Source organism: Acuticoccus sp. I52.16.1 (genome assembly GCF_022865125.1).
Classification (GTDB): Bacteria; Pseudomonadota; Alphaproteobacteria; order Rhizobiales; family Amorphaceae; genus Acuticoccus.
The window spans coordinates 2902585-2959818 of the sequence record NZ_CP094828.1 but is presented as its reverse complement, the minus strand read 5'-3'; the positions used below and the strand labels follow the sequence as shown (position 1 = coordinate 2959818).

General features: G+C 69.8%; 51 protein-coding genes and 1 tRNA gene (2 of these 52 cut by a window edge). 30 read left to right on the top strand and 22 right to left on the bottom strand.

Going from position 1 to position 57234, the window contains the following annotated elements; all coding sequences use genetic code 11:
• Nucleotides 1-1084, bottom strand: partial view of a hypothetical protein gene (locus MRB58_RS13385; protein ID WP_244777628.1) — the 5' portion only. It extends 29 nt beyond the left edge of the window; only the first 1084 of its 1113 coding nucleotides appear in the window; its start codon is at nucleotides 1082-1084; its stop codon lies off the left edge, out of view.
• Between the two features lie 141 nt (nucleotides 1085-1225).
• Nucleotides 1226-2737 carry a UxaA family hydrolase gene (locus tag MRB58_RS13380; protein ID WP_244777627.1) on the bottom strand — a complete coding sequence of 504 codons (1512 nt, stop codon included), beginning with the start codon at nucleotides 2735-2737 and terminating at the stop codon, nucleotides 1226-1228.
• A 323-nt stretch (nucleotides 2738-3060) separates the two neighbouring features.
• Here MRB58_RS13380 and MRB58_RS13375 point away from each other — a divergent pair, with 323 nt between their 5' ends.
• The 10 genes from MRB58_RS13375 to MRB58_RS13330 all read left to right on the top strand — a co-directional run bounded on the left by MRB58_RS13375 (nucleotide 3061) and on the right by MRB58_RS13330 (nucleotide 15262).
• Nucleotides 3061-4035, top strand: coding sequence for an NAD-dependent epimerase/dehydratase family protein (locus MRB58_RS13375; protein ID WP_244777626.1), 975 nt, complete (start codon nucleotides 3061-3063; stop codon nucleotides 4033-4035).
• Between the two features lie 164 nt (nucleotides 4036-4199).
• On the top strand, nucleotides 4200-4754 hold the full coding sequence (gene ppa / locus MRB58_RS13370) for an inorganic diphosphatase (RefSeq protein ID WP_244777625.1): 555 nt from the start codon (nucleotides 4200-4202) through the stop codon (nucleotides 4752-4754).
• Between the two features lie 175 nt (nucleotides 4755-4929).
• On the top strand, nucleotides 4930-6090 hold the full coding sequence (locus MRB58_RS13365; RefSeq protein ID WP_244777624.1) for a hypothetical protein: 1161 nt from the start codon (nucleotides 4930-4932) through the stop codon (nucleotides 6088-6090).
• 87 nt (nucleotides 6091-6177) lie between these two features.
• Complete coding sequence (gene ggt, locus MRB58_RS13360; RefSeq protein WP_244781985.1) at nucleotides 6178-7896, top strand: gamma-glutamyltransferase; 1719 nt, start codon at nucleotides 6178-6180, stop codon at nucleotides 7894-7896.
• Nucleotides 7893-8861, top strand: a complete 969-nt coding sequence (locus MRB58_RS13355; RefSeq protein ID WP_244777623.1) for an NAD(P)-dependent oxidoreductase — start codon at nucleotides 7893-7895, stop codon at nucleotides 8859-8861. Before ggt ends, MRB58_RS13355 begins: the two co-directional genes overlap by 4 nt.
• Nucleotides 8862-9399: 538 nt before the next feature.
• On the top strand, nucleotides 9400-9942 hold the full coding sequence (locus tag MRB58_RS13350; RefSeq protein WP_244777622.1) for a hypothetical protein: 543 nt from the start codon (nucleotides 9400-9402) through the stop codon (nucleotides 9940-9942).
• Between the two features lie 103 nt (nucleotides 9943-10045).
• Entirely contained in the window at nucleotides 10046-10705 is a 660-nt protein-coding gene (locus MRB58_RS13345; RefSeq protein ID WP_244781984.1) for a sugar transferase, read from the top strand.
• Between the two features lie 142 nt (nucleotides 10706-10847).
• Nucleotides 10848-13121: a Wzz/FepE/Etk N-terminal domain-containing protein gene (locus MRB58_RS13340; RefSeq protein ID WP_244777621.1), complete on the top strand. Its 2274-nt coding sequence runs from the start codon at nucleotides 10848-10850 to the stop codon at nucleotides 13119-13121.
• A 181-nt stretch (nucleotides 13122-13302) separates the two neighbouring features.
• Nucleotides 13303-13509 (top strand): hypothetical protein, encoded by a 207-nt coding sequence (locus MRB58_RS13335; RefSeq protein ID WP_244777620.1) that lies wholly within the window; start codon nucleotides 13303-13305, stop codon nucleotides 13507-13509.
• Nucleotides 13510-13582: 73 nt separating this feature from the next.
• Nucleotides 13583-15262 (top strand): cisplatin damage response ATP-dependent DNA ligase, encoded by a 1680-nt coding sequence (locus MRB58_RS13330; RefSeq protein ID WP_244777619.1) that lies wholly within the window; start codon nucleotides 13583-13585, stop codon nucleotides 15260-15262.
• Between the two features lie 14 nt (nucleotides 15263-15276).
• On the opposite strand, the gene MRB58_RS13325 is transcribed toward MRB58_RS13330, so the two are convergent.
• Nucleotides 15277-15678: a hypothetical protein gene (locus tag MRB58_RS13325; protein WP_244777618.1), complete on the bottom strand. Its 402-nt coding sequence runs from the start codon at nucleotides 15676-15678 to the stop codon at nucleotides 15277-15279.
• 491 nt (nucleotides 15679-16169) lie between these two features.
• Here MRB58_RS13325 and MRB58_RS13320 point away from each other — a divergent pair, with 491 nt between their 5' ends.
• The 8 genes from MRB58_RS13320 to MRB58_RS13285 all read left to right on the top strand — a co-directional run bounded on the left by MRB58_RS13320 (nucleotide 16170) and on the right by MRB58_RS13285 (nucleotide 29675).
• The gene (locus MRB58_RS13320) at nucleotides 16170-17753 is read left to right on the top strand and encodes an alkaline phosphatase family protein (protein ID WP_244777617.1); all 1584 of its coding nucleotides are present in this window, start codon (nucleotides 16170-16172) and stop codon (nucleotides 17751-17753) included.
• A 93-nt stretch (nucleotides 17754-17846) separates the two neighbouring features.
• The gene (locus MRB58_RS13315; RefSeq protein WP_244777616.1) at nucleotides 17847-18803 is read left to right on the top strand and encodes an alpha/beta fold hydrolase; all 957 of its coding nucleotides are present in this window, start codon (nucleotides 17847-17849) and stop codon (nucleotides 18801-18803) included.
• On the top strand, nucleotides 18800-19612 hold the full coding sequence (locus MRB58_RS13310) for an SDR family oxidoreductase (RefSeq protein WP_244777615.1): 813 nt from the start codon (nucleotides 18800-18802) through the stop codon (nucleotides 19610-19612). The genes MRB58_RS13315 and MRB58_RS13310 overlap by 4 nt, the downstream gene beginning before the upstream one ends.
• A 7-nt stretch (nucleotides 19613-19619) precedes the next feature.
• Complete coding sequence (locus MRB58_RS13305) at nucleotides 19620-20396, top strand: SDR family oxidoreductase (RefSeq protein ID WP_244777614.1); 777 nt, start codon at nucleotides 19620-19622, stop codon at nucleotides 20394-20396.
• Nucleotides 20397-20399: 3 nt separating this feature from the next.
• Complete coding sequence (locus MRB58_RS13300) at nucleotides 20400-21932, top strand: hypothetical protein (RefSeq protein WP_244777613.1); 1533 nt, start codon at nucleotides 20400-20402, stop codon at nucleotides 21930-21932.
• 239 nt (nucleotides 21933-22171) lie between these two features.
• Nucleotides 22172-22459 (top strand): acyl carrier protein, encoded by a 288-nt coding sequence (locus MRB58_RS13295; protein WP_244777612.1) that lies wholly within the window; start codon nucleotides 22172-22174, stop codon nucleotides 22457-22459.
• Nucleotides 22460-22766: 307 nt separating this feature from the next.
• Entirely contained in the window at nucleotides 22767-27857 is a 5091-nt protein-coding gene (locus MRB58_RS13290; protein WP_244777611.1) for an HlyD family efflux transporter periplasmic adaptor subunit, read from the top strand.
• Nucleotides 27858-28016: 159 nt separating this feature from the next.
• A complete protein-coding gene (locus MRB58_RS13285; protein ID WP_244777610.1) occupies nucleotides 28017-29675 on the top strand; it encodes a calcium-binding protein in 1659 nt (552 codons plus the stop codon).
• A 101-nt stretch (nucleotides 29676-29776) separates the two neighbouring features.
• On the opposite strand, the gene MRB58_RS13280 is transcribed toward MRB58_RS13285, so the two are convergent.
• From MRB58_RS13280 to MRB58_RS13265, 4 genes are all read right to left on the bottom strand, one after another.
• On the bottom strand, nucleotides 29777-29932 hold the full coding sequence (locus tag MRB58_RS13280; protein ID WP_244777609.1) for a hypothetical protein: 156 nt from the start codon (nucleotides 29930-29932) through the stop codon (nucleotides 29777-29779).
• Nucleotides 29933-30017: 85 nt separating this feature from the next.
• Nucleotides 30018-30248, bottom strand: coding sequence for a hypothetical protein (locus MRB58_RS13275; RefSeq protein ID WP_244777608.1), 231 nt, complete (start codon nucleotides 30246-30248; stop codon nucleotides 30018-30020).
• Between the two features lie 5 nt (nucleotides 30249-30253).
• The gene (locus MRB58_RS13270; protein WP_244777607.1) at nucleotides 30254-30517 is read right to left on the bottom strand and encodes a hypothetical protein; all 264 of its coding nucleotides are present in this window, start codon (nucleotides 30515-30517) and stop codon (nucleotides 30254-30256) included.
• A 187-nt stretch (nucleotides 30518-30704) separates the two neighbouring features.
• Nucleotides 30705-31739 (bottom strand): aldo/keto reductase, encoded by a 1035-nt coding sequence (locus MRB58_RS13265; RefSeq protein WP_244777606.1) that lies wholly within the window; start codon nucleotides 31737-31739, stop codon nucleotides 30705-30707.
• A 162-nt stretch (nucleotides 31740-31901) separates the two neighbouring features.
• Between MRB58_RS13265 and MRB58_RS13260 the strand changes: the two genes are divergently transcribed.
• The gene (locus MRB58_RS13260) at nucleotides 31902-32813 is read left to right on the top strand and encodes a LysR family transcriptional regulator (RefSeq protein WP_244777605.1); all 912 of its coding nucleotides are present in this window, start codon (nucleotides 31902-31904) and stop codon (nucleotides 32811-32813) included.
• 102 nt (nucleotides 32814-32915) lie between these two features.
• Here MRB58_RS13260 and MRB58_RS13255 read toward each other — a convergent pair.
• Nucleotides 32916-33000 (bottom strand) — tRNA-Tyr (locus tag MRB58_RS13255).
• Nucleotides 33001-33062: 62 nt separating this feature from the next.
• On the opposite strand from MRB58_RS13255, the gene rlmB reads away from it, so the two are divergent.
• On the top strand, nucleotides 33063-33782 hold the full coding sequence (gene rlmB, locus MRB58_RS13250) for a 23S rRNA (guanosine(2251)-2'-O)-methyltransferase RlmB (RefSeq protein ID WP_244777604.1): 720 nt from the start codon (nucleotides 33063-33065) through the stop codon (nucleotides 33780-33782).
• 323 nt (nucleotides 33783-34105) lie between these two features.
• Entirely contained in the window at nucleotides 34106-34594 is a 489-nt protein-coding gene (locus tag MRB58_RS13245; protein ID WP_244777603.1) for a MarR family winged helix-turn-helix transcriptional regulator, read from the top strand.
• Between the two features lie 214 nt (nucleotides 34595-34808).
• Here the strand turns inward: MRB58_RS13245 and MRB58_RS24975 are convergent, their stop codons facing one another.
• Nucleotides 34809-35894, bottom strand: coding sequence for an invasion associated locus B family protein (locus tag MRB58_RS24975; RefSeq protein ID WP_371747178.1), 1086 nt, complete (start codon nucleotides 35892-35894; stop codon nucleotides 34809-34811).
• 116 nt (nucleotides 35895-36010) lie between these two features.
• The gene (locus MRB58_RS13235) at nucleotides 36011-36601 is read right to left on the bottom strand and encodes an invasion associated locus B family protein (RefSeq protein ID WP_244777602.1); all 591 of its coding nucleotides are present in this window, start codon (nucleotides 36599-36601) and stop codon (nucleotides 36011-36013) included.
• A gap of 363 nt (nucleotides 36602-36964) precedes the next feature.
• Between MRB58_RS13235 and coxB the strand changes: the two genes are divergently transcribed.
• From coxB to MRB58_RS13200, 7 genes are all read left to right on the top strand, one after another.
• On the top strand, nucleotides 36965-37831 hold the full coding sequence (coxB, locus tag MRB58_RS13230) for a cytochrome c oxidase subunit II (RefSeq protein ID WP_244777601.1): 867 nt from the start codon (nucleotides 36965-36967) through the stop codon (nucleotides 37829-37831).
• A gap of 132 nt (nucleotides 37832-37963) precedes the next feature.
• The gene (gene ctaD / locus MRB58_RS13225) at nucleotides 37964-39559 is read left to right on the top strand and encodes a cytochrome c oxidase subunit I (RefSeq protein ID WP_244777600.1); all 1596 of its coding nucleotides are present in this window, start codon (nucleotides 37964-37966) and stop codon (nucleotides 39557-39559) included.
• A 293-nt stretch (nucleotides 39560-39852) separates the two neighbouring features.
• Nucleotides 39853-40773 carry a heme o synthase gene (locus MRB58_RS13220; RefSeq protein WP_244777599.1) on the top strand — a complete coding sequence of 307 codons (921 nt, stop codon included), beginning with the start codon at nucleotides 39853-39855 and terminating at the stop codon, nucleotides 40771-40773.
• Nucleotides 40770-40949, top strand: coding sequence for a hypothetical protein (locus MRB58_RS13215; RefSeq protein WP_244777598.1), 180 nt, complete (start codon nucleotides 40770-40772; stop codon nucleotides 40947-40949). The genes MRB58_RS13220 and MRB58_RS13215 overlap by 4 nt, the downstream gene beginning before the upstream one ends.
• Nucleotides 40946-41491, top strand: a complete 546-nt coding sequence (locus MRB58_RS13210; protein ID WP_244777597.1) for a cytochrome c oxidase assembly protein — start codon at nucleotides 40946-40948, stop codon at nucleotides 41489-41491. The genes MRB58_RS13215 and MRB58_RS13210 overlap by 4 nt, the downstream gene beginning before the upstream one ends.
• A 301-nt stretch (nucleotides 41492-41792) precedes the next feature.
• Entirely contained in the window at nucleotides 41793-42659 is an 867-nt protein-coding gene (locus MRB58_RS13205) for a cytochrome c oxidase subunit 3 (protein WP_244777596.1), read from the top strand.
• 12 nt (nucleotides 42660-42671) lie between these two features.
• Nucleotides 42672-43412 carry an SURF1 family protein gene (locus MRB58_RS13200; protein ID WP_244777595.1) on the top strand — a complete coding sequence of 247 codons (741 nt, stop codon included), beginning with the start codon at nucleotides 42672-42674 and terminating at the stop codon, nucleotides 43410-43412.
• Nucleotides 43413-43549: 137 nt separating this feature from the next.
• Here MRB58_RS13200 and tolB read toward each other — a convergent pair whose 3' ends face one another.
• The 6 genes from tolB to mutL form a co-directional block, all read right to left on the bottom strand.
• Entirely contained in the window at nucleotides 43550-44869 is a 1320-nt protein-coding gene (tolB, locus tag MRB58_RS13195; RefSeq protein WP_244777594.1) for a Tol-Pal system beta propeller repeat protein TolB, read from the bottom strand.
• A 112-nt stretch (nucleotides 44870-44981) separates the two neighbouring features.
• Entirely contained in the window at nucleotides 44982-46031 is a 1050-nt protein-coding gene (locus MRB58_RS13190) for a hypothetical protein (RefSeq protein ID WP_244777593.1), read from the bottom strand.
• 1 nt (nucleotide 46032) lies between these two features.
• Entirely contained in the window at nucleotides 46033-46473 is a 441-nt protein-coding gene (locus MRB58_RS13185; RefSeq protein ID WP_371747177.1) for an ExbD/TolR family protein, read from the bottom strand.
• Nucleotides 46474-46491: 18 nt separating this feature from the next.
• On the bottom strand, nucleotides 46492-47166 hold the full coding sequence (gene tolQ, locus MRB58_RS13180; RefSeq protein ID WP_244777591.1) for a protein TolQ: 675 nt from the start codon (nucleotides 47164-47166) through the stop codon (nucleotides 46492-46494).
• A 359-nt stretch (nucleotides 47167-47525) separates the two neighbouring features.
• Nucleotides 47526-47933 carry a YbgC/FadM family acyl-CoA thioesterase gene (locus MRB58_RS13175; RefSeq protein WP_244777590.1) on the bottom strand — a complete coding sequence of 136 codons (408 nt, stop codon included), beginning with the start codon at nucleotides 47931-47933 and terminating at the stop codon, nucleotides 47526-47528.
• Nucleotides 47934-47935: 2 nt separating this feature from the next.
• Nucleotides 47936-49807, bottom strand: coding sequence for a DNA mismatch repair endonuclease MutL (gene mutL, locus MRB58_RS13170; RefSeq protein ID WP_244777589.1), 1872 nt, complete (start codon nucleotides 49805-49807; stop codon nucleotides 47936-47938).
• 187 nt (nucleotides 49808-49994) lie between these two features.
• Between mutL and MRB58_RS13165 the strand changes: the two genes are divergently transcribed.
• Together MRB58_RS13165 and MRB58_RS13160 are read left to right on the top strand one after the other, a co-directional pair.
• Complete coding sequence (locus tag MRB58_RS13165) at nucleotides 49995-50840, top strand: TIGR01459 family HAD-type hydrolase (RefSeq protein WP_244777588.1); 846 nt, start codon at nucleotides 49995-49997, stop codon at nucleotides 50838-50840.
• Between the two features lie 20 nt (nucleotides 50841-50860).
• Nucleotides 50861-51805 carry a bifunctional riboflavin kinase/FAD synthetase gene (locus tag MRB58_RS13160; protein ID WP_371747295.1) on the top strand — a complete coding sequence of 315 codons (945 nt, stop codon included), beginning with the start codon at nucleotides 50861-50863 and terminating at the stop codon, nucleotides 51803-51805.
• 18 nt (nucleotides 51806-51823) lie between these two features.
• On the opposite strand, the gene MRB58_RS13155 is transcribed toward MRB58_RS13160, so the two are convergent.
• The 6 genes from MRB58_RS13155 to MRB58_RS13130 form a co-directional block, all read right to left on the bottom strand.
• Nucleotides 51824-52597, bottom strand: a complete 774-nt coding sequence (locus MRB58_RS13155) for a M48 family metallopeptidase (protein WP_244777586.1) — start codon at nucleotides 52595-52597, stop codon at nucleotides 51824-51826.
• A gap of 236 nt (nucleotides 52598-52833) precedes the next feature.
• Nucleotides 52834-54459, bottom strand: coding sequence for an ABC transporter ATP-binding protein (locus MRB58_RS13150; protein ID WP_244777585.1), 1626 nt, complete (start codon nucleotides 54457-54459; stop codon nucleotides 52834-52836).
• 73 nt (nucleotides 54460-54532) lie between these two features.
• Nucleotides 54533-54862 carry a hypothetical protein gene (locus tag MRB58_RS13145; protein WP_244777584.1) on the bottom strand — a complete coding sequence of 110 codons (330 nt, stop codon included), beginning with the start codon at nucleotides 54860-54862 and terminating at the stop codon, nucleotides 54533-54535.
• Entirely contained in the window at nucleotides 54859-56058 is a 1200-nt protein-coding gene (locus MRB58_RS13140) for an ABC transporter permease (RefSeq protein ID WP_244777583.1), read from the bottom strand. Before MRB58_RS13140 ends, MRB58_RS13145 begins: the two co-directional genes overlap by 4 nt.
• Nucleotides 56059-56060: 2 nt before the next feature.
• Nucleotides 56061-57158: a microcin C ABC transporter permease YejB gene (locus tag MRB58_RS13135; RefSeq protein ID WP_244777582.1), complete on the bottom strand. Its 1098-nt coding sequence runs from the start codon at nucleotides 57156-57158 to the stop codon at nucleotides 56061-56063.
• A 28-nt stretch (nucleotides 57159-57186) separates the two neighbouring features.
• Nucleotides 57187-57234, bottom strand: the end of a protein-coding gene (locus tag MRB58_RS13130) for an extracellular solute-binding protein (protein ID WP_244777581.1). The gene runs 1839 nt beyond the window's last position; the window shows 48 of its 1887 coding nt (coding positions 1840-1887); its start codon lies off the right edge, out of view; it ends in the stop codon at nucleotides 57187-57189.

Here is a 57234-nt window from a genome sequence, read left to right as displayed (position 1 = left end):
GGCGGGCCAGCGTCCCCTTGGCGGCCGGCGGCGTGGGAGTTGCGGCGCGGCGGCGCGGGCGTCGGCCGGCCTTGCGCGGGCGCCGCGCGCTGCGCCCCTCGACGATGGCGAGAAGCGCCCCCAGCACGCGCTCGGCCTCCGCCTCAACCTCGGCGGGGGGCATCAGCGCGCCGGCGATCTCCTCGCGCGTGACCGTTCCGGGCGCGATCAGCTCGATCCCGTAGGCGTTCGAGAACCAGGCGGCCTCGGGGGCGGAGGCGGCGACCACGCGCGCCAGCGCCTCGGCCGAGAAGGCAAAGCGGGGGCCGCCGATCTCGCTCAGGAGCTGCTTCTTGGCCCGGCGCAGGTCGGTGTCGACGCGGATGCCGCGGGCGGCGAGCGCCGGGTTGACGATGTCGCACACCAGCGCGGCGTTCATCGAGATCGACTCGTTGGAGCGCTCCACGACGAGGCCTTCGGCGGCGGCCGGGTGGCCGATCGCCGCCAGCATGTCCTCCTGCACCGAGCGGCCGGCGGCGACGACCGCATCGTAGGAGCGCACGATCATCGCCTCACGGCCGAACACGCCGGCGTAGGTCTCGATGCCGGCCTTCAGCTCACCGTCGTAGCCCCGCGCCTCGGCGCCGGCGGTCGTCTCGGTGCCGAGCTTGATCTCGTTTTGTCCGCGAGAGATCGTGTAGCCGACGGGATGGCGGATATAAGCCAGGATCCTGACCGAATAGCCGGGGAAGAGCCGCGCGACGATCTCCTTCAGCAGCTCCACGTTGCGGCGCGAGTGGGTCAGCAGCGCCTCGCTGGAGAAGAGGTAGGTGCCGTCGGTGATGGCCGCGGCCTCGGCGGCGGCCTTGCGCATCAGCTTGAAGTCGGACGCCTCCTGGGCACGCGCGGGCATGATCGCCGGGTCGTCCGGCATGCCGTTGCGGCGCACGGCGCGAATGATCCGGCTGACCGCGCCGTGGTTGCGGCTGATCGAGGCGTAGTGGACGCCGTGGGCGGCGAGGGCCGGGCGCGAGGCGGCGAAGGTCGTCTGCGCCGAGGTCGACCCGGTCTTGATCGAGCCGACATGTAGGACGAGCTGACGCATGTCTTCCCTTGTTCGCCGCGCCGGGTGACGGCGCGGCGGCGCGTTGAGTTGGTCCGCCGCTCTAGAGCAGTTCGCCGGCGGTGGGGTCAACCGCGCGGGCGTGTCGCGGGCGTCCGCTCCAGGCCGTCCGCCGCATGCCGGCTACATCGTCGCGCCGATCTGCCACGGCACGAACTCGTGGTCGCCGAGCCCCTGCGCCTCGGACTTCGTCGCCTCACCCGAGGCGACCGCCAGGATACGCTCGTAGATATGCCGGCCGATGTCCTCGACCGAGGCCTCGCCGGACAGGATCACCCCGGCGTCGACGTCCATGTCCTCGTCCATCTTGCGGGCGAGTTCGGAGGTGGTGGCGACCTTGATCGTCGGCGCCGGCTTGGACCCGAAGGCCGAGCCGCGCCCCGTGGTGAAGACCACCACGTTGCTGCCCGAGGCGATCTGCCCGGTGACGGAGGCCGGGTCGTAGCCGGGCGAATCCATGAAGGCGAAGCCCGGCTCGGTGACGGGCTCGGCATACTCGTAGACGCCGGTCAGCGGCGTGGTGCCGCCCTTGGCCGCGGCGCCGAGCGACTTCTCGAGGATCGTCGTCAGTCCGCCGCGCTTGTTGCCGGGCGAGGGGTTGTTGTCCATCGACCCCTTGTTGCGGGCGACGTAGTCCTCCCACCAGCGGATCCGCTCGATCAGCTTGTCGCCGACCTTCTGCGAGGCGGCGCGCTCGGCGAGCAGGTGCTCGGCGCCGTAGATCTCCGGCGTCTCGGCCAGCACGCCGGTCCCGCCCTGGCCGACGAGCAGGTCGCAGGCGTAGCCCAGCGCCGGATTGGCGGTGATGCCGGACCACGCGTCCGATCCTCCACACTGCAACGCCACCATCAGCTCCGAGGCCGGGCACGGCTCGCGCTTGGCGCCATCGACCAGCGGCAGCATCGCCTCGACCTTGGCGATCCCCAGGTCCACCGTACGGCGCAGGCCGGCGACGTCCTGGATGTTCATCGTCGCGAAGGTCGGCCCCTGCTTCAGGCCGTACGCCTCCAGCAGCCAGTCGATCTGGTTCATCTCGCAGCCGAGGCCGACCATGACGACACCGCCGAGGTTGGGGTGGCGCGCATAGCCCCACATCACCCGCTGCAATGCGGCGAACCCCTCGCCGGAGCCGGCCATGCCGCATCCCGTGCCGTGCGCGAAGGCGACGACGCCGTCGACGTTCGGATAGGCGGCCAGCTTCTCGGGGGTGAAATGGGCGGCGATCTTGTGCGCGGCCGTCGCCGAGCAGTTCACGCTGGTGAGGAGGCCGATGTAGTTGCGGGTGCCGACACGGCCGGTGTCCCGCCGGTAGCCCATGAAGGTGTCTTTCACCGCCGGGATCGCCCCCGGGCGCAGGTTGGTGCCGAAGCGGTACTCGACGTCGGTGGCCCGGAACTCGACGTTATGGTCATGCACGTGGTCGCCGGCCTCGATGTCCGCCTTGGCGTAGCCGATCACCTGCGCGTACTTGCGCACCGGCTCGCCCGCCGTGATCGCCCGCGTCGCGATCTTGTGGCCGCGCGGGATCATGACGCGGGTCGTGATCGCCTCGATCGGCTGGCCGGCCTCGAGGGGGCGCGTGGCCGTGACCACGTCGTCGGACGCGTCGAGGCGGACGGCAATCTCTGCGGACATAGGGGACGCCACCATCTTAAAATTGGAATGGTTGAACTACTCTTCGCCCACAACCGCGTCAAACGGCACCTTATGGAGGCACGAGCGCCTGCCGATGGCATCGCCCCTCCCCCGGCTTCTCGAACCGGCCTCTCGAACCGGCACGGGTAGCGCACGAGGCCGGCTTTGCTGTAGTCCCTCGCCTTGATGTCGCCCCTGGCGTTGAAAGAATGAGGGTCGCGCCCTGCGCCTCCACCCTTTCACCCGCCGCCGAGATGGTGCAGTGAAACGCGGATGTGCCGCGTGCACTCGCCGAGATCCATGGAAGCCGAACCGCCGAACCGATGACTGATCGCCCTATCCTCCTCACCGGCAGCGCGGGGTTCGTCGGCAAAGTGATCGCGCCGATGCTGCGCGAGGCGTTCCCCGGCACCCCGGTCGTCGAAGTGGTGCGCGGACCGAACGCGCCGTCCGGCAAGGTCGCCTGCGACCTCAGCGTCAAGGACCAGACCTACGCCCTGGTGCGCGACACGCGGCCCGGCATGGTCGTCCATTTGGCCGCCTACTCGTCGGTGGGCCTGTCGCGCCAGAACGCCGAGGCGGTGTGGCGCGACAATGTGACGGCCTCGGTCTGGCTGGCGCGGGCGATCTGCGAATATGCGCCGGACGCGGTGGTGCTGGCGGCAAGCTCGGCCGAGGTCTACGGCCGCGCCCTCAACGACGGCATGGTCGACGAGACGACGCGCCCGCGGCCGAACGGCCCCTATGCGACGTCCAAGGTCGCGGCCGAGCACACCTTCATGGAGCTCCTGCCGCAGACCGCCAAGCTCATCGTCGCCCGGCCCTTCAACCATACCGGCGCCGGACAAACCGAGACGTTCGCCATCGCCTCCTTCGCAGCGCAGTTGGCGCGCATGGAGGCCGGCATCACGCCGCCGGTGATGAAGGTCGGCAACCTCAGTGCCGCGCGCGACATCATGGACGTGCGCGACGTCGCGGCGACCTATGTGGCGCTCCTGAAGATCGCCGACCGGCTGCCGCCGCGCTCGATCCTCAACATCGCCCGCGGCGAGGCGACCCGCATGGAGACGCTGCTCGGCATGCTCCGCTCGATGGTCGACGTCGACGTGAAGGTGGAAGTCGACCCGGCGCGGCTGCGGCCGAACGAGATCGCCGTCGCCACCGCGGCGACCGGCCGGCTCGAGGCGCTGATGCCCTGGCCGCCGGCCCGCACCGTCGAGGAGACGCTGCGCGACGTCCTGGAGGACAAGCGCCAGCAGATCCGCCAGAGCGCGCCCCGCCTCGCCACGTCGTCCTGACGCGGGTCCGCCCGCCCCTGCAAGTCGGTGCAAGGCGCTCTAATTTCACCATGAAAGAAGGCGATGCGCGGGGCATCTAACGCTTTCCCGCGCGTTGTCTCGCATGCTATCGCGTGGCCGCCGCGAAGGATGCGGCTGACGGCTTGCCGCCAAGGAGAAGACCCATGCGTATCGACGCCATCCCCATCGGGAAGAACCCGCCCGACGACATCAATGTCATCATCGAGGTGCCCGTTGGCGGCGAGCCGATCAAATACGAGCTCGACAAGGCGTCCGGTACCCTGTGGGTGGACCGCTTCCTCTATACGCCGATGCGCTACCCGGTGAACTACGGCTTCGTCCCGCACACCCTGTCCGAGGACGGCGACCCGATCGACGTGATGATCGCCTCCACGCGTCCGATCATTCCGGGCGCGGTGATGCAGGCCCGCCCCATCGGCGTCCTCAAGATGGAGGACGACGGCGGCATGGACGAGAAGATCATCGCCGTCCCCGTCACCAAGCTCACCCGCCGCTACGAGAAGGTGACGTCCTACACGGACATCCCGTCCATCACGCTGGAGCAGATTCAGCACTTCTTCGAGCACTACAAGGACCTCGAGCCAGGCAAGTGGGTGAAGATCCACGGCTGGGGCGACGTCGACGAGGCCAAGCAGCTCATCCTCGAGGCGATCGAGCGGGCCAAGGCGGCCGGCGACACCTACGTGGCGGCCGAGTAGGCCCGTTGCGGCGCCGGTCCCGGCCGGCCCCCTCGGAGGCCCCCACCTCCGACCAGCGGCGGAAAAGCCGCCCACCATCACACGCGAGGGTTGCGGTTACGCGCCCCTCGCCGCACCCTGCCGGCCACACCGTGCGCCGGCAGCGGCCGCCAGGGGGAGCGTCGGCGTCAGCGATATGATCAAGGTCCAGCAAGTCGGCGCGTTGACACCGCCGCTCCTGAAGATGATCCAGTCCGGCGGTGCCGAGCCGTTCATGGAGGGTGACGGGCGGGTCTTCGCCTACCACATCGGCGCGTCCTCGGTCGGTGACGTGATCGACATCGTGCGCAATCACACGCGCGGCGGCATCATCGTCCTCGACCGGTCGACCGAGGCCTTCAGTCCCGAGCCGCGCTCCACGGTCGGACTGCTGGAGGCGGTCCCCGATGGGTGCCGCGTCGTCGTCCTGTGCCAGAATCACGACTATGTCCGCGCCGCCCGCGCGCTGGGCGACGACCGCCTCACGGCCGTCTTCATGCACAGCTTCCTGCGCACCATGTGGTGGACCTTCCGCCGCGCCGACCTCGACGCGCTGATCGCGCGGCGCCGGCCGGAGGCCACGCCGGACAAGCTCTACACCTGCCTCCTCAACCGTCCGCGCACGGCCAAGATCGTCGTCTTCGGCTGGCTGAAGGCGCGGGGCTATCTCGAGGCCGGCAACGTCAGCTTCCGCGGCGACCCCGCCGCCCGCGACGCCGGCAAGTACGACGAGCTGGTCGCCAAGGCGCGCACCCATTTCCCCAGCTTCAACCGCGAAATCGACACCGCGCTCGCCGCCGAGTGGCCCTACGCCAACTTCGCGGAGGAGGAGCGCGAGAGCTTCATCTACTCGGTCGGCGTCCCGGCCTACGACGCGCCCGTATCGCTCGTGGTGGAAACCGAGATGGTGCAGAACTTCGAGCGTTTCACCGAAAAGTCGCTGAAGATGTTCGCGGCCGGGCACCGGGGCGTGATCGCCGGCAACTCGGGCGTGCTGCGGCTCCTGAAGGAGGTCGGCTTCACCACGCCGGGCTTCCCGGGCGACTATGACCGCATCCGCAACCAGGACGCACGTCTGCGCACCGTGCTCGCCGAGTTCGACCGCTACATGGTGATGACCCCGGCCGAACGGCGCGACTTCATCGACGACACCTGGCCGGAGTGCCTCGCCAACATGCGGGCCTTCACCGAGCGGACGGAGGCGGTGATGGCCCGCTCCTTCCGCGAGCTGGAGATCGCCTGCGAACGCAGCCGCTGGTCGGCCCGGCCGGAGCCCGATCCGGTCCCATGGCGACGCGCCGCCCGCTCCGCCGCCTGACATCGCCGGCTCGACGGCATTCAACCCGGCGCGTCGATGCGCTAGCCTCGCGCCCGGAATGCCTCACGAGACGAGTGGAACATGACGATGGCGGACGGCTGGCGGCAGAGGTCGCCGGTGGACTTCGTGTGCGAAAAGGCGCCCGCCGTCGGCAGCACCGGAATGGTGGTCACCAACCACCCGCTCGGCTCGGCCGCGGGGGCGGAGATGCTGGCCGCCGGCGGCAACGCCGTCGATGCCGCGGTCGCCTCGCTGCTGGCGCTCACGGTGGTCGAGCCGATGATGGTGGGGATCGCCGGTGGCGGCCTGTCGCACCTGCGCCTCGCCGACGGCCGCCACATCGTGGTCGACGCGCTCGCCGCCGCCCCGGCGGCCACCCATGCCGAGACCTTTCAGCCCGTCTCCGACGAGCCGGCGCGGCGGATGGACACCGTCGGAGACCGCAGCGCCCGCGGACCGGCCGCCGTCGCGGTGCCGGCCAACCTCCTGGGCTGGCATTCCATGCACACGCGCTTCGGCAAGCTGCCCTTCGCCGACGTGGTGGAGCCGGCGATCCGCCTCGCCGCCGGCGGCTTCCGCCTGACGCACTACCTCGCGGGTGCCATCGCCGAGCACGCGGGCGAACTCTCCGGCGACCCGGAGATCGCCGCGCTGTTCGTGCCGGACGGGCGTCCCCGCGCCGCCGGCGAGCGCCTCGTCCAGGGCGCCTATGCCGACAGTCTGCGCCTCGTCGCGCGAGACGGCGCGGCGGCGCTGCACGGGGGGCCGCTCGGCGCCGCGCTGGCGGCCCGCATCCATCGCGGCGCGGCGGACGACGGCTACCTCACCGAGGCCGACCTCGCCGGCGCGCGCGCGATCGACCGGCCGCCCATCGTCGGCACCTACCGCGGCTACGAGATCGTCGGGCCGCCGCCGCCCGCCTCCTCCGGCGTCCACGTGGTGGAGATGCTGAATATCCTCGAGGGGTTCGATGTCGCCGGCCTCGGCTTCGGCACGCCGGACGCGCTGCACCTCCTCGCCGAGGTGCTGACCATCGGCTTCGCCGACCGCCGCCTCTCCAGCGGCGACCCCGATTTCGTCGACGTCCCGGTCGACCGGCTGATATCCAAGGCGTATGCGGCGGCGCGCCGGGCCGAGATCGGCGGCGTGCGCGCGGCCGAGCCGGCGGTGCCAGGCTCGGCCGACACCACCCATGTCACCGTTGCCGACCGCGACGGCAACATCGTGTCGGCGACGCACACCATCAACGGCCTCTTCGGGGCGAAGTTCGTGGTGCCGGGCGCGGGGTTCATCCCCAACAACTACATGATGAACTTCGACCCGCATCCGGGCCGCGCGCTCTCCGTCGCGCCCGGCAAGCGGGTGCCGACATCGATGGCACCGATGATCGTCACCAAGGGGGGCCGGCCCGCCTTCGCGCTCGGCCTGCCGGGGGCGCTGCGGATCTTTCCCTCCGCCTTCCAGGCGATCGTCAATCTGATCGACCACGGCATGAGCCTGCAGGAAGCGGTCGAGGCGCCGCGGCTCTTCACCGAAGGTCACGTCCTCGAGCTGGAGGCCGGCTATGCGGGCGCGCGGTCGGCGCTCGAGGCGATGGGCTACGAGATCGCCATCGTCCCCCATGTCGCCGGCGGCATGAACGCGGTCGGCTTCGAGGCCGGCGGGACGATGACCGGCGCCGCCTGCTGGCGCGCCGACGGCACGGCGCTGGCGATGGGCGGCGGGCTGGCGCGGCCGGGCGTGCGCTTCTACACCGGCACCGCGCCCGATACCCCCGATGCGCCAACCGAGGCCGCCCCGCAATGAGCGACACGATCGTCTTCCTCGACCCGATGGACGAAGCGCGGCTCGCCCGCATCGCCCCGCTGGTGCCGGCCGGCTTCGCGCTGGACAGCGCCACCAGCCGCGCTCCGGACGACCAGCTGGAGGCGATCCGCGGCGCCCGGTTCGCCGTCACCGGGGACGTGGCGGTGACCGCCGAGATGATGCGCGAGGGCGCCGCCAACCGCCTGCTCGCGGTCCACAAATGGGGCGTCGGCTACGACAACATCGACCTCGAGGCCGCGCGCGCGTGCGGCGTTCGGGTGATGCGCACCACCGGCGGCAACGCCGTGCCCGTCGCAGAGGCCGCGCTGGCGCTGATGCTGGCGGTCAACCGGCAGACGGTGGCCGGGCACCTCGCGGTGCTGGACGGCCGGTGGGCGAAGGGCGAGCTGGGGCCGAAGATGTTCCGCCTTTCGGGTCAGACCGTGGGTCTGGTGGGGCTCGGCTATATCGGCAAGGCGCTGGCGCGGCTGCTGGCCGGGTTCGGGTGCCGGGTCCTCTACGCCAAGCCGCGCCGCGAGCCCGACGCGGAGGCCGACCTCGGCGTCGTCCACGTACCGCTTCGCGAACTCCTCGAGGCCTCGGACGTGGTGTCGCTGCACTGCGCCCTGACCGCACAGACACGCGGGCTCATCGGCCGTCGGGAATTGGCGCTGATGAAAAAGGGGGCCATCCTCGTCAACACGGCGCGGGGCGGCATCGTCGACGAGGCTGCGCTGGCCGAAGCGCTCACCGCCGGGCACCTGCGGGGGGCGGGGGTCGACGTCTACGAGACCGAGCCGGTGCCGCGGGACAACCCGCTCGTCGGGCATCCGGGCGTGATCTCGACGCCCCACATCGCCGCTCTCGCCGCCGACAACTTTGAACCGACGATCCGCCGCATCATGGCGAACCTCGTCAGCGTGGCGTCCGGCGAGGTCCTTCCCGAGCAGGATGTGCTGGTCTGACCGCGCCCGAACCTGGCGCGGGAACAGAATATTCTACCAAAGTGGTAAACAGCTCCGCCGGCACGTCAGGCTGTGATGGATCGAAACGCTCGCCACACCGTTATCCAGCAGTACCGGAGGGTTTCATGCGCCGCGCGCCTAGCAGTTTGACAAATATGCGACATGGCGCCGGGGCAATCAGGCACCCGCTTCAGTTGCATACCTGACCCTCATGTTATGCATGGCGCGACACCTAACAAAATTGAATAGCAGAATATCAACGTTGGCGTATCCTTCGGATATCGCTCATCAACCCAAGGATACTGGGCATTCAGCCGCGCCATCCCTGATGTCCAGTGCAATTAACGGTCGATTTCATCACATTTTTGCCCGTCTAACCGTCGGGTTTCGCACCTTGATCGGGATCGGCTTCCTTTATAGGGTGCTTTTCTCAGCGACGCGGATCATTCGTGAACCGAGAAGAGTGGCGGAAGTCCCTGTCCGCTCACTGAGATCGACACCTGCAACGCGGCTCGTTCCCCCGGGCCAGAGACCAGAGGTGAAAATGCGTAGCTTTGGAATTTTGCTGGGCGCCGCGGCCTTCGCGTTCAGCGTGCAGTTCGCCCCGGCTCAGGCTCAAGATCTGACCGGCGAAGAAATCAGCTTCGAGGTGGCGAGCCTCAAGCAGGATCTCGAAGTCCTGCCGACCTCGTTCACACCCAAATCGATCCTGAACGACATCCGTGACCAGGTCGGCTCGATCGTCACGGCGTCGTTCGAGAGTTACATGACGTATCTGCGTCGCTCGTTTAACCCCACTCGCAACGTGTTCGAGAACGAGACGAACATCTTCGACTACGCCCGAAACCTGGGGTACACGCCACGCGGCAATTCGCTGCTCGGTGCCCTGTTCCGGCCAGACTTCGAGGATCCCGCGTTGACGCGCGACGAGCGCGGCCGGGTCCGCGGGTTCGTGCGGCAGCGTCTGATCGAGATCGGTGCCAATCAGTACCGGATCAACTTCGTGCTGCGGAAGATCTACAATCTTCGCAACCCGAACGACGGGCCTCTCAACCCGGCGCCTCCGGTCAGCCCCAGCTAATCACCTCAGTCAAGGGACGCCGGCAACTAGGCTCGCCGGCGTCGCGCCCTCCGTTGCGGCGCGCTCTCCTTCTGGAATCGTCAGCCTCGGATTTTCATTGCGGGTGATTTTCGTCGTGCAAAATTCCATTGCCCTCCCTGCGAGTGCCGACGCCCCAGTGGATTGTAGCGGCAGCAAGTTGTTTCTCCGCGTGAAGCGTGCCTGCGACATCGGTTTGGCCGTCGTGGCACTCCTGCCGTTCAGTGTCCTCATCCTGGCCGTCTGGCTGATCAACTTCCGTTTCAATCCCGGCTCGTTGTTTTTCCTGCAGCAGCGCATGGGACGTGACTGCAAGCCGTTCACGATCGTGAAGTTCCGCACCATGTTGCCGATCGAAACGGTGCAGCGCGGGTTCGAGGACCCTGTCGAGACCGATCGGATCACGCCGTTCGGCGCGCTGATGCGGCGCACGCGGATCGACGAGCTGCCGCAGATCCTCAACATCCTGCTGGGCCACATGAGCTTCGTCGGCCCGCGGCCGGACAGCTACGAGCACGCCGTCAAGTTCGCTGATCTCGTCCCGGGCTACCGCGATCGCCATCAGGTGCGCCCCGGCATCACCGGCCTCGCTCAGGTCAACGTCGGCTACGCCGTCGGCCTCGACGCGACCACGCAGAAGGTCGCCGCCGACCTCGTCTACATCCGCGACATGTCGGCGCTGCTCGATATGCGGATCATCTTCGGGACGGCTTGGGTCATGGTGTCTGGCTGGGGTTCACGCTAACCCGGCCAAGCGGCTAAACCCAAGGCTGTTGCGGGCGCCGGTCGGTTGCAGTTTGTGGACGCGGCCGGCAGAATTTCGGCTATGATGTGTCGGCCTCGCGTATCGACACCTCGCCCGTACCGCTCATCGGACCCAGCACCTCATGAATCTTCAAGGCCAGGCCAACACCTACGGCGACCAAGATGCCAACGACTATTTCGGCGACGAGGGATCCGACGGTGGCCTGAACCTCAGGGCGATCCTGGCGACCGTGTGGCGGGGGCGCTGGATCATCGCGGTCAGCATGGCCGTGGCGCTGATCTTCGCCTTCATCACGATCTCGCAAATGGTCCCGGTCTACCGGGCGTCCGCGCACATGCTCTTCACGGGCAACAACCAGAACATCACCGACATCCGCGAGGTCGTCCTCACAGACAGTTCGCCGAACCAGCTCAACAACGAGATTCAGATCCTCAACTCGACGAGCTTGCTGGGTAATGTCGCCGACCGCCTCAACCTGCCGGAGCGATACGCGAACGCACCGGTGGACGATTCCTTTGGTATCGCCGACCTGCTCAACTGGCGGACCTACGTCTCGCGCGAGACTCTCGTGACCTTCGGCATCCTCGAGCCGCGCCCAGAGACCGCGCCGGCCAGTCCGGAGGAAGTCGAACAGCGGTACCGGCAGCGAGCGATCGCGTCTCTTCGAGGGTCTCTTTCGTTCCAACCCGTGCCGAACTCACGGGTCATCGTGATTTCCGCGACTAGTCCCAATCCGCGCTACGCCGCCCAGGTGGTGAACGCGGTGACGCAGGCGTTCATCGAGAGCCAGCTCAACGCCGAGGTCGACGCGACGCGGCAAGCGTCCGAGTGGCTGGGCGATCGGATCAACGACCTGCGCATCCGGGTCGAGAATGCCGAGCTGAAGGTCGAAACGGCGCGAGCGAAGCAGGCCGCTGCCGCAGGGCAGACCGCGGAGATTACCGACCAGCAGCTCACCGCGACCAACGGCGCATTGGCCCAGGCGCGAGCCGATCGTTCACAGCTCGAGGTGCGGTATCGCTCGGTGTCGTCGGCGCTGCGGAACTCGGCGATCGACCTCGGCGCTGTCAGCGTGTTCCGGGACGCGCCCGTCATCCAGCAGCTTCGCGCCAAGGAGAGCGACCTGTTGGACCGGGACGCCGCGCTGGAGGAGTTCGCTCGCGACAACCCCAACCGGCGCCGCATCCGCGCGGAAATCGACCGGATCCGGTCGGCGATCCGGTCCGAGGCCGAGCGGATCGTCGCCGCGCTCGCGGCCGACCTCGAGGTGGCCCGCCAGCGCGTTCAGGTTCTGGAGGAGCAGGTGTCGGACCTGGAGGCGGTCAACCAGGAGCAACGCCGAGGCGATGTCGAGCTGCGCCAGCTGGAGCGTGAGGCACAGGCGAGCCGGGTGCTCTACGAAAACTTCCTCGCGCGGCTGGAAGAAACGCAACAGCAGGAGACGCTGATCTCTCCGGACGCGCGCGTGCTGTCGCCGGCGGAAGTGCCGACCATTCCGCAGGGAGGCGGCAAAAAGCGCGTCTTGCTCCTGTGCTTGATCCTCGGCGCGGGCGCGGGCGTCGGCATCGTCTTCCTGCTCGACAAGCTGAACAACACCTTCCGCGGGGTGAAGCAGCTCGAGGACGCGACCGGGCTGCCGGTGCTCGCGGTCCTGCCGTCCGTCGGCAATGCCGTCGACCGCAGCGACGTCATTCGCCAGCTCTACGAGAAGCCGAACGGACGGCTCGCGGAGGCGGTCCGGAACCTGCGCACATCGCTGCTCTTCGCCTCGGCGAAGGCGGCACCGAAAGTCATCGTCTTCACCTCGTCGGTCCCCGGCGAGGGCAAGTCGACGAGCGCGCTGCTGATGGCGCTCACGAGCCAGCAAATGGGCCGGTCCGCCATCATCGTCGACTGCGACATGCGCCTCCGTGCGCTCTCCTCTCTCGTCGAGCACGAGGAGGACCGGCCGGGGCTCCTGTCGGTCCTGAAGGGAACGGCGACGGTCGACGAGGCGGTCGACGTCGACCCCAACACCGGGCTGATGATCCTCGCGGTGCGGCCGGGCGAGGCGGACGGGACGCTGAGCGCTGCCGACATCGTCGCCTCGCGCTACTTCGCCGACCTCGTGGAGCACCTGAGCAAGGTGTTCGACCTCGTCGTGCTGGATACGCCGCCGGTGCTCGCCGTGTCGGACGCGCGCATCGCCTCCAGTCTCGCCGACGCGATCGTCTACGCCGTGCTGTGGGACGGCACGCCACGCGGCGCGGTCGCCGAGGGCCTGCGCGAGCTGCGCTCGGTGGAGGCCCCGATCGCCGGGCTCATGCTGACGATGGTGGACAGCGAGAAAGTGGCCTCTTACGCCTACGAAGGCTACGGGCACTATCGCGCCCGCTATGGCGAGTATTATTCCTGAGAAGACGTGACGCGGCCGGGGTGCTTCGCCGGCCCGCGTCACGCGGCGCCCCCCACCTCACAGGGCTGTGATCCGCAGCACTCCGCGCTGCCGTTATCTTACCCACCTGTTTCTCAATACTCCGCAGGAGCGCATTGAGAAACCTATGCCAACCGTCAGATCCATCACAGCATGTGTCGTGTTGCTGGCGTCCACTGCCGCCATCGCGAACGTGACACCGCGGCATCTCGTGCGCGAGAACGCCGTCGCCGACGGTACCGAAGCCCCGGTGGCCGACGCGCGGCATCGGCGCCGCGAGCATTGCTCCTACCAGACCCTGCGCGTTTGGGACGACTACCCGAAGACCTTCGTCACGCGCCGCGTGCGAGTGTGCTGGCCGCATCTGTGACGTCGCCGGGCGCGGCGCCGCGGATGCTGCGAGGCGCTGTCCCCGGGCCCGATCGGCCCCTAGATTGAGGGCGATGCAGGCCTTCGCTCACCTCCTCGATCGGCTCAGCTACGAGCCGCGCCGCAACGGCAAGATCGCCTTGATGGAGGCATACTTCCGCGCCACGCCCGATCCGGAGCGCGGCTACGCCCTCGCCGCGCTGACCGACGCGCTCAGCTTCCAGAACGCCAAGCCGGGTCTGATCCGCGCGCTGATCGCCGAGCGCACCGATCCGGTCCTCTTCGCCCTCTCGCGCGACTATGTCGGCGATCTGTCCGAGACGGTCGCGCTGATGTGGCCGCGGCGCCCGCCCGCCGGGTCGAGCGTGCTGATCGGCCACGACAATCCGCCGGAGAGCCCGCGATTGTCCGCGGTGGTCGAAACGTTGACCACCGGGGGAAAGGCCGCGCTGCCCGGGCAGCTGGCGCAGTGGCTGGACCATCTCGACGAGAAAGGCCGCTGGGCGCTCTTGAAGCTCATCACCGGGTCGCTGCGCGTGGGAGTCTCGGCCCGCCTCGCCAAGACCGCGGTGGCGCGGCTCGGCGCGGTGGAGGTCAACGCCGTGGAGGAGGTCTGGCACGGCCTTTCCCTCCCCTACCGGCCGCTGTTCGACTGGTTGGAGGGGCGTGCCCCGGCCCCATCGAACGTCGACCCGGCGCCGTTCCGTCCGCCGATGCTCGCCAACCCCACCGATCTCGACGAGCTGACCCGCACGCTCGACCCGGCCGAGTTCCGGGCCGAGTGGAAGTGGGACGGTATCCGCATCCAGGTCGCGGCGGGGCGCGACGACAGCGGGCGGCGCGTCGCCCGGCTCTATTCGCGCTCCGGCGAGGACCTGTCCGCGACCTTTCCCGACGTGATCGACGCGGTGGACTTCGAGGGCGCGCTCGACGGCGAACTGCTGATCGCGCGGGACGGCGCGGTGCAGTCCTTCAACGTGTTGCAGCAGCGGCTCAACCGGAAGACCGTCAGCGCCAAGATGCTGCGCGAATTCCCGCCGCTGGTGCGCTGCTACGACATTCTGGCCGAGGGCACCGAGGACCTGCGCGCCCTCCCCTTCGACGAACGGCGCGCACGGCTGGAGGCGTTCGTCGCCGGCCTCGGGCCCACCTTCGACCTCTCGCCTCAGGTGCGCTTCGTCACTTGGCAGGACGTGGCGGCGGCGCGGGCCGACCCGGCGTCGGCGGGTGCCGGCGAAGCGGCCGCCGCCGTGGAGGGCGTAATGCTGAAGCGGGGCGACAGCCCCTACGTACCCGGCCGCCCCAAGGGGCCGTGGTTCAAGTGGAAGCGCGACCCGCACGTCGTCGACGCGGTGCTGATGTATGCCCAACGCGGGTCCGGCAAGCGCTCGTCCTTTTATTCGGACTATACGTTCGGGGTGTGGGTCGACGGGGACGAGGGCGCGGCGCTGGTCCCCGTCGGCAAAGCCTACTTCGGCTTTACCGACGAGGAGCTGAAGGAGATCGACAAGTTCGTTCGCAACAACACCATCAACCGCTTCGGACCGGTGCGGGAGGTGGTGCACACGCCGGACAGCGGGCTGGTGCTGGAGGTCGCGTTCGAGGGCCTCAACCGCTCGACGCGCCACAAGTCCGGCGTCGCGATGCGGTTCCCGCGTATTTCGCGCCTCAGGTGGGACAAGCCGCCGGCGGAGGCCGACCGGATCGAGACGCTGACCCGGCTCCTGGCGCAGGACGAGGCCGCGGGCGGTTAGCCCCCGCGCCGGCGTCAGGCCTTGTCGTACTTGTCCAGCATGTCGAGTTCGTCGTGGATGACCTCGATGATCGATTCCAGGACGTGCGCCTGATAGTTCAGCTCGCGGCGGCGCTCGGCGATTTCCTCGGGCGTGCTGCTGGCCTCCAGCGGCTGGACCTTCAGGTCGAACGGGATCGGGTTGTGCAGGTAGTCCTGGATGCCCTGCAGGCGCTCCAGCTTCTCCGCCATCCGCTCCTGCAACGCGATCTCGGCCTCGTCCTCCTCCTCCGGGAGCGGGGCGACGGGTGGCGGCGCGGTGCGCGCACGGGCGAAGGGGCGCCCCGGCGGCGGCGCGGCCGGCTCGCTCGTTACGGTGGACGCCGCTGTCTGACGGTCCTCGACGTTCGCGCCTGCGTCTTCGCCGTTCTGTCCCATGCCGATCCTTGATTCCCTCGCGTCACACCTGCCGCGCGTATCACACAAATGTCGGGCGCTCACAGGGCCGGCGGGGCGCCGGGCCTGCGGTTTCGCCCACTTTTGGCCACGATGGCGATGCTTATAGGCACCGAAAGTTTCGACCGCGGCCGCGATTTCAACCTTGTTTTGGAGCAACGATTTCGTCAACGCAAAGCTCTGCTGCGCACGGCTGTTCACATATCGGCGATAATGCCTTTCCAGCGCTAGCTCTTTCCTGCACTTCAGCTTTACCGATGTTGCAAGGAACAATGTCACACGCTATCAGGCACCGGTCGAGCCAGACGGCAGGCGAGCGGCCCCGCGGCACGACCATTTCCTGTGAGGCGGGTCGCGCGCAACGGCAATATCTGGTGCGAACACGGCATGATACTTGTTTGTCGGCATGAAGTTTCGCACGCGCGATGTCAGTGGGTCGGTCGCAGCATCGACGACGGTTTGAACGAGGTAGTATGATGCCGAAACGAGCGCTCATGATCGGTCTGGACGGGGCGACGTTCACCCTGCTCGATCATTTCATCGAGAAGGGCGAGATGCCGTTCCTGGCGTCCATGATGGAGAGCGGCGTTCGGGCGATCCTCAAGTCCACCCGCAACCCGCTGACGCCGCCGGCCTGGACCTCGATGGTCACCGGCCGCAGCCCCGAAGCGCACGGCATCTACGACTTCATGCGCCCCGCCTTCACCGAGGACGGCGGCGTCTTCCTCAAGATCAACGACAATCGCGACAATCACTGCGAGTCGATCTGGTCGGTCGCCAACCGGGCGGGCCTGCGCGCCACGACGCTCAACTTCTTCGGCCATGCGCCGGCGCCGGAAGTCGACGGCTACCTCATCTCCGGGTTCGTTCCCTGGCGGCACCTGCGCCACGGCATGTACCCCAAGTCCCTGCTGGACGACATCAAGGCGATGGACGCCTTCGACTACAAGATGCTCGGCATGGACATCGGCGAGGAGAAGAAGTGCATCCAGGGCCTCAACCAGGGCGAGCAGGAGCCCTGGATCGACCTGCAGAACGACCGTGACAAGGCCTGGGCCGACCTCACCTGCCACATGATGAAGACCGACCGGACCGAGCTGACCGCCGTGGTGCTCGACGGGCCGGACAAGATGCAGCACATCTTCTGGCGCTACCTCGACCCGGCCTACCTCGACCCCGAGGCGAGCGAGTACGACCAGCAGCTCGCCGACCGCTGCCTCGACTTCTACCGCCGGCTCGACGTGAACCTGAAGAACATGGTCGACGCCGCCGGGCCGGACACCGACATCGTCATCACCTCCGATCACGGCTTCGGGCCGACGACCGAGGTGGTCTACCTCAACGAGTGGCTGGCGCGGAACGGCTACCTCTTCTGGCGCGACTCGGCCGAGGCGGACTCCAACAACCAGCTCACGACCGAGAAGTTCAAGGACCACCTGTCGATGGTGGACTGGAAGAAGACGGTGGCCTTCGCGCCGACGCCGTCGTCCAACGCGATCTTCGTCAAGAAGGACAACGGGTCGGGCTACGGCATCAAGGACGACGAGTATCTCGACTTCATCCTGAAGCTGAAGGCCGAGCTGCTGGCGGCGACCGATCCGGCCGACGGCAAGCCGATCTTCCACGGCGCCGAGACCAACAAGCTGCGCGGCACCACCTTCGTGGAGCCCTGCCCCGACATCACCGTGCGCCTGCGCGACGGCGGGTTCGTGTCGATCCTGAAGTCGAACGAGGTCGTCTCGCAGCGGCCGAAGGCGGAGGGCACGCACCGGCCGGACGGCATCTTCATCGGCTACGGGCCGAGCTTCAAGAAGGGCGAGACGCTCGGCGACCTCAACCTCCTCGACGTCGCCCCGCTGCTGCTGACGCTGATCGACGTTCCGGTCCCGCGCGACATGGAGGGCAAGGTGCCGACCGCCGCGCTCGCCGAGGCGACCGAGGTGAAGACCGGCGAGGCCACCCAGGCGACCGCCGAGCGCAAGGACGACGACGGCCCCAGCGAAGAAGAGCGCGAGGCGCTGATGAATCAGCTGAAGATCCTCGGCTATATGGACTGAAGACGGAGGGTGATCCTCCGTCCTCCCAGGGTTATCCGGAGGCTGGTGTCGGCATGAGGCGCTCCGTCCTGCCGACTGGAGTGCGGCAGATCTATGCCTGAGCTTGTTGCGGCGGACGACGTCAAGCTGAACTACATGCAGGTGGGGACGGGCGACGACCTGGTCCTCCTGCATGGGCTCGGCGCGAACCTGTCGTTCTGGTACTTCGGTGCCGCGCGCTCGCTCGCCGAGGGCCGCAACGTCCTCATGTTCGACATGCGCGGCCACGGCCGCAGCTCGATGCCCGACGCCGGCTACGACCTGCGCACGCTCGCCGGCGACCTCGCCGCGCTGCTCGACCATCACGGGATCGAGCGGGCCGACATCGCCGGGCACAGCTTCGGCGGCATCGTCGGGCTGGCGTTCGCGAGCCTCTACCCGGAGCGGGTCCGCACGCTCATCATCGCCGACAGCCACGTGCGCGGAGTGCAGCCGCCGACGCGTCTCGCCGACTGGCCGCACTGGGAGCAGTGGAAGGCGCACCTGTGCGCCAACGGGCTGGAGGATCCGCCGAGCGACCAGTCGCTGATCGACTACAAGCTCCTCGCCTCGCTGAGCCAGTACACCGGCGGCCCCGGCGCGGGGGCGGCTCCGGCGCGTCCGGTGGCGCCGCGCAAGCGGATCGGACGGGCGCGGGAGATGGGCGAGAAGGGGTTGCAGCGCTGGCAACAGCTCCTGGCGAACACCACCGCCGGCCGCGACTTCGAGGACGAATCGCTGATCGACCCGGACCGCATCAGCGAGGTGGAGGTGCCGACGCTTCTGATGTTCGGCCGACTGTCCCACTGCCTGCCGAGCGCGGACGGGCTCCTGACGCTGCTGCCCGATGCGCGGCTCGTCGTCGTCCCGGGCGCGGGGCACTTCTTTCCGCTGGTGAAGCACCAGTTCTTCGCGCGCGCGGTCGACCTCTTCCTGGCGCGCCAGGCCGGCGCGGTGACGCCGCTGCGCCGCGGCCGCCGGCGCCTGCGCGAAGCCCGCCGCCTGCGCGCGATGACGAGCCTCCATCCATGACCGATCCCGCGCCCGAAACCGACGCCACCGATCCCAACGCCGCCCGCGTCGTCGGCCCGGACTTCGTCGCCGTCGTCATCGGCGGCACCAGCGGCATCGGGCGCGCCGTCGCGATGGCGGTCGCGGCGCGCGGCGGGACCGTCGCCGTCGTCGGCCGCAACGCCGAGCGGCTCGCCGCCACCGAGGCCGCCCTTACCGGCGCAGGCGCCGCCCGCGCGGCGTCTTTCCGCGCCGACGCCAGCCGCCCCGAGGACATGGACGCCCTCGCCGCCTGGTGCCGGACCGAACTCGGCCGGGTGGACCTCCTCACCGTGTCGATCGTCGCCACCACCGGCGGGGCGGGCCTGCCGCCGCAGGTGAAGGACCTCACGCTGGCCGACTGGCAGAACACGCTCGACGTGAACCTCCACGGCGTCTTCCTTTCCAACCGCGCGATCGTGCCGATGATGGTGGAGCGCGGCGCGGGTCAGGTGATCAACATCGGCTCGGCGCTGTCGCCCGCGGGGATGAAGGGGCAGCCGCATTCGGCGGCCTACTCGGCCTCCAAGTTCGCCGTGGCCGCCTTCTCGCAGCAGGTGGCGCGCGAGGTCGAGGAGGACGGCGTGCGCGTGACCGCGATTCTGCCGGGCGCGGTGAAGACCCCCCTCATCGAAGGCAGCGCCATCGACGCGGCGTTCGGCGGCGCGATGACGCCCGAGAGCGTCGCCACCGGCATTCTGGAGCTGGTCGGCTTCATGGGCGACGCGAAGGTTTTGGACCCCTACTTCATGCCGATGCGCGTGCGCGGCGGCGGAAAAGCGGGACGTTAGGAAGACTATGACCGATCTACTCAAGGGCCGCACGATCATCATCACCGGGGCGACCGGCGGGATCGGGAGCGCGTGTGCCCGCACCTTCACCCGCGAGGGCGCCGAGCTGATGCTGGTCGACCGCGACACCGCCAAGCTGGCCGCGCTCGCCGAAGAACTGGGCACCGACCCGCTGACGATGGCCGCGGACGTCACGTCCGAAGACGACATGACCGCGATGGCGGCGGCCACGGTCGAGCGCTACGGCAAGATCGACACGCTGATCGCCTCCGCCGGCATCCTGCGCACCTCCGGCCAGCCGACGCAGATGGTGGACACCACCTTCGAGGAGTTCCGCACCATCGTCGACGTGAACCTCACCGGCGTGTTCCTCTCCAACAAGGCCGTGCTGCCGGCGATGCTCGAGGCGGGCCAGGGCGACATCGTCAACGTCTCGTCCGTCTCGGGCGTGAAGGGGCGGGCGTTCGACGCGGCCTACTCGGCGTCCAAGTTCGGCGTGGTCGGGCTTTCCGAGTCGCTCGCCGAGGAGGTGAGCCGGCGCGGCGTGCGCGTGCAGACGCTGCTGCCGGACGCGGTGGAAACGCCGATCTGGGATCAGCTCGGCGGCGCGGCGCTGAAGCCCAAGACCATGCTGCCGGCCGAGCGCATCGCCGACTGCGCGCTGTGGCTGATCGCGCTGCCGCGGGACATGTTCATCGTCAACCCCGTCGTGGCGCCAATCCAGCAGCGCCGCAAGAAGGCCCGCGCCGCCGCTCCGGCCGACGCCGCGGCGGCCAAGGGCTGAGCGGTGAGCATCACATCGACCTTCACGGCCCCGCCGGGCCACGCGCCGGGCGATCTTCCGTGGCCGGTGCCGCGGCGCGGGCTCTCCGGGCCGGACTTCACGCGCATCGGCGTCGGCGGGCTGGGCGACGGGCACAACAACTACGCGCACTCCATGGCTTGGTTCAAAGGCAAGATCTACCTCGGCACCACGCGCTCCAACCTCGCGATGCTGCGCCTCCAGTCGTCGTACGCCGACCTGCCATTGCAGGTCTGGCCGATCGAGGCGCCGGAGACGATGGACGACCTCTACAAACTCGACCGCCGCGCACAGATCTGGGCCTACGACGTCGCCACCGGGACGTGGGAGATGGTCTTCCGCGCGCCGCTGGTGGAGGGCGCCGAGGGGCAGATGGTCCCGCGCGAGATCGGCTACCGCTCGATGGCCGTGTTCCAGGCCGCGTCCGATCCCGAGCCGGCGCTCTACATCGCCGCCTGGGCGCCGGGCCGCGCGCCGGGCGGGCACATCATGCGCACGACCGACGGCGTCACCTTCGAGCGCGTCACCAAATACGGCATCCTCGACACGCCCGCCTCGGTGACGCGCTGCCTGACGACGGTCGGCGACACGATCTACTTCGCCCCCACCGCCCGGCGCGGGACCGACGGCGGCCAGCAGAACACCGCCGGCCTTCCCATCGTCTTCGCCTCGCAGGACCCCTCCAGCGACCAGTGGACCGAGGTCAGCGAGCCCGGCTTCGGCGACGCCGGCAACCTCGGCATCTTCACGCTGGTGGCCGAGGGCGACCAGCTCTACGCCGGCACCTTCAACCTCGAGGGGCTCCAGGTGTGGGCGGCGCATTGCGCTGGACCCGCGCCGTTCCAGTGGCGCAAGATCCTCGACAAGGGTGCCGGGCGCGGACCGCTCAACCAGGCGGTCGCCTCGATGGCGGCGTTCAACGGCTGCATCTACGTCGGCGGCGGCATCCAGGGCGGCGGCAACGACCGGGTGAACGGCGTCGGCCCCGCGGCGGCCGAGGTCATCCGCATCAACCCGGACGACACGTGGGACATCGTCTGCGGCGATCCGCGGGTGATCGACGAGCGCCGCGTCGAGCCGCTGAGCGGGCTGCGCGCCGGCTTCGGCAACTTCTTCAACGGCTACATCTGGACGATGGAGGTCCACGACGGCTGGCTCTACGCCGGCACCTACGACTGGAGCGTGACGATGCGCTGGGCCAAGCTCGACCAGGCACCGCCCCGCGCACGCGGCCTCTTCACCAAGCTCGGCACCGAGACGCTGATCGAGAACGAGGGCGGCGCGGACCTGTGGCGCTCGCGCGACGGCGAGAATTGGCTGCCGGTCACCAAGCGCGGCTTCGGCAACGCCTATAACCTCGGCATCCGCAACCTGGTGTCGACCCCGCGGGGCATGTTCGTGGGGACCGCCAATCTGTTTGGCCCGCGCGTCGCCGTGCGGACGGACGACGGCTGGACCTACGAGGACAATCCCGAGGGTGGCCTGGAGGTCTGGCTGGGGTCCGATCCGGCGCCATGAGGCTGCCGCGCCAAAGACATACGATCAAGTGCCGACACATTACTGTGTGAACGCAAACGAGACTTGCGGCACCGCTTGGCTGGCGATATCCGAAGGGACAGGCCAATGAATGCCAAGCTGAACTTTGGATGGGCCGGAGGGCCCGGGCGGTGTCGACCGCCTGCACGGCCGCATCCATCGCACGAGAGGCGGGGCGACGCGCACGGCGCGATCGCCGTTATCGAAGAGGAATATTGCGCATGGCTGCGAGCCGATCGGAAGTCGAGGCCAAGGTGATCGACGTCGTCCAACAGACCGTGGCCGACTGGGACCTCGACCTGCCGGGCGGCATCTCCAAGGACACCCAGCTCATCGAGGACCTGGGGTTCGAGTCGATCGACATCGTGCAGTTTGCCATCGGCATCGAGCAGGCGTTCGACCGCAAGGGCATGCCGTTCGAGAAGCTCTTCATGGACGACGGCGAGTACGTCGACGACGTGAAGGTGAGCCAGGTGACCGACTTCGTCTGCGGTGAGCTGCGCGTCTAGGCGCGCGGTGCCGGTTCGGCGCGGATGGGCGCCGGCCGCGAGGAGGCGGGCCGCGCGCCCGCGGTGGCGTTGGGCGCCCCGTGCCGCTCACGCATGATGTGCGGCGAGGTGATCGTGCCCGCCGCAGGACATCGGGATCGATCCCGAGGTGTTCTGCTACAATAGCGGCTGTAGTGCGGGCATTTGGTACGAGGCGAGTGGCCCCTCGAGTGATCCGTTCAAATGATTTATTGCAGGATTTTAACGGCGGCGTTCACGCGACGTCGACTAGTGTTCCGTTCAGTATGCTGATGTTTCGGCACCCGGTATGACATCGTTTCGACGGCCAAGAGGAGAGTGGGTTCGCAGGGGCGGCGGCACGGAGAAGAGCCGCGGCGGGCGCTACCGGTTCCGCGCCGACCTGCAGATTCACCAGAGCGCGCCCGGCGAGGCGGCGGAGGCCGTGGACCCGGCGACGGGGACACGCGTCCCGCTGACGGCCGACGAGGCGCTGCTGTGCCGTCTGGCCGACGGGAGCAAGACGCTGCCGGCCATCGGCAAGGCGTTCCGCGAGGCGACCGGCCGTGCCCTGTCCTTCGGGCAGATGCTGGAGGTCTATCGCGCCCTCGTCGAGAAAGGCGTGATGGAGGCCGGCGCCCCGCGCGGCGACCGCGACGCGGCGACAGACGAGGCGGACGAGGCGGACGAGGCGGCGCCCGATACGCCGGACGGGGACGAGCCGCAGACCGCGCCCCCGCCAGTCGCCGAGCACGAGGGCGAGACCGCCGCCCCCGACGCGCCCACGAACGGTGCGGCCGCCGCCCAGGCGAGGCCGGCAGAAGTCGCGCCCGCAGAGGCGGCGCCCGTAGAGGCGGCGCCGGCAGACGGCTCGGCGCAGGACTCCGAGGACGCCCAAGCATCGCAGGCGGCGGACGGCGGCGCTGCCCCCCGCCCCGTCATCACGGAGGACACCACCGGTGACATCGGGTTGCTGGGCGCCAGCCCGGAGCGCCCGAGCGTCGCCCCGCCGGCCGACAGGTCCGCCGGCGATCCCCCACAGCCCACCGTCCCCACCGCCGCCGCGACCGGCGGGCCGAAAGCCGAGCGAGAGACCGACACGGCGGGCGTGGACCCGGAAGCTGCCGAAGCGCGGGCCGAGCAGGCACCTGGCGGAACGGAAGCCGAGCGGGCGGCGGACGGCGGGCCGGCCGAGGCCGCGGACGACACGGAATCGCGCAGGGACGATGACGGCCCGGCCGATGTGCACCGCCGGGAGCCGGAGTACCCGGCCGCGACGCTGATCTCCGAAGACGACTATGCGCAGCTCCGCTCGGAGGTGAGCTACCTGCTGGAGGCGAGCGACGAGGCGCTCTTCACCCCCGCGCCGGGCGAGCTTCCCGACGAAGACCTCCCCTTCACGCCATCACCGCCGGAGCCGGAGTACGAGGCCCCCGCCCACACGCCGCGACCCTATGCGTCATGGCCCGAGAGGGCGAGCCGCGCCGAGGCCGAAGAGGCCGACTGGGAGCCTGCCCCCACGCAGGACCCCGCCGGCGCCGCCCCCTCCGCACCTCTGGAGTCGACGCCCAGTGCCGCGGCGACTTCCACGCAGGCGGCGTCGGAGCGCACCGAGCCCGTCTCCGCGAGCGAGCCGACGAGCGGCGGCGACATCGCCTCGCCCCCACTCTCGCCCCAGCCGAGTGCCGACGCCACCGCGACGCCCGATGCCGAACCGCAGCCAGACGCCGGCGCTACGAACCGCGCCGCCGGCGGACGGGGCGAGACGGCCGGTGCCGGCGCGACCGACGACAACGCGATGAGCGACACGGACCCAGGTGGCGAGGACGCGCGGCGGCCGCCCGTCGGGACCCGGCGGCGTGGCGTGCGGCATCGCGGCGAGCCGGGGAAGGCGACCAACGGGCGCTACCGCGTGCGGCCGGACCTGCTGCTGGTGCGCGACGGCAGTGCGCCGGACGCTCCCCTCAGCCTCGTCGACCCGGCGACCGGCGATGCCCACCCGATGCCGCGCCGCGAGGCGGTGCTGTGCACGCTCGCGGACGGCGCGCTGTCGCTGCCGGCCATCGGCAAGGCCTACAAGGACGAGACCGGCGAGAGCATTTCGTTCTCCGAGATCCTCGCCTTCTTCCGCGAGCTGAAATCCAAGGGCCTCCTCGAGGACAGCCGCGCTGCGCCTGCCGGAGCCGAGCCCGCCGTAGATCCCGCGCCCGCCGAAGACGCCGGATCCACCGCGAGCGCGCCGGTCGCGCCACCGGCGTCGCCTCGACCATCGGCCGGCGCGGAGGCCACCGCGCCCGAACCCGCGCAATCGGCCCCCGTCGCGCCGGAACCGGCCGCGCCGGAGCCGGCCGGGACAACCGAAGCGACCTCGCCGGCCACCGCACCCGCCGCGCCCGAGGCGGCCCCGTCGTCGCCTGAGGGTGCCGGGCGCGCCCTCGCCGTCCGCACGCCGCCGTCGCAGTCCGACGCGCCGGAGCCGAGCGCCGCACCCGAACCCGCCGCGGACGTCCGCGCCGAGGCACCGGCGAAGGCACCGCGCGAAAGCCTCGTCCGGCGCTTCTCCTCGATGCTGCGCAAGCCGCGCAAACCGGCGATCACTACCTCGGCGCCGACGCCTCCGCTGGACGTCGAAGCCACGCTCGTGGAGCCCGACGCGCCGGCCGAGCGCCCGGCCGCCCGACCGGCGAAGCGATCCGCCGCGGTGGACGCCGACGACGGCGTGCCGCACATCACCGACGCGGACCTGCAGGATCTGGTGGACGACGAGTTGGGCTTCGGCGGCGGGATGGGTCGCCGCGGGCCGCGCCGGAGCGCCCCCACGGTGGAGCCCGTCGCCAGGGAGCGGGCCGCTCGCCCGCGGGCCGACGCGGCGACCGTCGCCGCTCGCGCGAAGGAGCGCGCCGCACAGCGCGCCGGCACGGCCACCGGCGACGTCGAACTTTCCGATGCACCGGTACGCGGCCGGGCCGGGCTCCACGACGCCCCCGACGATACACCCCACCCCGGCAGCGCGACGCGCGCGGCCCAGCGCCCCGGCGCCGCCGCCCGCCGTCCCCGCCCCGCCGAGGATATCCCGAGCTACGACGACGACGAGCACGGTGACGACGACCTCGGCGCCACTATGGGCGCCGGTTTGGGCGGCGGCATGGGCGCAGGGATGGGCTCAGGAATGGGCGCCGGCCCGTTCGGCGGCCGCTTCGCCGGCCTCGGTCGCGGCGGCATGGGTGGCGGCCTCGGCGGCGGCATGGGGGGTGGCCTCGGCGGCGGCATGGGCGGCGGCCTCGGCGGCGGCATGGGCGGCGGCCTCGGTGGCGGCATGGGCGGCGGCATGGGGGGTGGCGGTATGGGCGGCGGCGGTGGCGCCGGAGCCCAGGCACTGCTCGCCCACCTCGCCGCGCGGCAACGTCAGAACGACAGCTCGGCCGACACCGAGGAGCACGGACCCGCCCAGGTCTCGCTCTTCAATCCCAATGCGATGCTGGCCTTCCTCGCCATCATCTTCTGGCCGATGCGCTTCCTGTGGCTGCCGCTGCTGCTCACGGTGCCACTCGCCATCATGATCGCCGTCGAGCGCTGGGGCGCGCTCGTGCTCGACTTCCGTCTCCTGGCGTTCGACCTGTCGCTCGTCAGTCGCCTCGTCGCCGCGCTCTTCGTGGTCAACCTCGCCTCCCGGCTCGTCCAGGCGACCGTCGTGCGTGCGTTCGGGGGGGAGGTGCGCCAGTTCGGCATCACGCTGGTCTTCGGCTTCGTGCCGCGCTTCTTCGTCGACCTCAGCGCCGTTCCGACGCTCAGCCGGCGCGGCCAGCTGTGGACCCACGCCTCGGCCTCCCTGTCGCGGCTCTACCTGTTCTCGATCGGGCTCCTGCTGTGGGCCTCCTACCGCCACACCGGCACCTTCTATCCCGAGCTGGTGCTCCTGATCGGCCAGGTCGGCGCGGTCGCCTTCATCATCTCGGCCTATCCGCTGGTGCCGAGCGACGGCTACCGCTTCCTGGTGACGCTGTTCCGCAACCCCATGCTGCTGCAGAAGTCGTTCGCGGCGCTGCGCTCGTGGCTGACCAACCACCCGTTGCCGCCGATGATCGACCGCTCGGAGGTCCAGGGGCTGATCCTCTTCGGCGTGGGCGTGCTGCTCTCGTCGGTGACGATCGTCGTCGGGATCCTGTCGTTCCTCGCGATGCACCTGATGGGGGAGTACGAGGGACCGGGCGCGATCGTCTTCCTGACGCTCTTCGTCTGCTTCGTCATGTGGGGCTTCGCGCTCTACAGCACGACCTCCCGGCGGGCCAAAGGCGGCCTCGACCCGAAGATGATGCAGCAGCTCCTGGAGAGCCGCTTCGGCGCCTCGGACGTCGCCAACGAGAAGCCGGCGACCCTCGGCTCGCGCGGGCGCATCCTGTGGGTGGTGATCGCGGCGGCGCTCGTGGGCGTCGCCTTCCTGCCCTACCAGTACGAGGCATCCGGCCAGTTCGAGATCCTGCCCAGCAAGCGCAACAACGCCACCGCCCGCACCGCCGGCGAAGTGATGGAGGTGCTGGCGCGCGAGGGGCAGTGGGTCGAGAAGGACCAGATCCTCGCCAAGCTCTCCGACTGGGACCAGACGCGCGACGTCAACGTCACCCGCGCCCAGCTCGCCGAGGCGAAGGCGGTGCTGCAACGCCTGGAGGACGGCGCCAAGCAGGAGGAGATCGACCTCGCCAAGAGTCAGGTGGAGAGCACGCGCACCCGCGGCATCTACCTGAAAGCGGAGGCGGACCGGGCCAAGCGGCTGGTGGAGCGCGGCGTCATCTCGACCAGCGAGTGGGAGCGCGCGGTCTCGCAGCAGGAGACCAACGACGCCCAGCTCGAGGTCGCCCAGGCCAATCTCAAGCTGGTCGAGAGCGAGGCGACGCAGGCCGAACTCGACAAGGCGCGCGCCGACGTCGAGCGCACGACGCACCAGCTGAAGTACGCCGAGGACCAGCTGGAGCGCACCCGCATCCGCGCGCCGATCGACGGACGCATCATCACCCCCAACGTCCACCTCCTTGCCGGCGACTGGATGCAGACGGGCGAGGAATTCCTCACCCTGGAGGACACCCGCACCGTCGAGGCGCAGATCGACATGCCCGAGACCGACATCACGCTGATCTCGGAAGGGGACAAGGTGCGGCTCAAGTCGTGGTCCAACATGGACCGCGAGGTCGACGGCGTGGTGACCGAGGTCGCCCCCAGCGCGGAGGCACGCGAATACGGCACGGTCGTGCGCGTCCGTGCGACGGTGCCCAACACCGAGGGATATCTGCGTCCGCAGATGACCGGCTACGCCAAGGTCGAGGGGGCGGAGATGCGGGTCTGGGAGGCGTACCTGCGCTTCCTGATGCGCTTCTTCCAGGTCGAGGTCTGGTCGTGGATCCCGTAGCGGTCCGGACGGCCTGAACCCGGCGGCGCCGCGTCGCCGGGATACACGCTTCCGTTTTGCCCGCGTCGGGGGTTTACTGGTCTTCCCCGGCGCAGGCCAAGACGCGGGCGACCTCGCCGGCGCCCGCCGTCGCGCCCAAGAATGCGACCGAGGCGCGCCATGGCCAGCAATCCCCTGATCCCGTCGAAGACCCCGTTCAACTACAATGTCGGCCTCAATTACGAGAGCTGGTCGTACGACCGGACCGGCTACAGCGTCAGCGCCGACATCTCCGCCATCACCGAAGATTTCAAGCTGATCAAGACGTTCCATGCCGCGGCCGTCGGCACCACCACCCTGGAGATGGACCCCACCCAGGCGCAGGTGATCGCCGCGGTGGTGGCCGAGCCGGGCGTCGAGCTCGTGATGGGCACCAACAGCAGCGCACTTGCCCAGCTCGACACCACGACCGGCACGTGGACCGCCGGCCTGATGACCAGCTCCACCTACACCGACGGCTGGGTCGACATGCTGATCGCCTCGTTCGGCTCGGTGACCGCGGTCAAGACGAGCCTGAAGACGATCCTCCTCGGCAACGAGATCGACGCCAACGGCCCTCCGCCGACCGACCCCGCGTTCGCCAACTACGTGCCTTGGATCGAGAGCGCGTTCGAAAACCTGAAGGCGTCGCTGGCGGCCAAGGGGCTCGCCAGCATCCCGGTTTCGACCACCATCGCCAACTACCCGTTGGGCGATCCGTCCTCCAATGCCGTCGCGTCGGAGGTGACGGACTACATCTCGCGGCACTGGGCCGGGACCTGGAACGGCGGCGAGCCGTTCGTCCTCTTCAACCAGTACACTCCGGCCGTGAACGGCGCCCCGGCCAAGAGCACCGACTTCGGCGCGGTGATCGACTACTTCGATTCGGTGGACGGCGCGGTCGGCGGCTCGCTGGAGCCGTTCGTCGGCGAAACGGGTTATTCGGCCTATTACGGCGCGAACAAGCAGGCCGACGTGATCGGCCAGATCTTCGACTGGCTCGGGGACCAGCGCGACGCCGGCGGCAAGACGGTCCCGCTGTTCGCCTTCCTCGCGTTCGACCGGCCGGCGGCCTCCGGATGGGAGAAGGACTACGGCATCTATGCCGAGACGGCGACCTCGCAGCCCAACGGCTTCAAGCCGAAGCTGGTCTCCGAGATACCGGGCTGGACGAGCGCCCCCATCAACACGCAGTCGGCCGGGCACGATGCGCTCTACGGCAACGCCGGGGCGAACGCCTTCTTCGCCCGCGGCGGCGACGACACGCTGGTCGGCGGGGCCGGGGCGGACCGCCTCGTCGCCGGGCCGGGGGACGATATCGTCGCCGGTGGGACCGGCTACGACAGTCTCACCGGCGGCCACGGCAACGACACGGTCGACGGCGGCGGCGGTGAGGACACCCTGATCGGCGGCGCGGGGGACGACAGCATCGCCGGCGGCGGCGGCGCCGACACGCTGGCCGGCGGTCCCGGCGACGACAGCCTGGACGGCGGCGACCGCGACGACTTCCTCTTCGGCCGGGCCGGCGACGATACGCTGGTCGGCGGACGCGGCGACGACGTCCTCGTCGGCGGTGCGGGGGCGGACGTCTTCGCGCTTCAGGACCTCCCCGGTACCGACGTCATCCGCGATTTCGCCGCCGGCGACATCCTCGGCCTGACCGGTGACCTGAGCGCACAGGACCTCACTTTCGAGGCGGCCGGCAACGGCACCCACATCTTCGCGGGCGCAGAGCTGATCGCGGTGGTCGTCGGCGTCTCGGTGGCGGACATCGCCGGGGCGGACGTGATCGGCCTCTGACGGCGCCGGCCGCGGGAGCGCACGCTCACCGGCACGGCCGGCGCGCCCCGCGACCCGGCGCCGGGCGCCGGTGCGACGGCCACCGGATATGCGATGGCACGCTACGCCTCAGTCGCCTCGCAGGGGGCGCCGATGGCGGCGCCGTCCACGAACGGCAGCGCCAGCCCCCAAGGACTGTCGCGGAGGCGCAGGTCGGCGACGACGAAGAAGAGCGGCGGCAGCACCACGTCGACCGGGATGAAGAGCGTCGTCATCATGACCAGGAAGACCGTCTCGCGCCCCCCGGAACCGCAGCCAGCGCGTAGGCGGCGAGCAGGCTCGTCGCCGTCGTCGCGCTCGCCATCACGACGAAAGGAAGACCGTGTTGACGAGTTGGCGGGGAAAGAGCGGCAACGCGAGGGCGCGGGCGTAGCCGTCGAGCGTCGGCGCGCGGGGCAGGACGGTCCAGAGCGACAGGTCGCCGGCGTAGCGGTACATCTCCTGATTGTCCCGGAACGAGCCCGAGACGAGCAGCAGGACCGGACCGACGAACAAGACCAGCACCAGAAGCTTGGTGACGAGGGCGCCGCGCACCGCGCTCACTCGTAGGACCAAGTGACGCGCAAGAGCCGCAGCTGCAACGCGATCACGCCGACGAGGCCGGCGATGAGGACGATGGACATCGCGCTCGCCATGCCGGGATCGAAGTAGACGAAGCCGGTCTCGTAGATCTGGAAGCCGGCGAGATCGGTCGCACCGTCGGGGCCGCCCTTGGTGAGCATCAGGACGGGCACGAGGATCTGGAACGAGGCGAGCGTGGCCAGCACCACCGCGAACTGCACGCTGCGCCCCAGCAGCGGCACGACGATGGTGCGTCGGCGATCTGCAGATAGCCGGGTTGCGCCGCGGTGCGGTCGATGGCGATCGCGGTGGAACTGGCCCCCCCAGGACGGTCCTGCACGACGTGGCCGACGAGACCGCCGATTCTGCGACACGCACACGACCGTGATGTCACGCTCCGCGGCCCGCCGGCGCGGCCGTCCTCGCGCACTACACCAGCGGCGGAAACAGACGGGCAAACCCCTCCTGGCGACGGTAGGGGAAGGCCGGATAGGCGGCCTCGCGCGTCGACGCGGCGTCGAGGCGGGCGACCTGTTCCGCGCCGAGCGACCAGCCGACGGCGCCGAGGTTCTGCCGCAACTGCTCCTCGTTGCGCGCGCCGACGATGACGCTGGCGACGGTCGGCCGGGCGAGGAGCCAGGCGAGCGCCACCTGCGGCACGCTGCGGCCCGCCTCCGCGGCCACCGCCTCCAGCACGTCGACCACGTCGTAGAGCAGCGCCTCGTCGACCGGGGGGCCGAAATCTGCCGTCTCGTGCAGCCGCGATCCCTCGGGGAGCGGCGCACCGCGGCGGATCTTGCCGGTGAGGCGCCCCCATCCGAGCGGGCTCCACACCATCGCGCCGACCCCCTCGCGCGCGCCGAGCGGCATCAGGTCCCACTCATAGTCGCGCCCGACCAGCGAATAGTAGACCTGATGGACCACCGGGCGCGGCAGGCCATGCCGGTCCGCCCGTTCCAGAAGCTGCATCAACGCCCAGCCCGGATAGTTCGACACGCCCCAATGGAGCACCTTACCGGCACGCACCAGGGTGTCGACGGTGTGGAGAAGCTCGTCGACCGGGGTGGAGCCGTCGAACGCGTGGAGTTGCATCAGGTCGATCCGGTCGGTCCGCAGGCGGCGCAGCGCGGCGTCCACCGCACCGACGAGGCGGGCGCGGGAGACACCCCATTCGTTCGGCCCCTCGCCAGTCGGCAGCGCCGTCTTGGTCGAGATCAGCGCTCGCTCGCGCAGCCCTTCCAGCGCGGCGCCCAGCACCTCTTCGGAGCGCCCGTCGGAGTAGACGTCGGCGGTATCGAACAGGGTGACGCCGGCCTCGAGGCAGATCTCGACGAGGCGGCGCGCCTCGGCGACGTCGGTCCGGCCCCAATTGGAAAAGAGGGGGCCGGTGCCGCCGAAGGTGCCCGCGCCGAACGAGAGAGCGGGAACGCGAAGGCCCGAGCGGCCGAGTTGGCGGATATCCATGGGGAAGCTCCATCGCAATTGGGCGAGCGCCGCGCCGCGGGGCGCCGGCCGGTGTTGGCGGGTGTCGGCGGGAGAGCGCCGCTGTCGCGAGCCTATTTGCGTGCCGCGGCTCGCCATGCGTAGATCGCCGAGATTCCGAAGTTCTATGAATTCGAGGCACAGATGCTGGGGGATCCGTCGCGCCTGCGCGAGCTGGAGGTCTTCGCGGTCGTCGCGGCGGAGGGAAACTTCTCCGCCGCCGCCCGGGCCACGGGACTGACGCCGTCGGCCGTCTCCAAGGCCGTCGCGCGGCTGGAGCGCCGGCTCGGTGCGCGGCTCGTCGCCCGCACCACACGCGGCCTGACGCTGACGGACGAGGGGCGCGGCTTCCACCTGCGCGCGGCCGGCATCCTGACCGATCTCGAGGCGGCCGAGGACGAGGCGGCGCGCGGCGGTCGGCCGGTCGGTACGGTGCATGTCACCACCTCGGCCTCCTACGCGCATCACATTCTCTATCCGGCGATAGGGAGGCTGCGCGCGGCGCACCCTGCGCTGCGCATCGTCGTCAGCGAGACGGACACGGTCGTCGGCCTGATCGAGGCGGAGGCGGACATTGCCGTGCGGGCCGGGGAGATGCCGTCATCGGCGCTGGTGGCACGCGGACTGGGGGCGTCGGGGCGGATGGTCGTCGCCGCGCCCGCCTACCTCGCGGCCCGCGGCACGCCGGAGACGGCGCGCGACCTCGCCGCGCACGACCTCATCGGCCTCGGCTATCGGCGGCGGGAGGCAATCTGGCCGTTCGACCCCGCGGACGGCGGCCGCCCGCTCGACACGCGGGTGGCGCTGACGGCGAGCGACGGCGAGGGCATCCGGCACATGGCGCGGGCCGGCCTCGGTCTCGCGAGACTCACCGCGTTCACCGTCCGGGACGACATCTCGGCCGGCCGCCTCGTCCCCCTGCTGCGCGAGGTCGACATCGGCGACCGCGAACCGTTTCACGCGCTGTGGCTGAAGTCCGGCGGTCCGCTGCCGGCCCGCGTGCGCCTGGTCCTCGACCACCTCGCGACCCACGGCCGGGTCGACGCGCACCCTTGACGCCCACGGCGGCATCACGGCGCCACGAAGGCGTCACGAATCGCGCGGTGAGGCTCCGATGAGACGGGCTCCGTCAGGTTGGGGAAGATCGCGGAAGCGGGATGGTGGAGGGGGTTGGATTCGAACCAACGTAGGCATAGCCAGCGGATTTACAGTCCGCCCCCTTTAGCCACTCGGGCACCCCTCCGATGTGTCGCGGCGTGTTAGGCTGTACGCGCCGCGATGTCAACGACGAGTCACGAAGCAACTATGGATGAATCTGAGCCTTATTGGCTTTTCGGTCTGCATGCCGTGCGCGCGGCCCTCGCCAACCCCCGGCGCGCCGTCCACGCGATGATGGCGACCACCAACGCCATGCGCCGGCTCGAGCCCCTGCCCCGCCGGATCGATGCCGAGACCGTCGACGTGCGCCGCCTCAACAAGCTGCTCGGAGACGCGGTCCACCAGGGGGTCGCGCTGCGGGTCTCGCCGCTCGACGGGGTCGATATCGCCACGCTCGGCGAAGGGCGTCTGGTCCTGTGCCTCGACCAGATCACCGATCCGCACAATGTCGGTGCGATCCTGCGGTCTGCGGCCGCGTTCCAGGCGGACGGCGTCGTCGTCACGCGACGCCACAGCGCGTCGGAGACCGGCGTGCTCGCCAAGTCCGCCTCCGGGGCGCTGGACATGGTGCCGATCGCGGTGGAGACGAACATGTCCCGCTCGGTCGACGCGCTGAAGGCGGCCGGCTTCTACACCGTCGCGCTCGACAGCGAGGCCGAGATGTCGATGAGCGATCTGCCGGCCGCGGAGCGCTATGCCTTCGTCCTCGGCGCCGAAGGCAAGGGCGTGCGGCCCGGCGTGCGCGCCAACTGCGACACGGTGGCCGCCATCGAGGTCCCGGGAGCCCTCGCCTCGCTCAACGTATCCAACGCCGCGGCGATCACACTTTATGCGGCACATACGCAACTTCGTAGGAGGGTTGCGTGATCGGCACTGGTGCAAGGCGTCACAAAGGTGATATTTCGGGAGACGGTCGCTGCGAGATCAACGCGTTAGCGGCACGTGTCTGAAATATTGATCAGTGATGCGGATCTGATGTCATCCTTTCACTTCCCCGGATCGTATTCCTCTGGTGATGAGGATCGCTTCATAAAGCGAATACTGATGGGCCAGGTATTCTGCCGATGCACGCTTTCAGGGGTGGGGGAATGAATCATGAGAATGCACCGCGACATGGGCGTCCGACCCGCAATCGTGGCAAACGCGTGCCGGCGGCGCGCGGCGCCGGCGGCGGACTGACGGCACGCACCGTGAGCGCATGGCCCGGCGTCATCGACACGCGGGTGCTGGACCGCTCGCTGGCGCTGAACCTGCGCCTGGCGTCGGTGCGGTGCGCGCGGCGGATCGAGCCGGCCTTCCGCGATGCCGGGCTCTCCAGCGTGGAACTCGTGGCGTTGACCCTCATTCAGGCCAATCCCGGCATCCGTCAGGGTCATCTCGCGTCGACGTTGCTGCTCAAGCCCGCGCACATGACGAAGCTGGTCCAGGCGCTGCAGGACCAGGACCTCATCGAACGCACGACGCCCGACAACGATCGTCGCGCGGTGGAGCTGCACCTGTCGCATCGGGGCGAAGAGCTCGCGACCATCGAGCGCGAGCGTGTCGAGGCGTTCGAGGCGCGCATGCAGGCCGGCCTGCTGAGCCCGGCCGAGCAGCGCCAGCTCCTCAAACTCCTCAAGAAGGTCTGGCAGACCGAGGACCAGGACCCCGAGGCGTTCGAGGTCGACACAGTCTCCTGACCGCCCGCTCGCTGGTATCCGAGCCCCGCCGGTGCGGGGGCCGGCGCCATGCGGCGATGCGCCGTTCACCATCCGCCATCATTGCTGCGCGTTCGACGCCTCGGGCGGCGCGCGGGCCGCTTGCGCAGACCCGCGCGACGACGCCGGGCGGAGACTTTTCCCCGTTATTCAGCCCCGCGAGCCGCGGTCGGCGGCGCGCCTGAGCTGCCGCGGCTCAAGAAGAACGCGGCGGGCGGGTCTGCGGGCGCGGCCCCGGCGGGGCGGTGCGGCGCGGCGGCTGGCCCTGCGCACCGGCCTCGCTCCCCGGCAGGCGACGCGGCTCGCGCACCGGCGTCGGCGCCGGATCGGTCGGCGCTCGCGGCTGGCGCGGGGCCGCCAGCATCCGCGGCTGCTGCCGCGTCGGCGCCACCGGCTCGTCGCGCAGATCCTCCTCCGCGTCGTCGAGGTCCTCGAGGTCGGCCCCCTCGGCGTCGTCCTCCGCGTCCTCGACGATCGTCGGCGCGGCGCGCTTGCCGCCTTTGGCCTTGGCGGCCGGACGGCTCCGGCGCGGCTTGGGCTTGGAGCGCCCACGGACCAGCAACAGACCGCCGACGACGATCAGCAGGAAGACCGCCCCGGCCGCACCGGCGACGTAGGGGAAGAGGTCGTCCTCGAGGAGCTGGTCGAGCGCGGTGCGATCGTCCGGCGTGAAGCGGGTGTCGAGGTCGGCGATGCCGGACACCGAGCTGGTGCTGGTGGCGACCGGCTCGCGCGGCGGGGCGACGTCGGCGAGCGTCTCGGTCGGTGGGTTCTCCAGCGCGGCGAAGCCATCGGCGAAGCCCTCCAGCGAGATCGGGATGCCGATCCCCTCCTCCGGCGTGCGGAAGATCGAGAAGGTGGCCGTGGTCCCGGCCTCGAACCGCTCGATCAGGCCGTCGTCGAGCCGCACTTCGGCCACGCAACCCGACGCCAGGCAGCGCACGAACCCGGCGGCGCCCACTTCGACATTGTCGATCGAGAGGCCGAGGCCGGGGGGCAGCAGGATCGCCAGCGGCGCCAGCACGCGCAGGATCTGGACCTGCTGGTCGGCGGTGCGGATGAAGACGACACTGAGCGCGATGTTGGCGCGGTCCTGCGCCTGGACGTTCTGTACCAGCGCGCACTGCTCGGACGGGGCGCCGACCTCGGCCTGACAGCGGATCTGCCAGTCTCCGTAGCGCCCGACGATCCGGCCCTGCGCCTCGGCGGGCGCCGCGTCGACCAGCGCGCATCCGAGCGCGGCCACGAGACCGGCGGCCAGGACCCAAAGGCGTGGTAGCATCCTCACTCTCCTACGCTATCGCGCGGCGGCGATAAGAGCGCCGTCGCGCGCACTCCTGCGACTCTGTATCTGCTTCGCGGCGAGGGTGCACGTCCCCGCGATCAAAGGTGATCAAATCATTGGTCGGTGTCAGGGTCGGGCGCGCCGGCCCCGTCGTTTCCGGACGCGGAAACCGAGGCGGTGGCGAGGGCGTCCAGCGCATCACCCAGCCCATCGAGCGAGACGCGCACGGCGGCTTGGCTCTGCGGCGTGAGCGAGACGGCGAACTGGGCGGTCCGTCCGGCGACCAGCGCCTCGCGCAGCCCCTCCCCCAGCGCCACCTCCGAGATGCAGCCCGGCGGCAGGCAGCGCACGAACCCGGCGACGCCCACCTCCGCCCCGTCCACAGACAGGCTGAGCCCGGAGGGGAGCAGCACCCCCAGCGGCGCCAAGACGCGCATCACCTCCACCGATCCGCCCTCACCGCGCACGAAGAGGACGGTGAGGACCACCCCGCCCGCGTCCGGATCGCCGACCTGCTGGGCCGCGGTCTGCGTCGCGGCACAGGAGTCCACGGCAACGCCGACGGTGTGCTCGCACTCCAGCGCCCAGGCGCCGTATGTGGCGATCACGGGAGCGGGCGGCAGCACCGGCTGGGCGCCGGCCGGGGCCACCCCGGTCAGCGCCGCCGCGGCGGCGATCGACAGCTTGACGGCGGCGCGGCGCATGGACCCTCGTTGCGAGTTGGAATTCGAAGATGCCGAACCGGCGGTCGACAAGCACGAGGATCGGCACGCCGGGGTGCGTGGCGCAAGGCGAAAGTGTGACGCTTCCTGCGTTGGAATGGCACGGCGCGCCCGATACGGTGTGGTCAGTCGGCTGGAACGGGTCTAAAGGGGGGGCGTCGGGGTCGAGCCGGAACGTCTTCGGCCGGTGGACGCGTGAACCCAGCGTTGGTAAGTTTCAGGACGTTCCGAAATTTGTGTTTTGGAACATCGTCGTTAATCGATGAGAGCGAGATGGGATCGGGAAACATGAGGGCGATGGCAACGATTGGGCGAGACGCCCTGAGCCGGCTGGGCGCGGCAGTGATGACGTTGATGCTGGCGGCCACCGCGGCGAATGCGGCCCAGCCGGTACCCTGGGGCGTGAGCCTGCAGGAAGCGGCGACACCCATCATGGGCCAGATCCGCTGGTTCGAGGGGTACACCCTCATCATCATCACACTGATCACGCTGTTCGTTCTGGCGCTGCTGATCGTGGTGATCGTGCGTTTCAACAAGCGCGCGAACCCCGTCCCGTCGACGACCTCGCACAACACCATGATCGAGGTGGTGTGGACCATCGTCCCGGTGCTCATCCTGGTGGCGATCGCCTTCCCGTCCTTCCGCCTGCTCTATAATGCGACGACGATTCCGGAGCCGGGGCTCACGGTGAAGGCCACGGGCAAGTCCTGGTACTGGCAGTACGAGTTCATGGACGAAGGCTACGCCGACGTCGGCGCCATCATCTCCAACATGCTGAACGACGAGCAGCGCGCCGAACGCAAGGAAACCTACGGGTTGACCGACTCCGACGTGCCGCGCCTGTTGGCGGTGGACTACCCGCTCGTCGTCCCGGTCGACACCGTCGTCCACGTCCTGGCGACGTCCTCGGACGTGAACCACGCGGTGGCGATGCCGGCCTTCGGCCTCAAGACCGACGCCATCAACGGCCGCCTGAACGAGACCTGGTTCCGCGCCACGGCGACGGGCGTCTTCTACGGCCAGTGCTCGGAGCTGTGCGGCGCCAACCACGCCTTTATGCCGCTCGAGCTGCACGTCCTGCCGCAGGAGCGGTTCGAGGAGTGGGCCGCGATGGCCAAGGACGACCCCGACGCCGCCAACGACCAGCTGATTCGCTGGCAGGCCGAGGCGAGCGGCGCCGGCCAGAACGTCGCCGCGCTCGCCGCCGACTGAGCGGCGCACGGAACGCACGACGGGCGCGGCCGCGACGGCCCGGCGCCCGGTACGGACTGATTTACACCTGAGGCGCTGCCTCGGACAAAGACATCAGGGCGGACACCCTGAATTCGCGAACGGAGAGGATCGATGGCCTACGCGGCAGCGGACCACGCCCACGACCATCCCACGGGGTGGCGGCGCTGGCTTTTCTCAACCAACCACAAAGACATCGGCATTCTGTACCTCATGTTCGCGCTGTTCGCGGGCTTTGTGGGTTTTGCGCTGTCGGTCGGGATGCGCATGGAGCTGCAGGAGCCCGGCCTGCAGATCTTCGCCAACGGTGACATGTACAACGTGTTCACCACCGGCCACGGCCTCATCATGATCTTCTTCATGGTGATGCCGGCGATGATCGGCGGGTTCGGCAACTACTTCGTGCCGATCATGATCGGCGCGCCGGACATGGCCTTCCCGCGGATGAACAACATGAGTTTCTGGCTCCTGTTCTTCTCCTTCCTGCTGCTCATCACGTCGCTCTTCATGCCCGGCGAGCCCGGCGGCCACGGCTTCGGCGGCGGCTGGACGCTCTACCCGCCGCTGTCCACGCAAGGCTCCCCCGGCCCGGCGCTGGACTTCGGCATCTTCGCCATCCACGTCTCGGGCGCGGCGTCGATCCTGGGCGCGATCAACTTCATCACCACGATCCTCAACATGCGTGCCCCGGGCATGACCATGCACAAGATGCCGCTCTTCGTCTGGGCGCAGCTGGTCACGGCCTTCCTGCTGCTGCTGTCGCTCCCGGTGCTCGCCGGCGCGATCACCATGCTGCTGACGGACCGCAACTTCGGCACCGCCTTCTTCGACCCGTCGGCCGGTGGCGACCCGATCCTCTTCGCGCACCTCTTCTGGTTCTTCGGCCACCCCGAGGTGTACATCCTCATCATCCCGGGCTTCGGCATCGTCAGCCACATCGTGTCGACGTTCTCGCAGAAGCCGGTGTTCGGCTACCTCGGCATGGCTTACGCGATGGTCGCGATCGGCGTCGTCGGCTTCGTCGTGTGGGCGCACCACATGTACACGATCGGCATTTCGCCGGACACGCAGGCCTACTTCACCTTCGCCACGCTGGTGATCGCGGTGCCGACCGGCATCAAGATCTTCTCCTGGATCGCGACGATGTGGGGCGGCTCGATCGAGTTCAAGACGCCGATGCTGTGGGCGATCGGCTTCATCTTCCTCTTCACCGTCGGCGGCGTGACGGGCGTGCAGCTCGCCAATGCCGGCCTCGACCGCGCCTTCCACGACACCTACTACGTCGTCGCGCACTTCCACTACGTGCTGTCGCTGGGCGCCGTGTTCGCCATCTTCGCGGGCTGGTACTACTGGTTCCCGAAGATGTTCGGCATCATGTACAACGAGACGCTGTCCAAGATTCACTTCTGGCTGATGTTCCTCGGCGTGAACGTGATCTTCTTCCCGCAGCACTTCCTCGGCCTGCAGGGCATGCCGCGTCGCTATGTCGACTATCCGGACGCCTTCGCCAACTGGAACATGATCTCGTCGATCGGCATCTACATCACCGTCGTCGCGATGGTGGCCTTCATCTGGACCATGGTCGACGCGCTGCTGCGCCACCGCAAGGCGGCCGACAATCCCTGGGGCGTGGGCGCGACCACGCTGGAGTGGACGCTGTCCTCTCCCCCGCCCTACCACCAGTTCGAGACGCTGCCGCAGATCCGCTGACGCGGCAGCCGGGCGACGGGTCCCCGTCGCCCCCGATTTCCGCGGCGCCGCCTCCGGGCGGCGTCGCCGTTCGACGGCCCGACCGGGCCTTGGGCATCCCGAGCGCCCCGCTCGCGATCCCCAAGGCCCACCCGGCCCCGCCGCCCGGACCGCGCCGTCACCCGTGCCACGGGCTCGGGCGGCACGGCGACCGGCGGACACGGAGACGACCGCACCGCAAGGTGCCGCATGCGGCCCGCGAGGGCTCCAGGCCGCCGGGACTCCCGGCGGATCGATGGATCGGAGGAACGAGAATGTCAGTTCGGGACGGTGATTCGCTGGGTCTGGTCGATCTCGGCGCAACGCCTGGGGACTTCGTCGATCTTCTCAAGCCGCGCGTCATGTCGCTGGTGGTGTTCACCGCCTTCGCCGGCATCCTGCTGGCGCCGGGCCACCTGCATCCGGTCCTCGCCGCCGTCTCGCTGCTGGCCATCGCGCTCGGCGCCGGCGCATCCGGCGCCCTCAACATGGGCCTCGACGCCGACATCGACCGCCTGATGGCCCGCACCGCGTTGCGCCCGATCCCCTCCGGCCGGATCGACCGCGAGACCGCGCTCGGCTTCGGCACGGTGCTCGCCTCCGGCTCGGTCGTCCTCCTGGCCTTCGCCTCCAACTGGACGGCGGCGTGCCTGCTGGCGCTCACCATCGCCTTCTACGTCGTCGTCTACACCGTGTGGCTGAAGCGGCGGACGCCGCAGAACATCGTCATCGGCGGCGCGGCCGGCGCCCTGCCGCCGGTCGTCGGCTGGGCCGCGGTCACCGGCTCGGTCTCGCTGGAGCCGATCGTCATGTTCACGATCATCTTCCTGTGGACCCCGGCGCACTTCTGGGCCCTCGCCATCCTGAAGCGGGACGAGTACGCCGCGGCGGGCGTCCCCATGCTCCCCTCCGTCGCCAGCCGCGAGACGACGACACTCAACATCCTCGTCTACGCTGTGCTGACCGCCCTCTCCGGCCTCCTGCCGACCGTGCTGGGCTATGCCGGCATCGGCTACGCCATCGTCGCGGCGGGCCTCGGCGCCTGGCTCGTGCAGCGGGCGGTCCTGCTGCGCCGCGCCGGGCCCCAGGACGAGCGGCGTCACGCCGGGCGTCTGTTCGGCGTCTCCATCCTCTACCTCTTCGCCCTCTTCGGCGCGCTGATGGCCGACGGGGTGATCGCCGACCTTTTGACATGATGACCGAACCCGCCGCCCCCCAGCCCCGCACCCAGGCCGACGTCGACGCAGAGCGACGACGCCGGCAACGCAAGCGCTCCGTCGCGATCGCGGTGGTGCTCGTGTCGCTGGTCGCGATCTTCTACGCCATCACCATCCTGCAGATGACCGCCAACACGCCGGGGGTCACGTCGTGAGCGGCGACAAGCGCCACATCCGCATCGCGCTGGCGTGCGCGGCGTTCGTGTCGCTGATGGTGGGCGCGGCCTTCGCCTCCGTCCCGCTGTACGACCTCTTCTGCCGCGTCACCGGGTTCGACGGCACGCCCTCCATCGCCACGGTCGAGGCGGTGCCCGGCCTCGAGGTCGGCGAGCGCGAGCTGACCATCCGGTTCGACGCCAACATCCAGTCCAACCTGCCGTGGACCTTCAAGCCGGTGCAGCGGACGATGAAGGTCAAGGTCGGCGAGGTGGTGACCGCCGAGTACGAGATCACCAACCTCTCGGACGAGCACACGGTCGGCCAGTCGGTCTACAACGTCACCCCGTTCCAGGGCGGCGGCTATTTCACCAAGATCGACTGCTTCTGCTTCACCGCGCAGCCGCTCGAAGCCAACGAGACGCGGCGCATCCCGGTCGTCTTCTATGTCGACCCGGAATTCGACGAGGATCGCGACGCCAAGAACGTGCATGTGATCACGCTGTCCTACACCTTCTTCAAGGCGCAGACGGCGAGCTGAACGGTCGACGTCGCCTCGGCGGCGTGGCAAAGACAACGAGGGTCGGAGCGGGCCGGCGGCATGTGCGCCGGGCCCCCCGGCGGAGTTTCGGCCGCGTCACGCGGCACCCTCCCGGCAAGCTCCGGGGGAGACGATGCGGCGGCCGCGCGGCCCCGCGCACGAGCACGGCGGCGGACCGCGGGCCCGCCCCGAACGGGCTTCCGGACCCCGTCCGGAGAAGAACACGCCGGGCGAAAATCCGGCAGGGCGAACGGGGTCTCCCCGAGAGGATCCGCGCGGAACGCGCGAAGAGGGAATGACAATGGCAGGCGCGGCGAAGCACCACGACTATCACATCCTTGAACCCAGCCCCTGGCCGATCATGGGCTCGCTCGGCGCGTTCGTGATGATGTTCGGCGCCGTGGCCTTCATGCGCTGGCACTCGGGCGACGAGCTGCCGCTGGCGGGCATGAACCTCGCCGGCTGGGGCATCTTCGCCGTCGGCACGACCCTGGTGGTCGCGACCATGGCGCTGTGGTGGACGGACACCACCAAGGAATCCCTCCGCGGCGACCACACGCCGGTGGTCAAGCTGCACCTGCGCTACGGCATGATCCTGTTCATCGCCTCCGAAGTGATGTTCTTCGTCGCCTGGTTCTGGGCCTACTTCGACGCTGCGCTCTTCCCCGGCGATCCGACGACCTACGGCCGGCTCGATGTCACAGGGGGTCAATGGCCGCCGGAGTCGATCCACACGTTCGACCCCTGGCACCTGCCGCTCTTCAACACCATGATCCTGCTGCTCTCCGGCACCACCGCCACCTGGGCGCATCACGCGCTGCTGGAGGACGACCGCGAGGGTCTCAAGTGGGGCCTCATCTGCACCGTGCTCCTGGGCCTCCTGTTCTCCACCGTGCAGATCTACGAGTACACGCACGCGTCGTTCTCGTTCTCCGGGTCGCTCTATGGCGGGCCGTTCTTCATGGCGACGGGCTTCCACGGCTTCCACGTCTTCGTCGGAACGGTGTTCCTGGCGGTGTGCCTGTTCCGCGTCTACGCCGGGCACTTCACCAAGGACGCGCACTTCGGGTTCGAGGCGGCGGCATGGTACTGGCACTTCGTCGACGTGGTGTGGCTCTTCCTGTTCCTGTGCATCTACGTCTGGGGCGCCAGCGAACTCGTCCACTAAGGGGAGCGCGCCTTGCGGCGCCTCCTGCTCGCGGTCGCCATCGCCGGGGCCTTCGTCATCCTGATCGGCCTCGGCACCTGGCAGCTTCAGCGCCTCGAATGGAAAGAGGCGCTGATCGCCGCGGCGGCGGAGCGACCCGCCGCCCCCGCCGTCCCCGCGCCCGGGCCGGACGAATGGGGCAGCCGACCCGCCGCCTTCCCGATCGACGACTGGCGCTACCGTAGAGTCGCGCTCACCGGCAGCTTCGCCCCGGTCGAGGCCTTCTTCTGGATCGCGCTCGGCGAGCCGAACGGTCCGCTCGGCGGTCCCGGGTACATGGTGCTCGTCCCGTTCGTGACCGAGGACGGCTGGACGGTCCTCGTCAACCGCGGCTTCATCCCCGAGGACAGGCGCGACCCGGCGACGCGCCCGGACGCCGCGCCGCCGCGGGGCACCGTCACCGTCGAGGGCCTGATCCGCCGGGACGACCCGCCGAGCTTCATCACCCCCGCGCCCGACACGGCCGCCCGCATCTTCTACGCGCGCGACATCGGCGCCATCGCCGAAGCGCTCGGCGCGCCCGGCCCGATCGCCCCCTACCAGATCGACCTCGTGGCCGAGGAGACGCCGGCCGGCGGCCTGCCACAGGCCGGCGAGAGCCGCATCACGTTCACCAACAACCACCTGGGCTACGCATTGACCTGGTACGGCCTCGCCGCCGCGCTGCTGGGCGTGTCGGGCGTCGCCCTCTGGCGCCGCCGCGCGCGCGGCTGACCCGCGGTCGCACCCGCGGCCGCTGGTCACGGCTCACGGCCCGGCCGGTGCGAACGGCCGCCGTCGAGGATCGACGCGGCGGCCCGTCATTCCTGCATCGTCGAAGCGGCCCGGCGCGGCCGACCGGGCGGCGCTCGCTAGCGCCGCAGCGGCGACCAGGCCGGGTCCGAGGCCATCGTGTTCAGCCGCAGCTGCCGCTCGTTGCGGCCGGTGACGTTGACCGTCCAGATCCCCGGCCCGCCCTGCGGCCCGCCCGCATCGCGGAAAAAGGCGATGACGCGGCCGTTGGGCGCCCAGGTCGGTCCCTCGTTGTGGAAGCCGGAGGTGAGGATGCGCTCGCCGGAGCCGTCGGGGTTCATGACGCCGATCGCGAAGCGCCCCTGCGCCTGCTTGGTGAAGGCGATGAGATCTCCCTTCGGCGACCAGACCGGCGTGGAATAGCGACCGTCACCGTAGGAGATCCGCTGCTGGCCCGACCCGTCGGCATTCATGACGTACAGCTGCTGGCTGCCGCCGCGGTCGCTCTCGAAGACGATCTGCCGGCCATCCGGAGAGTAGGACGGAGCGGTGTCGATCGCCGGGGTGTTGGTCAGGCGGCGCGGCTGCCCGCCTTGCAGGCTCATCGCGAAGATGTTGGAGTTGCCGCCCTCCTGGATGCTCATCACCACCGTCGACCCGTCCGGCGAGAAGCGCGGCGCGAAGCTCATGCTCGCCGCCTTCGACAGGAGCTGCCGCCGCCCCGTCTCGACGTCGAGCAGGAAGACCTGCGGCTGCGCGCCCTCGTAGCTCATGTAGGTGACGTATTGGCCGGCGGGGCTGAAGCGCGGGGTCAGCACCAGCGTGCTGCCGTCGGTCAGGTAGGTCAGGTTGTAGCCGTCCTGGTCCATGATCGCGAGGCGCTTCACGCGCGCGTTCTTGGGCCCGGATTCGGCGACGAAGACGATGCGGGTGTCGAAGTAGCCGCTTTCGCCGGTCAGCCGCTCGTAGATCGCGTCGGCGACGATGTGGGCGACGCGGCGCCAGTTGTCGGGCGTCGTGGTGAACTGCTGGCCGACGACCTGCTGCTCCTGCAGGGGGTCCCACAGGCGGAACTCGACGCGCAGCTGCCCTCCCTCGGGGATCACGGTGCCGCTGACCAGCGCCTCGGCACCGATGGCGCGCCAGTTGGCGAACGCCGGCACCACCTCGACCCCCAGCGTGGGCGGGGAATATTGGGTGCGATCGATCCCGGCGAAGAGACCGGAGCTGACGAGATCGTTCATCACGACGTCGGCGATCTGCTGGCCCATCGTCGGATCGGCGCTGGCGAAGTAGGGGACGGCGATCGGCAGCGGACGCACGTCGCCGCCGGTCACCTCGATCGAGACGAGCGCGCTCGCCGGTGACGATAAAGCGGCCATCGTCGCCAGTGCAGCCAGGAACAGTCTGATGCGCGAGAGCATGAGCACACCCTTCATTGGAATAAGTCCTTCCTAGGCCAGCGGGCGATCCCTCGCCAGCCCGGGTGGGTCGGTCGACGATAATCTCGTCCCGCGCCGCGGCGGATCTCTCCACCGTGGCCCGCGGGGGTCATCCGAATTCGCGCGGGTCGAACGTGACCTGCAGCTCGCGCCAGAGGTCGTACTGGTCCGCGGGCAGCCAGTCGTACGGCGCGCATTTCAGAACCGCGCGGCGCGCGGCCTCGGCCGCGACGTCGAAGATCGGGCCGATGCCGCGGGCGCGAACGTCGACGATCCGTTCCAGCTTGCCGTCGGGCGTCAGGTTGAACTGCACCACGATGGCGAGTTCCTCCTCCTGGCCGACGGCGGCGGGACGGAGCCAGCACTCGCGCAGCCGGTGCATCAGCGCGTCGGTAAAGGTCGCGGTCTGCGGCGCGTCGGCGCGCCCGACGTTGGTGCCGGCGCTCGCCTGCGCGCGCCCGCTGCCGCCGCCGGACGGCGCGGTGCGGTTGATCAGCGAGGAGATCCGGTCGGCGTTGAAGGTGTCCTCCGGCGGCGTCTCCTGGCGCGCCGTGCGGGTGCGGCGCGGCGGCTGCGGGCGCGAGCGCGGCACCACCGTCTCCGGCACGGGCGCCGGCGCGGGAGCCTCGACGACCTCCGGCTGCGGCTCGGGCGCGGCCGCGGCGGTTTCGGTCGGCTCCGGCTCGGCGGGCTCGGGCTCCGGCTCGGGTGCCGCAGCGGTCTCGGGCGGCGTCTCGACCGGGTCCGGCTCCGGCGTCACCTCGGGCACGGCCTCCTGCGTCACCTCGTCGACCGGCTCGGCCTCGTCCGGCTGCGGCTCGGGCTCGCCGGCCTCGTCGGGCGCGGAGGATTCGGCCTGCGAATCGATCGCGTCATCGTTGGTGGCGATCGTCTCCGCCTCGGTGTCGGTGGCGCCGGGCATCGCCTCGGGCTCCGCCTCGGTCTCGCTCTCCACCGTCTCGGGCGCGGGCGCCATGGCGACGACCTGCTCCTCGGGGTTGCCTTCGGTGATGTCGGTCTTCTCGTCGATCGTGATGATCTCGATCGGCAGCGCCGCGACCGGCGGGGGCGTGAACCCCTGGCTCGACGGCAGCGTGATGATCGCCGCGGCGAGGATCAGCAGGTGCAAGATGCCCGAGGCGATGAAGGCGGCGCGCATGTCAGCGCGGCTCCTCGGTCGTGACGAGGGCGAGACGATTGTAGCCGGCGCGGTTGAGACGACCCATCACGCGCATGATGATGCCATAGTTCGCGGCCGCGTCGCCACGCACCTGGATGCGCTCCTCGAAGTTGCCCGCGGTTTCCTGGCTCAGCCGGTCGACGAGCTGGGTGATCGCCACTTCCGCCTCGTTGACGTAGATCGCGCCGTCGGGGGTGATGGAGATATTGATCGGGTCCGTGCGGCCCTCGATCGGATTGGCCTGACTCTCCGGTAGGTCGATCGGCACGCCCACTGTGAGAAGCGGCGCCGAGACCATGAAGATGATCAACAGCACGAGCATCACGTCCACGAACGGGGTGACGTTGATCTCGGCCATCGGCTGGAAGCGGGCGCGGCGCCGGCCGCGACCGGCACGACGGCCACCCGTGGGGCTACTCATCCCCATACGAAAAGCCTCCTAACGCCGCTCATCGATCTCCCGCGAGAGGATCGCCAGGAACTCGTCGGCGAACCCCTCCATCTGAGAGGAGATGCGACCCACGTCGGTCGCGAGCTTGTTGTAGAAGATGGTCGCCGGAATGGCGGCGAGAAGACCGAGCGCGGTCGCCAGCAGCGCCTCGGCGATACCGGGCGCGACGACCGCGAGGTTCGTCGATTCGGACGCCGCGATCGCCTGGAACGAGCTCATGATGCCCCAGACGGTGCCGAAGAGGCCGATGAAGGGCGCCGCGGAGCCGACCGAGGCGAGCACCATCAGCCCGCGCTCCATCTGCTCGCCCTCGCGCGCCAGGGTCATCGACATCACGCGGTCGATCCGGTCGGCGAGCGAGGCGAGCGCGGGGCGGTTGCCCTCGTGGCTCTTCTTCCACTCGCGCATGGCGGCGACGAAAACCGCCGCGACCCCGTCCGGCTCGTCGTCCTCGCGCTTCTGGTACAGCTCCTCCAGCGACTGGCCGGACCAGAAGTCGTCCTCGAAGGCGACGATCCGGCCGCGGATGCGACGGAAGGCCACGGATTTGTAGAAGATGATCGCCCAGCACCAGCACGAGGCGAGGATCAGACCGATCATCACGAGCTTTACGACGATGTGCGCCTGCAGAAACAGCGACACCAAAGAGAATTCGTCACCCATCAGGCACGATCCCTCCGGCCCGCGACCGTGGTCGCGCCGGCGAGGGGAAACGGCCGTCGGGCCATCCGGCTGCGCGTCACACTCAAAACTCCAAGAGCCAAAGTCACAGTCAAGCGATACCGACCGCATTGAACCGCGGTCCCTCTAACGCGTCGCTCTCGATGTGGCTAGAGCCATGCCAACTTGCAGGAAATTCAGCAGGACGTGAACGGCGGTACAAACCGGGGCCACCGAGCCGGATCGGACGCCGCCGAAGCCCCCGGATCCGCAGCCGCCGGCATCATGCATCGGCCAGGCGAGCCTGCCGCGGGGCGCGCTGCCCGCGCCAATCGGCGACAGAAAGGCCGGGACCGGAGGGGTTATCCTTGCGGCGCGGGGGACAGCGCGGCGCGCACGTCGGCCGGCGGGCGCTGCGGCCGGCCCCGCGGGTCGATCAGACACAGGTCGGCCACCGCCGAGACGATGCGCCGCTCCCCCACCGAGATCTCCTGTCGCAGCAGGAAGTTGGCGCGGCCGGCCTCGATCGGCGTCGTCGTCACCCGCAGCAGGTCGTCGATCACCGCCGGGCCGTGGAATTGGACATCGATCCGTCGCAGCGTGAAGTAGATCGGCGGGGTCAGCGCGGCCAGCGCCGCATGGTCGAGCCCGGAGGCGCGCAACAACTCGGTGCGCCCCCGCTCCAGGAAGCGGATGAAGGCGCCGTGATAGACGCGGCCGGAAAAGTCCGTGTCCTCGAAATAGACGCGGACCTCGGTATCGAAGGACATCGTCATCGCCGTTCGAACAGCTTTTCGATCTCGGCCAGCGACAGCGACACGAAGGTCGGCCGGCCGTGGTTGCACTGCCCCGCGGAGGGGGTCGTCTCGATCTGCCGCAGCAGCGCGTTCATCTCCTCGACCTTGAGCGCGCGACCGGAGCGGACCGAGCCGTAGCACGCCATCGTGGCGGCCGCATGATCGAGCCTTGCTTCCAGTGCCCCGGCGGCGCCCCAGTCGGCGATCTCGTCGGCCAGGGTCTTCACCAGCTTGGCGATGTCGAACGTGCCCAGCGCCGCCGGGGTCTCCCGCACGACGACCGCGCCGGCGCCGAACGGCTCCAGGGTGAGGCCGAGCCGGGCGAAGGTCTCGGCGTGCTCGGCCAGACGGTCGACATCCTCGGCCGGCAGCTCCACCACCTCGGGGATCAGCAGCCCCTGTGCGGCCGGCTCGCGCGTCGCCGCCGAGGCCTTCAGCGCCTCGTAGACGATGCGCTCGTGCGCGGCGTGCTGGTCCACCACGACGAGCCCGTGCGCGGACTGGGCCAGGATGTAGTTGCCGTGCACCTGCGCGACGGCCGCGCCCAGCGGGTGCGCGGAACCGTCCGGCGCGTCGGCCGGATCGTCCGGCACCCACTCGCCGGGCGCCGGCGCCGCGGTGCGGGGGGCGGGCGGCGCGGAGTGGAAGGCACGGCCCCGCGGCGGAAAGGACGGCCGCGCGGTGTAGGACGGCGACGAGCGGGCGGTGAACGGCGTCGCCGGCGCCGCGAAGCCCTGCGGCGCGTGGGCGGGCGCATCGTCTGTCTCCACCAGCGAGGAGGACGGCCGGCGCGCCGAGAGCGCCGCCAGCGCCGCCGTGGCGACGCTGTGCGAGGCCGTGGGCGGCGCTTCGGCCAGCGCGCGGCGGAAGGCGGTGACGATGAGGCCGCGCACCGCGTTGGCGTCGCGGAAGCGCACGTCGGCCTTGGCCGGATGCACGTTGACGTCCACCGCCGCGGGATCGATCGTGAGCCAGAGGATCGCCACCGGGTGGCGGTCGCGGGCCATCACGTCCTGGTAGCCGGCGCGCATCGCCTGGGCGATCAGCTTGTCGCGCACCACGCGGTTGTTGACGAACGCGTACGTATATTGGCTCGACGCGCGACCCGAGGTCGGCAGCCCGAGATGGCCGACGAGCCGCACCCCGTGCCGTTCGATGTCGAGGTCGATCGCCTCGTCGGCGAAGTCAGCGCCCAACACGTCGCGGGCGCGCTGGCGCGGCGTGCCGGCGGGGAACTCCTGCCGCCGCCCGTTCAGCGTCAGCGTGAAGGCCACGTGCGGCGCCGAGAGGGCGAGGCGCTTCACCGTATCCGACACCGCACCCGCCTCGGCGCGCTCCGACTTGAGGAACTTCAGCCGCGCCGGCGTCGCATAGAAGAGGTCGCGCACCTCCACGGTCGTCCCCACCGCACGGGCCGCCGGCTCCACCTCGCCGACGCGCCCGCCCGCCACGGTGATCCCGGCCGCGTCGCCGTCCCGGTGACGACTGACCACCGAGAGCCGGGCGACGGCGCCGATCGACGGGAGCGCCTCGCCGCGGAAGCCCATCGTCAGGATCGCCGAGAGGCCCGCCGCATCCACCAGCTTGGAGGTGCAGTGGCGCTGCACCGCCAGCGGCAGTTCCTCGACGCGGATGCCGTGCCCGTCGTCGGCGACGCGGATCAGCGCGGTTCCGCCGGCCTCGACCGTGACGTCGATCGCCCGCGCCCCCGCGTCGAGCGCATTCTCCACCAGTTCCTTCACCGCGCTCGCCGGCCGCTCCACCACCTCGCCCGCGGCGATCTTGTCGATCAGCCGCTCGTCGAGCCGGCGGACCGAGGCTGCGGTGATGATCGGCGCGTCGCTCACGAAGGGAAAGCCTCGCACGTCGGAATGCGTCAGAAGAGGCGGCGCGGGCGTGCCATGCGTGATGCTCGACCCTCGCCTGCCTCACCGGGTCTATGATGAGTGGCCCGATTGCGCTAGGGCAGGCGGGCGGTGCACACGTTGCGGTCGCCTCCCGTCCACCCCCCGTCCACACGTTTCGCCAGATCTTATGCCCCACGCGCTCCCCGGCCTGTCCGCCATCGCGGACGACTACGATGCCATCCTGTGCGACGTCTGGGGCGTCCTGCACGACGGCGTGTCGGCGCATCCGGCCGCCAGCGACGCCCTCTCCCGCTTCCGCGCTGGGGGGACGGTGGTCCTGATGACCAACGCGCCCCGGCCGTCCGACGTGGTGCGGCGCCACCTCGCCCAGCTCGGCGCGGGGCAGGACGCCTATGACGGGATCCTGTCGTCCGGCGACGTCGTGATCCGCACGCTGGCGCAGAAGGCCGCCCGCAAGATCAAGCACATCGGCCCGGACCGCGACCTCGGCCTCTATTCGCCCGAGATGACCCTCGTCGAGGACGTCGCCGAGGCGGACGCCGTCGTCATCGCCGGCCTGCGCGACGATACCGTGGAGACCCCGGACGACTACCGGGACGAGATGGCCGAGATCGCCTCCAGCGGCACCCCTGTCCTGTGCGCCAACCCGGACATCGTCGTCGAGCGGGGCCAGGAGCTGGTGTGGTGTGCCGGCGCTCTGGCCAAACTGGTCGAGGAATCCGGACGCGACGTGGTGTGGATCGGCAAGCCCTACCGCCCCGCCTACGACGCCGCCCGCGCCCGCATCGCCGAGCATGCTCCGGACGCGGCGCGCATCCTCGTGATCGGCGACGGATTGCCGACCGACGTGCGCGGCGCCGCCAACGAGGGCTACGACTGCCTCTTCCTCACCGACGGCATCCACGCCGCGGAAGTCGGCGGCACCGGCACGCCCGACCCGGCCATGGTCGCCGATCGCCTCGCCCAGGACGGGCTCGACGCGCGTTACTTCGCGCCGAGGCTCATCTGGTGAGTAAGGCGGCCCATCCCCCGATGGGCGGCGTCATCACGCTGGACGCCCTGCCGCCCCACCTCGCCGACGGCGTCGTGGCGATCGGCAACTTCGACGGGGTGCACCGCGGCCACCAGGCGGTGCTGTCCGCCGCGCTCTCCGGTGGCCGGCCCACCGTCGGCCTCACGTTCGAGCCCCACCCGCGCGAGTTCTTCTCCAACGCGCCGATCTTCCGCCTCACCCCGCCGCAGGAGAAGGCCCGCGTCATGGCCGCTCTCGGCCTCGACGGGATGGTCGTCGTCCCGTTCGACGCCGACCTCGCCCGCCACTCGGCCGAGGACTTCGTCGCCGAGGTCCTCGTCGAGCGGCTGCGCGCGCGTGAGGTCGTCGTCGGCTACGACTTCAAATTCGGCGCCAAGCGGCGCGGCGACGGGGCGCTTCTGATCCGCGAGGGCGCGCGGCACGGCTTCGCCACGCGCATCATCGAGCCTTGCAGCGACGGCGGCGTCATCTCCTCCACGCGCATCCGCGAGCACCTCACTCTCGGCGACGTCACCGCGGCGGCGCATCTCCTGGGGCGGCGCTACACCGTCGTCGCCAAGGTGCGGCACGGCGAGAAGCGCGGGCGCGAGATGGGCTACCCGACCGCCAACCAGGCGCTGGAGCCGGCCAACGCGCTGCGCCATGGCATCTACGCCGTGCGGCTCGAGATCGACGGCGTCTGGCGCGGCGGCGTCGCCAGCTTCGGCCGCCGCCCCACGTTCGACAACGGCGCCCCGCTGCTGGAGAGCTTCGTGTTCGACTATTCGGGCGATCTCTACGGGCGGCCCTTGCGCGTCGCCTTCGAGCGCTACCTGCGCCCGGAGATCGCCTTCAGCGGGATGGACGCCCTGGTGGCGCAGATGGACCGCGACAGCGACGACGCCCGCAACGCCCTGGAGGGCCTCGCCCCGTTCTCCGCCGTCGACGCCGCGCTGAACTTCTGACGCGGCGCCGCACGCGCCTCAGTCGGCGCCGATCGCGTGGAGCATGCGGCCGTTGCGCTTCAGCCAGGCGCGGGCGGCCTCGTGGTCGGGGTCGAGCTCGGCGTTGAGCTTCCAGAACGCGGCCGAATGGTTGAGCTCGATGAGATGGGCGACCTCGTGCGCGGCCACATATTGCAAGACGAAGGGCGGCGCCATCACCAGGCGCCACGAGAAGGACAGCACGCCCGACGGACTGCACGAGCCCCACTGGGCACGCGTGTCCTTGACCTTCAGCTGCGAGGGCGCCTTGCCCACCTTGGCGGCATAGGTCGCGACCGCCGCCTCCAGGTCGGCCCGCGCCTCGGCCTTCAGCCAGGTGGTCAGCCGGCGACCGACGTGCTCGGGCGCGCCGGGCACCCACAGCAGCCGCCCTGCCTCCGTCTCCTCCACGCTCACCGTGCCGCGGACCCGGCCGGTGCCGCGAATCTCGTGATCGGCGCCGCGCAGCGGGATCGTCGCGCCGGCCGCGAACGGGACCACCGGGCTGCGCTCGGCGAGGCGTGCGGCCAGCCAGTTCGCCTGTCCGCGCACGAACCGCTCGGCGCTGCCGATGGGCGCGCGCACCGGCACGGTCACGATCGGCGCGGCGCCACCGGGGGGAACGCGCAGCGTCATCCGCCGCGCGCGCGTCTGGCGGCGCAGCTCCACCACCACCGGTCCGGTCGCGATGTCGACGGTGATCTCCTCACGCTGCGGCAGGTCCGGCTTGACGGTGACCACCGGCGAGCGCCGGCCGGCATAAAGCCGCGTCACGCCGCGTCCCCCGGCCGCCCACGCCCTGCCGCGCCGCACCACGCCGCCCGCCGTGACGCGGGCGGGCTTCGCCGCGCCGAGGCGGCGGGCGATGAGAGGGGGCAGGATGCCAGCGGCACGCGAGCCGGCCAGTCGACCATGGGTTTCCTCCGACAGCGCAGCGGAGCCCGCTCGCGGGATGGCGAATCATCCGACCTGCGCATCGGCCACCCTTGCAGGAAGCGGTGAAAAAAGTGTCAGTCCGCGACGGCGTCGCCCGGCGTGGCTTGGTGATGCAGGGCGGCGGCCATCAGCGCCTTGGTATAGTCGGTCTCCGGCGCGTCGAAAATCCTGGCGGTCGGCCCGCGTTCGACCACTTTGCCGGCCTTCATCACCAGCACCTCGTTGGCCAGCGCGCGCACCACCTGCAGATCGTGCGAGATGAAGAGGAAGGTGAGGTCGTGCTTCTTCTGCACGTCGCGCAGGAGGTCGACCACCTGCGCCTGGACCGAACGGTCGAGCGCACTCGTCGGCTCGTCCAGCACGATGAGGTCCGGCTCCAGCACCAGAGCGCGCGCGATGGCGATGCGCTGACGCTGCCCGCCGGAGAACTCGTGCGGGTAGCGGCTGCGCATGGCCGGATCGAGGCCGACCTCGGTCATCGCCTGGATCACCCGCTCCTCGCGCTGCGCGGCGTCGAGGCCGGAATGGATCGTCAGCCCCTCGGCGATGATCATGCCGACCGACATGCGCGGCGACAACGAGCCGTAGGGATCCTGGAAGACGATCTGCATCTTGGAGCGCAGCGGGCGCATCTTGGACCAGGAGCGCTGGTCGATCCGTTCGCCCATGAAGACGATCTTGCCGTCCGACGAGATGAGCCGCAGCAGCGCGAAGCCCAGCGTCGACTTGCCGGAGCCCGATTCGCCGACGATCCCCAGCGTCTCCCCCCGGCGCACCCGGACGTCGATCCCGTCGACCGCCTTCACGTGGTCGACCGTGCGGCGCAGCAGGCCGCGGCGGACGGGGAACCAGACCTTGAGGTCGTCGGTCTCGACGATGATCGGGGCGTTCATGTCCGGCAGCGGCGCGACGCCTTTGGGCTCGGCGGCAAGGAGGTGGCGGGTGTAGGCGTGCTGCGGATTCTCGAAGACGTCCTTGGTGGGGCCGGTCTCGACCACCTCGCCGGCGGTCATCACCGCGACGCGGTCGGCGATGGAGCGCACGATGCCGAGGTCGTGGGTGATGAAGAGCATGCCCATCCCGGCCCGCGTCTGCACCTCCTTCAGAAGCTGGAGGATCTGCGCCTGGACGGTCACATCGAGCGCGGTCGTCGGCTCGTCGGCGATCAGGAGGTCCGGCTCGTTGGCGAGCGCCATCGCGATCATGACGCGCTGGCGCTGGCCGCCGGAGAGCTGGTGCGGGTAGCTCTTGAGGCGCTGCTCGGGGTCGGGGATGCCGACGGCCGCCAGGAGTTCCACCGTGCGCGCCCGCGCGGCCCGGTCGCCCAGGCCCTGGTGGATCTTCAGGATCTCGCCGATCTGCTTTTCGACCACGTGCAGCGGGTTGAGCGAGGTCATCGGCTCCTGGAAGATCATCGTGATGTCGTTGCCGCGGACCTTCTGCATCTCCCTGTCGGAGAGGGTCAGCAGGTCGCGGCCCTTGAACATGATCTTTCCGGACGGGTGCGAGGCCGCCGGGTAGGGCAGCAGCCGCGCGACCGACAGCGCGGTGACCGACTTGCCCGACCCCGATTCGCCGACGACCGCCAGCGTCTCCCCCTTGGCCACCTGCAACGAGATGCGGTCGACGGCGAGCTGGGACCGCCCCTCGGTGCGGAAGGCGACGGAGAGGTCTTCGATCGAAAGGAGGGTCTCGGTCACGTCAGGGCTCCCCGCGCGCCGCGGCTGGAGGGAGGCGCCGCCGGCCGGCGCGCTGGGCGGGGAAGGCGGCGGATCATTGCTGCACCCGGTAGACGTCGAAGACCACCGCGCCGCCGATCTTGAAGGTGGTCTCGCCCGGAGCCGGCGTGTCGGGCGCGGTCCTGGCCGTGTTGGCGGTGCGCTTCGCGGGCCGCTCCTCCTCGGCGGTGTCCTCGTCGCGACAGGCGCTCTCGGGGACGCAGCGGACCCGCTCCGGCGCGGCGGTCTGGGCGCCGGCGTCGTAGGGAGAGAGCAGGCCGTGCAACCCTTCGGAGCGAACGGGCGAGGCGGCGGCGAACGCCGTCAGCCCGGCGGCGAGGATCGCGGCCTGGGCTGCGCTGGTGCGGGAATATCCTCGGGTCATGCGAATGTCTTCCGGGGGTCGAACGCGTCACGGACGCCTTCGCCGATGAAGATGAGCAGCGATAGCATCAACGCCAGCACCGTGAAGCCGGTGAGGCCCAGCCACGGCGCGCCGGGGTTGTTCTTGCCCTGCGCCAGAAGCTCGCCCAGCGACGGCGAGCCGGGCGGCAGGCCGAGGCCGAGGAAGTCCAGCGAGGTCAACGTGGTGATCGAGCCGGACATGATGAACGGCAGGAAGGTCAGCGTCGCCACCATCGCGTTGGGCAGCAGGTGGCGGTGCATGATGGTGATCGACCCGACGCCGAGCGCCCGCGCCGCGGCGACGTACTCGAAGTTGCGGGCGCGCAGGAACTCGGCGCGCACCACGCCCACCAGCCCCACCCACGAGAAGAGGAGCAGGATCCCCAGAAGCAGAAAGAAGCTCGGCATGAAGACCGAGGAGAAGATGAGGATGAGGTAGAGCGAGGGGACGGACGTCCAGATCTCGATGAAACGCTGGAAGAGGAGATCGGTCCAGCCGCCGAAATAGCCCTGCACGGCGCCCGCGGCGATGCCGATGATCGAGGACAGGATCGTCAGGATCAGCCCGAAGATCACCGAGATGCGGAAGCCGTAGATCGCGCGGGCGAGCACGTCGCGACCCAGGTCGTCGGTGCCGAGCCAGTTGTAGGTCCAGACCGAGCAGTTGGGGTCGTCCACCCCGCCCGGCAGCTTGGCGCACAGCTCCGCCTTGGTGAACATCCATGACGGGGCGGACGGAAGCGCCGTCGGCGGGTTCTTGTTCTCGACGCGGTAGTCGTAGCGGATCGGCGGCCAGACCATCCAGCCGTTGGCGTTGATCTCGTCGCTGATGAAGGGATCGCGATAGTCGGTATGGGCGTAGAAGCCGCCGAATTTTTCTTCCGGATAGTCGATCACGACGGGGAAGAGCAGCTCGCCCTTGTACATCGCGACCAGCGGGCGGTCGTTGGCGATGAACTCCGCGAAGAGGGTCAAGAAGAAGAGCGGGATGAACACCCACAGCGAGATGTAGCCGAGGCGATGGTTGCGGAAGATCTTCCACCGCCGGGCGTTGATCGTGGTGCCGTAGCCGGCGCCGGTGGGAAGCTGCGTCGCCTCCCGCTCGGCGGCGGGCAGGTGGATGTCGGCCGGATCGTGCGCGTCGGCGGGAACGGTGGCGGTCTTGCGCTCGTCCATGGTCAGACCTCCCGGCTCTCGAAGTCGATCCGCGGGTCGACCATGGTGTAGGTCAGGTCGGAGACGAGGTTCACGATGAGCGCCAGCAGGGAGAACACGTAGAGGGTGCCGAAGACGATCGGATAATCACGGTCGAACACCGCCTCGAAGCCGAGGAGGCCGAGGCCCTCCAGGGAGAAGATCGTCTCGATCAGGATCGAGCCCTGGAAGAAGGACATGATGAAGGCACCCGGAAAGCCCGCGATGATGATGAGCATCGCGTTGCGGAAGACGTGGCCGTAGAGCACCTTGCGCTCCGACAGGCCCTTCATCCGCGCCGTCATCACGTATTGCTTGCGGATCTCCTCCAGGAAGGAGTTCTTGGTCAGCAGCGTCGTCGTCGCGAAGGCGCCGATGCCGAGCGCGATCAGCGGCAGCGTCAGATGCCAGAAATAGTCGGCGATCCGGGCCGGCCAGGAGAGTTCGTGCCAGTTCTCCGACGTCAGCTCGCCGAGCGGGAAGATCGACCAGAAGGAACCGCCGGCGAAGAGGATGATGAGCAGGATCGCGAACAAGAATCCCGGAATCGCGTAGCCGATGATGATGATGCCGGAGGTCCACACGTCGAACGCGGAGCCGGCCTTGACCGCCTTGCGGATGCCGAGCGGGATCGAGATCACGTAGGAGATCAGCGTCATCCACAGGCCGAGCGAGATCGAGACCGGCAGCGCCTCGACGATCAGCTCGGAGACGCGGCGGTCGCGGAAGAAGCTCTCGCCGAGGTCGAAGGTGAGGTAGTTGCCGATCATGATGCCGAAGCGCTCGAACGGGCCCTTGTCGAACCCGTACTGCCGCTCGAGCTCGGCGATCAGCGCCGGGTCGATGCCTTGCGCGCCGCGATAGCTGGAGTTGCCGGCCCCCTGCCCGGTCCCGGCGAAGTCCCCCGCGGCGGTGCCGCCGGAGATGCGTGCCGTGGAGCCGACGTTCGTGCCGCGCAGCTCCGCGATCGCCCGCTCCACCGGACCGCCGGGGGCGAACTGGATGACGACGAACGAGATGAGGAGGATGCCGAAGAGGGTCGGCACCATCAGGGCCACGCGGCGGGCGATGTAGGCGAGCATCAGGCGCGCTTTCGGGTCGGCACGAGGATCATGCGTTCTTCGACCACCAGGTCGTCTCGACCGGCAGGTCGTACCG

Bases quoted from the DNA above. Each gene is read 5' to 3' on its own strand.
- MRB58_RS13380 (WP_244777627.1), bottom strand. From the start codon at position 2,737: ATGTCCGCAGAGATTGCCGTCCGCCTCGACGCGTCCGACGACGTGGTC.
- MRB58_RS13375 (WP_244777626.1), top strand. From the start codon at position 3,061: ATGACTGATCGCCCTATCCTCCTCACCGGCAGCGCGGGGTTCGTCGGC.
- ppa (WP_244777625.1), top strand. From the start codon at position 4,200: ATGCGTATCGACGCCATCCCCATCGGGAAGAACCCGCCCGACGACATC.
- MRB58_RS13365 (WP_244777624.1), top strand. From the start codon at position 4,930: ATGATCAAGGTCCAGCAAGTCGGCGCGTTGACACCGCCGCTCCTGAAG.
- ggt (WP_244781985.1), top strand. From the start codon at position 6,178: ATGGCGGACGGCTGGCGGCAGAGGTCGCCGGTGGACTTCGTGTGCGAA.
- MRB58_RS13355 (WP_244777623.1), top strand. From the start codon at position 7,893: ATGAGCGACACGATCGTCTTCCTCGACCCGATGGACGAAGCGCGGCTC.
- MRB58_RS13340 (WP_244777621.1), top strand. From the start codon at position 10,848: ATGAATCTTCAAGGCCAGGCCAACACCTACGGCGACCAAGATGCCAAC.
- MRB58_RS13330 (WP_244777619.1), top strand. From the start codon at position 13,583: ATGCAGGCCTTCGCTCACCTCCTCGATCGGCTCAGCTACGAGCCGCGC.
- MRB58_RS13325 (WP_244777618.1), bottom strand. From the start codon at position 15,678: ATGGGACAGAACGGCGAAGACGCAGGCGCGAACGTCGAGGACCGTCAG.
- MRB58_RS13320 (WP_244777617.1), top strand. From the start codon at position 16,170: ATGATGCCGAAACGAGCGCTCATGATCGGTCTGGACGGGGCGACGTTC.
- MRB58_RS13315 (WP_244777616.1), top strand. From the start codon at position 17,847: ATGCCTGAGCTTGTTGCGGCGGACGACGTCAAGCTGAACTACATGCAG.
- MRB58_RS13310 (WP_244777615.1), top strand. From the start codon at position 18,800: ATGACCGATCCCGCGCCCGAAACCGACGCCACCGATCCCAACGCCGCC.
- MRB58_RS13305 (WP_244777614.1), top strand. From the start codon at position 19,620: ATGACCGATCTACTCAAGGGCCGCACGATCATCATCACCGGGGCGACC.
- MRB58_RS13295 (WP_244777612.1), top strand. From the start codon at position 22,172: ATGGCTGCGAGCCGATCGGAAGTCGAGGCCAAGGTGATCGACGTCGTC.
- MRB58_RS13290 (WP_244777611.1), top strand. From the start codon at position 22,767: ATGACATCGTTTCGACGGCCAAGAGGAGAGTGGGTTCGCAGGGGCGGC.
- MRB58_RS13285 (WP_244777610.1), top strand. From the start codon at position 28,017: ATGGCCAGCAATCCCCTGATCCCGTCGAAGACCCCGTTCAACTACAAT.
- MRB58_RS13280 (WP_244777609.1), bottom strand. From the start codon at position 29,932: ATGATGACGACGCTCTTCATCCCGGTCGACGTGGTGCTGCCGCCGCTC.
- MRB58_RS13265 (WP_244777606.1), bottom strand. From the start codon at position 31,739: ATGGATATCCGCCAACTCGGCCGCTCGGGCCTTCGCGTTCCCGCTCTC.
- MRB58_RS13260 (WP_244777605.1), top strand. From the start codon at position 31,902: ATGCTGGGGGATCCGTCGCGCCTGCGCGAGCTGGAGGTCTTCGCGGTC.
- rlmB (WP_244777604.1), top strand. From the start codon at position 33,063: ATGGATGAATCTGAGCCTTATTGGCTTTTCGGTCTGCATGCCGTGCGC.
- MRB58_RS24975 (WP_371747178.1), bottom strand. From the start codon at position 35,894: ATGCTACCACGCCTTTGGGTCCTGGCCGCCGGTCTCGTGGCCGCGCTC.
- MRB58_RS13235 (WP_244777602.1), bottom strand. From the start codon at position 36,601: ATGCGCCGCGCCGCCGTCAAGCTGTCGATCGCCGCCGCGGCGGCGCTG.
- coxB (WP_244777601.1), top strand. From the start codon at position 36,965: ATGACGTTGATGCTGGCGGCCACCGCGGCGAATGCGGCCCAGCCGGTA.
- ctaD (WP_244777600.1), top strand. From the start codon at position 37,964: ATGGCCTACGCGGCAGCGGACCACGCCCACGACCATCCCACGGGGTGG.
- MRB58_RS13220 (WP_244777599.1), top strand. From the start codon at position 39,853: ATGTCAGTTCGGGACGGTGATTCGCTGGGTCTGGTCGATCTCGGCGCA.
- MRB58_RS13215 (WP_244777598.1), top strand. From the start codon at position 40,770: ATGATGACCGAACCCGCCGCCCCCCAGCCCCGCACCCAGGCCGACGTC.
- MRB58_RS13205 (WP_244777596.1), top strand. From the start codon at position 41,793: ATGGCAGGCGCGGCGAAGCACCACGACTATCACATCCTTGAACCCAGC.
- tolB (WP_244777594.1), bottom strand. From the start codon at position 44,869: ATGAAGGGTGTGCTCATGCTCTCGCGCATCAGACTGTTCCTGGCTGCA.
- MRB58_RS13190 (WP_244777593.1), bottom strand. From the start codon at position 46,031: ATGCGCGCCGCCTTCATCGCCTCGGGCATCTTGCACCTGCTGATCCTC.
- MRB58_RS13185 (WP_371747177.1), bottom strand. From the start codon at position 46,473: ATGAGTAGCCCCACGGGTGGCCGTCGTGCCGGTCGCGGCCGGCGCCGC.
- tolQ (WP_244777591.1), bottom strand. From the start codon at position 47,166: ATGGGTGACGAATTCTCTTTGGTGTCGCTGTTTCTGCAGGCGCACATC.
- MRB58_RS13175 (WP_244777590.1), bottom strand. From the start codon at position 47,933: ATGTCCTTCGATACCGAGGTCCGCGTCTATTTCGAGGACACGGACTTT.
- MRB58_RS13165 (WP_244777588.1), top strand. From the start codon at position 49,995: ATGCCCCACGCGCTCCCCGGCCTGTCCGCCATCGCGGACGACTACGAT.
- MRB58_RS13160 (WP_371747295.1), top strand. From the start codon at position 50,861: ATGGGCGGCGTCATCACGCTGGACGCCCTGCCGCCCCACCTCGCCGAC.
- MRB58_RS13145 (WP_244777584.1), bottom strand. From the start codon at position 54,862: ATGACCCGAGGATATTCCCGCACCAGCGCAGCCCAGGCCGCGATCCTC.
- MRB58_RS13140 (WP_244777583.1), bottom strand. From the start codon at position 56,058: ATGGACGAGCGCAAGACCGCCACCGTTCCCGCCGACGCGCACGATCCG.
- MRB58_RS13135 (WP_244777582.1), bottom strand. From the start codon at position 57,158: ATGCTCGCCTACATCGCCCGCCGCGTGGCCCTGATGGTGCCGACCCTC.